Annotated in this window: 39 protein-coding genes and 1 pseudogene (1 of these 40 cut by a window edge); 16 read left to right on the top strand and 24 right to left on the bottom strand. The window is 73.4% G+C overall.

What is annotated here, in order from left to right; translation table 11 throughout:
- The 4 genes from ACFYUS_RS09640 to ACFYUS_RS09625 all read left to right on the top strand — a co-directional run.
- Positions 1–2,126, top strand: a 2,126-nt coding sequence (locus ACFYUS_RS09640) for an ATP-binding protein (protein ID WP_388847707.1), incomplete at its 5' end; no start/stop codon positions are given.
- 92 nt (positions 2,127–2,218) lie between these two features.
- Positions 2,219–2,401, top strand: a complete 183-nt coding sequence (locus tag ACFYUS_RS09635; RefSeq protein ID WP_388847705.1) for a hypothetical protein — start codon at positions 2,219–2,221, stop codon at positions 2,399–2,401.
- Positions 2,402–2,505: 104 nt separating this feature from the next.
- Positions 2,506–3,729, top strand: coding sequence for an ATP-binding cassette domain-containing protein (locus ACFYUS_RS09630; RefSeq protein ID WP_388847703.1), 1,224 nt, complete (start codon positions 2,506–2,508; stop codon positions 3,727–3,729).
- A 3-nt stretch (positions 3,730–3,732) separates the two neighbouring features.
- The gene (locus ACFYUS_RS09625; RefSeq protein WP_388847701.1) at positions 3,733–5,169 is read left to right on the top strand and encodes a protein kinase; all 1,437 of its coding nucleotides are present in this window, start codon (positions 3,733–3,735) and stop codon (positions 5,167–5,169) included.
- A gap of 14 nt (positions 5,170–5,183) precedes the next feature.
- Here ACFYUS_RS09625 and ACFYUS_RS09620 read toward each other — a convergent pair whose 3' ends face one another.
- From ACFYUS_RS09620 to ACFYUS_RS09610, 3 genes are all read right to left on the bottom strand, one after another.
- A complete protein-coding gene (locus ACFYUS_RS09620) occupies positions 5,184–6,215 on the bottom strand; it encodes a LacI family DNA-binding transcriptional regulator (RefSeq protein ID WP_388847699.1) in 1,032 nt (343 codons plus the stop codon).
- 185 nt (positions 6,216–6,400) lie between these two features.
- Positions 6,401–7,327, bottom strand: a complete 927-nt coding sequence (locus ACFYUS_RS09615) for an ROK family protein (protein WP_388847697.1) — start codon at positions 7,325–7,327, stop codon at positions 6,401–6,403.
- The gene (locus ACFYUS_RS09610; RefSeq protein WP_388847695.1) at positions 7,324–9,039 is read right to left on the bottom strand and encodes a class I mannose-6-phosphate isomerase; all 1,716 of its coding nucleotides are present in this window, start codon (positions 9,037–9,039) and stop codon (positions 7,324–7,326) included. Before ACFYUS_RS09610 ends, ACFYUS_RS09615 begins: the two co-directional genes overlap by 4 nt.
- Positions 9,040–9,243: 204 nt before the next feature.
- Between ACFYUS_RS09610 and ACFYUS_RS09605 the strand changes: the two genes are divergently transcribed.
- Positions 9,244–11,445, top strand: a complete 2,202-nt coding sequence (locus tag ACFYUS_RS09605) for a hypothetical protein (RefSeq protein WP_388847693.1) — start codon at positions 9,244–9,246, stop codon at positions 11,443–11,445.
- Here ACFYUS_RS09605 and manA read toward each other — a convergent pair.
- From manA to ACFYUS_RS09580, 5 genes are all read right to left on the bottom strand, one after another.
- Positions 11,411–12,649 carry a mannose-6-phosphate isomerase, class I gene (manA, locus tag ACFYUS_RS09600; protein WP_388847691.1) on the bottom strand — a complete coding sequence of 413 codons (1,239 nt, stop codon included), beginning with the start codon at positions 12,647–12,649 and terminating at the stop codon, positions 11,411–11,413. The two genes, ACFYUS_RS09605 and manA, sit on opposite strands and share 35 nt — an antisense overlap.
- 65 nt (positions 12,650–12,714) lie before the next feature.
- A complete protein-coding gene (locus ACFYUS_RS09595) occupies positions 12,715–15,786 on the bottom strand; it encodes an alpha-mannosidase (RefSeq protein WP_388847689.1) in 3,072 nt (1,023 codons plus the stop codon).
- 55 nt (positions 15,787–15,841) lie between these two features.
- Positions 15,842–17,521, bottom strand: a complete 1,680-nt coding sequence (locus ACFYUS_RS09590) for a glycoside hydrolase family 13 protein (RefSeq protein ID WP_388847687.1) — start codon at positions 17,519–17,521, stop codon at positions 15,842–15,844.
- A 357-nt stretch (positions 17,522–17,878) separates the two neighbouring features.
- Complete coding sequence (locus ACFYUS_RS09585; protein WP_388847685.1) at positions 17,879–19,813, bottom strand: glycoside hydrolase family 5 protein; 1,935 nt, start codon at positions 19,811–19,813, stop codon at positions 17,879–17,881.
- 129 nt (positions 19,814–19,942) lie between these two features.
- Positions 19,943–20,077: a hypothetical protein gene (locus tag ACFYUS_RS09580; RefSeq protein ID WP_388847683.1), complete on the bottom strand. Its 135-nt coding sequence runs from the start codon at positions 20,075–20,077 to the stop codon at positions 19,943–19,945.
- A gap of 289 nt (positions 20,078–20,366) precedes the next feature.
- On the opposite strand from ACFYUS_RS09580, the gene ACFYUS_RS09575 reads away from it, so the two are divergent.
- A complete protein-coding gene (locus ACFYUS_RS09575) occupies positions 20,367–21,344 on the top strand; it encodes a GlxA family transcriptional regulator (protein WP_388847681.1) in 978 nt (325 codons plus the stop codon).
- A gap of 75 nt (positions 21,345–21,419) precedes the next feature.
- The gene (locus tag ACFYUS_RS09570; RefSeq protein WP_388847679.1) at positions 21,420–22,178 is read left to right on the top strand and encodes an MBL fold metallo-hydrolase; all 759 of its coding nucleotides are present in this window, start codon (positions 21,420–21,422) and stop codon (positions 22,176–22,178) included.
- 17 nt (positions 22,179–22,195) lie between these two features.
- Here the strand turns inward: ACFYUS_RS09570 and ACFYUS_RS09565 are convergent, their stop codons facing one another.
- Together ACFYUS_RS09565 and ACFYUS_RS09560 are read right to left on the bottom strand one after the other, a co-directional pair.
- Positions 22,196–23,473 (bottom strand): MFS transporter, encoded by a 1,278-nt coding sequence (locus ACFYUS_RS09565; RefSeq protein WP_388847677.1) that lies wholly within the window; start codon positions 23,471–23,473, stop codon positions 22,196–22,198.
- Positions 23,470–24,888, bottom strand: coding sequence for a rhodanese-like domain-containing protein (locus tag ACFYUS_RS09560; protein WP_388847675.1), 1,419 nt, complete (start codon positions 24,886–24,888; stop codon positions 23,470–23,472). Before ACFYUS_RS09560 ends, ACFYUS_RS09565 begins: the two co-directional genes overlap by 4 nt.
- Positions 24,889–24,935: 47 nt before the next feature.
- Between ACFYUS_RS09560 and ACFYUS_RS09555 the strand changes: the two genes are divergently transcribed.
- The 3 genes from ACFYUS_RS09555 (at position 24,936) to ACFYUS_RS09545 (ending at position 27,138) form a co-directional block, all read left to right on the top strand.
- Positions 24,936–25,613, top strand: coding sequence for an ArsR/SmtB family transcription factor (locus tag ACFYUS_RS09555; protein ID WP_388847673.1), 678 nt, complete (start codon positions 24,936–24,938; stop codon positions 25,611–25,613).
- Positions 25,614–25,761: 148 nt separating this feature from the next.
- Positions 25,762–26,400: a CBS domain-containing protein gene (locus ACFYUS_RS09550; protein WP_388847670.1), complete on the top strand. Its 639-nt coding sequence runs from the start codon at positions 25,762–25,764 to the stop codon at positions 26,398–26,400.
- Positions 26,401–26,451: 51 nt separating this feature from the next.
- Positions 26,452–27,138, top strand: a complete 687-nt coding sequence (locus ACFYUS_RS09545; protein ID WP_388847668.1) for a response regulator — start codon at positions 26,452–26,454, stop codon at positions 27,136–27,138.
- 6 nt (positions 27,139–27,144) lie between these two features.
- Here the strand turns inward: ACFYUS_RS09545 and ACFYUS_RS09540 are convergent, their stop codons facing one another.
- The 4 genes from ACFYUS_RS09540 to ACFYUS_RS09525 are packed head-to-tail and all read right to left on the bottom strand — an operon-like array spanning position 27,145 to position 33,297.
- Complete coding sequence (locus ACFYUS_RS09540) at positions 27,145–28,875, bottom strand: GAF domain-containing sensor histidine kinase (RefSeq protein WP_388847666.1); 1,731 nt, start codon at positions 28,873–28,875, stop codon at positions 27,145–27,147.
- 51 nt (positions 28,876–28,926) lie between these two features.
- Positions 28,927–31,548, bottom strand: coding sequence for a cation-translocating P-type ATPase (locus tag ACFYUS_RS09535; protein ID WP_388847664.1), 2,622 nt, complete (start codon positions 31,546–31,548; stop codon positions 28,927–28,929).
- Between the two features lie 7 nt (positions 31,549–31,555).
- Positions 31,556–32,398, bottom strand: coding sequence for a universal stress protein (locus ACFYUS_RS09530; protein WP_388847662.1), 843 nt, complete (start codon positions 32,396–32,398; stop codon positions 31,556–31,558).
- Positions 32,395–33,297 (bottom strand): universal stress protein, encoded by a 903-nt coding sequence (locus ACFYUS_RS09525; RefSeq protein ID WP_388847660.1) that lies wholly within the window; start codon positions 33,295–33,297, stop codon positions 32,395–32,397. The genes ACFYUS_RS09530 and ACFYUS_RS09525 overlap by 4 nt, the downstream gene beginning before the upstream one ends.
- Before the next feature lie 251 nt (positions 33,298–33,548).
- On the opposite strand from ACFYUS_RS09525, the gene ACFYUS_RS09520 reads away from it, so the two are divergent.
- Positions 33,549–34,172 carry a CBS domain-containing protein gene (locus tag ACFYUS_RS09520; RefSeq protein WP_388847658.1) on the top strand — a complete coding sequence of 208 codons (624 nt, stop codon included), beginning with the start codon at positions 33,549–33,551 and terminating at the stop codon, positions 34,170–34,172.
- Between the two features lie 22 nt (positions 34,173–34,194).
- Positions 34,195–35,184 carry an Acg family FMN-binding oxidoreductase gene (locus tag ACFYUS_RS09515; protein WP_388847656.1) on the top strand — a complete coding sequence of 330 codons (990 nt, stop codon included), beginning with the start codon at positions 34,195–34,197 and terminating at the stop codon, positions 35,182–35,184.
- Between the two features lie 8 nt (positions 35,185–35,192).
- On the opposite strand, the gene ACFYUS_RS09510 is transcribed toward ACFYUS_RS09515, so the two are convergent.
- Complete coding sequence (locus ACFYUS_RS09510) at positions 35,193–37,583, bottom strand: glycoside hydrolase family 65 protein (protein WP_388847654.1); 2,391 nt, start codon at positions 37,581–37,583, stop codon at positions 35,193–35,195.
- Positions 37,580–38,389, bottom strand: coding sequence for an HAD family hydrolase (locus tag ACFYUS_RS09505; RefSeq protein WP_388847652.1), 810 nt, complete (start codon positions 38,387–38,389; stop codon positions 37,580–37,582). Before ACFYUS_RS09505 ends, ACFYUS_RS09510 begins: the two co-directional genes overlap by 4 nt.
- 102 nt (positions 38,390–38,491) lie before the next feature.
- Here ACFYUS_RS09505 and ACFYUS_RS09500 point away from each other — a divergent pair, with 102 nt between their 5' ends.
- From ACFYUS_RS09500 to ACFYUS_RS09485, 4 genes are all read left to right on the top strand, one after another.
- A complete protein-coding gene (locus ACFYUS_RS09500; RefSeq protein ID WP_388847650.1) occupies positions 38,492–39,919 on the top strand; it encodes an MBL fold metallo-hydrolase RNA specificity domain-containing protein in 1,428 nt (475 codons plus the stop codon).
- A 164-nt stretch (positions 39,920–40,083) separates the two neighbouring features.
- The gene (locus ACFYUS_RS09495; protein ID WP_388847648.1) at positions 40,084–40,740 is read left to right on the top strand and encodes a CBS domain-containing protein; all 657 of its coding nucleotides are present in this window, start codon (positions 40,084–40,086) and stop codon (positions 40,738–40,740) included.
- 64 nt (positions 40,741–40,804) lie between these two features.
- Entirely contained in the window at positions 40,805–41,410 is a 606-nt protein-coding gene (locus tag ACFYUS_RS09490; RefSeq protein ID WP_388847646.1) for a CBS domain-containing protein, read from the top strand.
- Positions 41,411–41,415: 5 nt separating this feature from the next.
- On the top strand, positions 41,416–42,075 hold the full coding sequence (locus ACFYUS_RS09485) for a DUF4389 domain-containing protein (RefSeq protein ID WP_388847644.1): 660 nt from the start codon (positions 41,416–41,418) through the stop codon (positions 42,073–42,075).
- Here ACFYUS_RS09485 and ACFYUS_RS09480 read toward each other — a convergent pair.
- The 8 genes and pseudogenes from ACFYUS_RS09480 to ACFYUS_RS09445 all read right to left on the bottom strand — a co-directional run.
- Positions 42,045–42,236 (bottom strand): hypothetical protein, encoded by a 192-nt coding sequence (locus ACFYUS_RS09480; RefSeq protein WP_388847788.1) that lies wholly within the window; start codon positions 42,234–42,236, stop codon positions 42,045–42,047. The two genes, ACFYUS_RS09485 and ACFYUS_RS09480, sit on opposite strands and share 31 nt — an antisense overlap.
- A 422-nt stretch (positions 42,237–42,658) precedes the next feature.
- Positions 42,659–42,715: pseudogene (locus ACFYUS_RS09475) on the bottom strand (hypothetical protein); the annotation flags it as partial.
- A gap of 132 nt (positions 42,716–42,847) precedes the next feature.
- Positions 42,848–43,444 (bottom strand): hypothetical protein, encoded by a 597-nt coding sequence (locus tag ACFYUS_RS09470; protein WP_388847642.1) that lies wholly within the window; start codon positions 43,442–43,444, stop codon positions 42,848–42,850.
- A gap of 44 nt (positions 43,445–43,488) precedes the next feature.
- Positions 43,489–43,992, bottom strand: a complete 504-nt coding sequence (locus ACFYUS_RS09465; protein ID WP_388847640.1) for a flavodoxin domain-containing protein — start codon at positions 43,990–43,992, stop codon at positions 43,489–43,491.
- Positions 43,989–44,447: an Hsp20/alpha crystallin family protein gene (locus ACFYUS_RS09460; protein ID WP_388847638.1), complete on the bottom strand. Its 459-nt coding sequence runs from the start codon at positions 44,445–44,447 to the stop codon at positions 43,989–43,991. Before ACFYUS_RS09460 ends, ACFYUS_RS09465 begins: the two co-directional genes overlap by 4 nt.
- 87 nt (positions 44,448–44,534) lie before the next feature.
- A complete protein-coding gene (locus tag ACFYUS_RS09455) occupies positions 44,535–44,720 on the bottom strand; it encodes a hypothetical protein (RefSeq protein WP_388847636.1) in 186 nt (61 codons plus the stop codon).
- A 97-nt stretch (positions 44,721–44,817) separates the two neighbouring features.
- Positions 44,818–45,729, bottom strand: a complete 912-nt coding sequence (locus ACFYUS_RS09450; protein ID WP_388847634.1) for a universal stress protein — start codon at positions 45,727–45,729, stop codon at positions 44,818–44,820.
- Positions 45,726–46,340 carry the 3' portion of a universal stress protein gene (locus tag ACFYUS_RS09445; protein ID WP_388847632.1) on the bottom strand. It continues 291 nt past the right edge of the window, so 615 of the gene's 906 nt are visible here — the last part of the coding sequence; its start codon lies beyond the right edge, outside the window; its stop codon occupies positions 45,726–45,728. Before ACFYUS_RS09445 ends, ACFYUS_RS09450 begins: the two co-directional genes overlap by 4 nt.

The raw sequence follows: 46,340 nt of genomic DNA, 5'->3' as shown, positions 1-46,340 counted from the left end.
TCGGCGTCGACCCCGGCCCCTCCCTGCGCCGACTCGAAGCCGCACTCCTCGAACAGGACGAGACGACGGCCACGCCCGTCCCCTCTGCCGTCGACATCGAGCTCGCTTCCCCGGCCCGCCACGGCCGCAACCTGCCCTTCGCGCTCACGGGGTTCGTGGGCAGGGAGCGGGAACGCGATCGTGTCTCCTCCCTGCTGGAGGAGCATCGGCTGGTGACCCTGACGGGTCCGGGCGGGGTCGGGAAGACACGGCTGGCGCTGGAGGTCGCCCACGCCCGCAACGACGACGACGGGCCCTGGCTGGTCGAACTCGCCGACCTGGAGGACCCCGACCCGGCCCTGCTCGTCGCCGGCATCGCCGACCTCCTCGGCTTCCGCGACGCCACCACCGCCGAACGCCTGGCGCAGGTCCTCGGCACGCGGCGGGTCCTGCTGGTCCTGGACAACTGCGAGCATGTCCTGGAGGCCGCCGCGCGGACGGTCGCGCACCTGCTCTCGCACTGTTCCGGACTGCGACTCCTCGCCACCAGCCGGGAACCGCTCGGGGTGCCGGGTGAGGTGGAGTACGAGCTGGGGTCGCTCGCCGCCGACTCGGCGCGTGAGCTGTTCCTGGCGCGGGCCGCGGCCGCCGTTCCGGGCTGGGTGCCGGACGGGCACGAGCTGGCCGCGGCCGAGCGGATCTGCCAGGGCGTGGACGGACTGCCCCTCGCCATCGAACTCGCCGCCGCCCAGTGCCGCATGCTGGCGGTGGAGCAGATCGCGCAAGCGCTGGACGATCCGTTCGCGGTCCTGATCGGCGGCCCGGAGACCGGCCCCACACGCCACCAGGCGCTCCAGGCCACCGTCGAATGGAGCCACCGACTCCTCCGACACCGCGAACGCGACCTCTTCCACCGGCTCAGCGTCTTCGCCGGCGGATTCGACCTCGACGCCGCCACAGCCGTCGGCGGCGGCCCCGTGCTCGCCGAACTCACCGCACTCGTACGCAAATCCCTGCTCACCACCGAACCCGGAACCCGCCCCCGCCGCTACCGAATGCTGGAGACGCTGAAGGAGTTCGGGCGACGCAAAGCCGCCCCCACGGTCCTGACCGCCGCCCAGAGCGCGCACCGCGCCTGGGTGCTGCGGCGCGCGGAGGCCACCGAGCCGCTGATGCTGGGGGCGGACGCGGGACCGGCGCAGGAGCGGACGACCCGGGATCTGCCGGAGATCAGGGCGGCGTTCACGTCCGCGCTGCTGGCCGGTGACGGGACGTACGCGCTCCGGCTGGGCGGTGCTTTGCAGCGGTACTGGTACCGGTGGGGCCACATCGCCGAAGGCCTCGGCTGGCTCAGGGCGGCCCTCGACATGTGTCCGGAGGCGGCTCCGGGCCCGCGGGCCCGCGCCCTGGTCGGGGTGAGCAGCCTGTCGTATCTGCTGGGCGACTTCGCGACCGCGGCCCGGTCGGCGGCGGAGGCTGCGGGGCATGCCCGGGAGGCGGGCGACCTGGTCACGGAGGCCGTGACGCTGGCGTACCGCGCGCTGTTCGAGGGGCTGGGGGGCGCAGCGGGCAGTGCGGCGCTCGCCGAGGCGTCCGTCGAGCTGGCCCGTACGTCCGGGCAGCCCTGGCTGGAGGCCGAGGTCCTGATGATCCACGGGATGCTGCTGCGGATGACCGGCCGGTCCGCCGACGCCAGGGCCGTGCTCACGGATTCCGGCGCTCTGGCCCTGGCCTGCGGACACCACTTCGTCGAGGCTTCCTCCGCCTGGCTGCTCATGAAGAGCGACATCGACGAGGGGCGGCCCGCGGATGCCCTCACGATGGGACTGGCCTCCCTCCGGATCCTGGAGGAGGACGGGGACGTCACCAGCTGGCTGGCCGGCGCCCATGCCACCGCGGCCGCGCTGGCGCTGCTCGGACAGGCCGAGGCCGGTGCCGTGCTCGTGGGGGTGGTGGAGGAGCGCGGCTCGCGGATCGGGTACTCGCCCGTGGTGATGGACCCGATCGACGGGCCCGGGCATGCCAGGGCCGTACGGGAGGCGCTGCCGGCCGAGGACTTCGACCGCTGCCGCGAGCGCGGCCGGGCCATGTCGCCGGCCGAGGTGGCGGAGCTGCTGTCGCCCTTCCAGCCGTCTTCAAGGGTCTAGCAGTGGATGCCCAGCGGTTTGCCAGGGGGGTGGGTGAATCTCGGGTCCTCGCCGACCGGCGGGATCGACCCGCCACCTGAAGAGGGCTCCCGATGAGGAACACCGTGAACACCACCGTGATCGAGGACATCGACGGCCTCGTTCCGGAGCTCGACGAGGAGCAGCCGGGCCTGGTCGGCGGCGGCGAGTTCAGCCGCAACCGGTCCGGCCTCGTCGTCCACGTCGACCCCGACACCTCGGAGGAGACCGGCCGGGGCACCGACGCCGGCTTCTGAGCCGGCGGCCGGGTTTCCGAGTGGAGGGAGTGAGGGGCGCGGTTCGTCCGCGCCCCTCCGGCCGACGATGACGACAGGAATCGAGTCATGACCGGGACAGAGCGATGACGGGCGGCCGGGGGCGGCGGATCCTCGTGCTGACCCAGCCGGGCGACGCGCACGCCGACGAGGTCCGCCGTCTGCTCGCCTCGCGCGGCGCGGACGTGGTGCTCTTCGACCCCGCCGAGTTCCCGGCGCGGGCCGGGCTGACGGTCCCGTACGGTGCCGGCGGCCTTGAGCACCGGGTGCTGCGCACCGAGGGTCGCCGGGTGGGTCCCGACGACCCCGAGGAGTTCCCGGGCTTCCGGGACCGCCGCGAGGGCCGGGTCATCACCAAGGCCCTCGGCCGGCCCTGGGGCATGCGCGGGAAGGAGGGGTGGGCCCGCATGACCGGGTCCGCCACCGCCCGCGGCATCGGTTGCGCCGACTCCCTGCGGCCGTGTCCGCTGATCGTCCAGGCGTACGTGCCCAAGCGGATGGAACTGCGCGTGACCGTGGTGGGCGACCGGGTCTTCGCCGCCGAGATCCACTCGCAGCGCAGCAACCACGCGCGGTACGACTGGGGCCGCCACGACCAGGGCACCACCCCGTACGCGGTGCACCGGCTGCCGGCGGACGCCGCGGACCGGTGCCGGCGCCTCGTCGCCCTGCTGGTGCTGCTGATCGCCGTGTTCCGCGGCCGTGCCACCCGGCTCGCCCAGCGGGAGCCGGCCGCCCGGGGCGCGGCGGAGGGCCGGCTCATCGAGACGATCGGCGGGATGGACGCGGTCGGCCTGGATCCGCGGTCGCTGCGCCGCCGGTTCGGCGTGGTGGCCCAGGACACCGTGCTGTTCACCGGCACGGTCCGCCAGAACATCCGTCCCGGGGATCCTGCCGCCCCGCTCGACAGGGTGGTCGGGGCCGCCCGGCTCGCCGGGATCCACGACGACATCGCCGCCATGCCCATGGGGTACGACGCCATGCTGCCGGAGGGCAACGGCCTGTCCGGCGGCCGGCGTCAGCGCGTCGCGCCGGCCCGTGCCTTCCTGTCGCGCCCGCGGGTCCTGCTCCTGGACGAGGCCACCAGCAGCCTCGACACCACGGCCGAGGCCCTGATCGAACACGATCTGGCCGACTGGCCGCACACCCGCGTCGTCATCGCCCACCGGCTCAGCACCGTGCGGGACGCGGCGCTCGTCCTCGTGCTGGACGGCGGAAGGACCGTCGAGCAGGGGACGCACGAACAGCTCCTGGTCCGGGGAGGCCGCCATGCGGCGCTCGTCGACGGCCAGCGGGAAACGAGGAGTTGAAGGGTGTCGAGCACGAACAAGCCCGACGGTCAGGTCGTGGGCGAGGGGCGTTACGTCCTGCGGAGCCTTCTCGGAGAGGGCGGCATGGCGACGGTGCACCTCGGTCACGACACCGTCCTGGACCGCCTGGTGGCGGTGAAACTCCTCCACGCGGACCTGGCGCGGCAGGAGTCGTTCCGCGAGCGGTTCATGCGCGAGGCCAAGGCGGTCGCCAGCCTCAACCACGTCAACATCGTGTCGGTGTTCGACTCCGGCGAGGGCGCGGAGCGCGACACGCCGGAACCGTACATCGTCATGGAGTACGTCGAGGGCTGGTCGCTCCGTGACCTCCTGGACCGGCACGTGGCCGACAGCGGGGCCATGCCCGTGCGGACGGCTCTCCGGATCGTGGACGGGGTCCTGGCGGCCCTCTCGGAGAGCCACGCGCGGGGGCTGATCCACCGGGACATCAAGCCGGGGAACGTCATGATGACCCGGCGCGACACCGTGAAGGTGATGGACTTCGGCATCGCCCGGGCGATGCAGAGCGAACTCGGCTCCATGACCCAGACCGGGATGGTCGTGGGGACCCCGCAGTACCTCTCCCCCGAGCAGGCGCTGGGCCGGCGCGTGGACGAGCGGTCCGATCTGTACTCCGTCGGCTGCATGCTCTTCGAACTGCTCACGGGCCGCCTGCCGTTCGAGGCCGACTCCCCTCTCGGCATGGCCTACCAGCACGTCCAGGCGCAGCCACCGGCACCCTCCCTGATCAACCCGCGCCTGCCTCCCGCCCTGGACCACCTGCTCGCGACCGCGCTGGCCAAGGACCCGGCGCAGCGGCACCGGTCCGCCGACGCCATGCGCGCGGCCATCGACGCGCTGCTCACGCACGAAGAGCCGTCGGGCACCCGTGGTTTCGGGCCTCCGCTCCAGCCGGCGGGCACTCCCTACACACCCACGTTCACCGCCGCCCCGTACCCGCAGGCGGCTCCCGCGCCGATGCCCGTACAGCGGAGCCGCAAGGCTCTCGTATGGGGCGCGTCCGCCGCGGCCGTGCTCGTGCTGGGCGTCGTGATCACGCTGACGCCGGACGGCGGAGACCGACAGGCCACGCCGCCGAGCGCGCACCCGGGCAAGAGCGCCACGGCGACCGCGGCGCCGAGCGGCACGCCCGACGGGCAGGTCGTGACGGGTGACACCTCCCTCACCATGCCGGCGACGGACTGCACGAAGCCCCAGCTCTCCCAGGACGGGAAGATCTCGGTCCCCTGGTTCAAGCTCCATCACATCGACTCGGTCCGCGCCTGCGCCACGGCCGGCGGCTGGAAGCTCACCGAGAAGGAGAGGGACGAGACGCTCTGGGGGAAGGGCATCGTCGTCGATCAGTCGCCGATCGGCACGCAGGTGGATCCGGACCTGAAGGCGGTCACCGTGTGGGTGTCGACCGGCACGACGGGGTGACGGGGCGGCGCCGATCAGGTTCCGGGGGGCGGTCCGTACCGGATGACCCGGGTGGGGACGACCGTTCTGCGGGACGGCTGGGGTTCGCCCGTGCCACGGCTGTCGATGCGGTCCAGCAGCATGCGGGCCGCGCGGCGGCCGATCTCGTCGGCGTCGTAGGAGACGATCGTCAGCGGCAGGCCGATGACATCGGAGAGTTCGAAGTCGTCGAAGCCGGACAGTGCGACCGGGCGGCCCAGCGCATGCACCGCGCGGATGGCGCCGTGGCTCATGCGGTTGTTGGTGCAGAACAGCGCCGTGGGCGCGTCGGGGCCGGACAGGAGCGCCAGCGCTGCTCGCTGGGCGGCCGCCACGTCGGCCAGTCCGCGCCGGACGTGCCGCTCGTCCGGCTGGAGACCGGCGGCCTCGTGCGCGGCCCAGTAGCCGCGGAATCGTTCCGCTCCGGTGTAGTCGGCCTGGGAGTCGCCCAGGAAGCCGATCCGCCGGTGCCCGTCGGAGAGGAGCTGCCGGGTGCCGTCCTCCGCCCCGCCGAAGTCGTCGACGAGTACGCAGTCGACGTCGATCCCGGCGGGCGGCCGGGAGGCCAGCACGACCGGCGTGTCGTGCAGGACGGCGGGCGCCAGGTGCCGGTGGCCGCTGCCCGCGGGGACGACGATCAGTCCGTCGACCCGATGGGCCGTCAGGTCCGTGACCAGTTCGTGCTCGCGCTCCGCGTGCCCGCCGGTGTTGCTGAGCAGCACGCGCAGGCCCCGCGCGGCGACGATCTCCTGGACGCCCAGGGCCAGGCGCGAGTAGAAGGGGTTGGCCAGGTTGGTCACGACCAGGCCGATCAGGCCGGTGCCGCCGCCCAGCCGCAGGCTGCGCGCGTTCTCGTTGCGGCGGTAGCCGAGCGCGTCCACAGCGGCCGTCACCCGGTCCCGGGTGCTCCGGCTGACTCCCGGATCGGCCTTCAGGACGCGCGAGACGGTCATCGCGCTGACCCCGGCGTGTGCCGCCACGTCGCGCATCGTCGGTGCACCGCTGTCGCCGGCCCGGCCCCGCGCCATGGTGATCCCTTCGTTCTGCCGACAAGGTCCGTCAGCGCTGTGCACCGCCGGCAGGTCCGTCAGCGCCGTGCTCGCCGCGCGCGGCCCGTTCCTCCGTGCCCCGTGGCGCCGGTCCGGTCACCGCCGTCGGCGTCTCCGCCGTCCTCGCGGCGCGGTGCCGGGCCGTGCCCGCCGGCGCCGTCATTCTAGAGGCGCACGCCCGGCCGGCCCGCCGCGGACCGCTCGGCCCAGTGGGCGGCGCCGACGAGCGGAGCGTCATGCGGCTGCGCGGCCGGCCGCAGCTCCATCCCCGCGGGCAGGCTCTCGCCCGTGGCCGCGAGGCCCGCGCGCAGCGGGGGCGCGATCAGGTCCCATGACGCCGTCAACGACCCGCCCGCCACCAGCACATCGGGCCGGAAGCGGGCGCACCACGGCGCCAGCGCCCGGCCGAGCGCCTCGAAGCAGTGCCGGAGCGTCGCGGCGGCGGCCGCTTCCCCGGTACGGGCGAGGCCGGCGATCTCCCGGACGTCGGGGTTCCCGGCGCGGGGTCCTGCCAGCCGCGCGTACCGGGCCCGGATCGCCCGTCGCGAGACGACGTCCTCGAGTGGCCGTCCGTCGATGGACAGCAGGTGCGCCCGGCCGTCCGGCGGCACCAGCGGACCCTCGGTCACGGGCGCCCCGGCGTCGAGGAAGGACGTGCCGACGCCGGTGCCGAGGGTGATGCCGAGCGCCCTCCGTCGGCCGGCGGCGGCGCCCGCGTGGTATTCGCCGAGGGCGAAGGCGTCCGCGTCGTTGAGGAAGGCCAGGGCCCGCGGGCGCGCCGGCAGCCGTGCGGTCAGCTCGGCCCCGACGTCGACTCCGTTCAGCGACTCGAATTTGCCCACGTCCCGGAACCGGCCGACGCCGGCCGGGTAGTCGAACGGGCCGGGCACGGCCACGCCCCACACCGACCCCGCCGGTGCGCCGACGCGGCGCCCCGCCGTCGCGACGGTGTCCAGCAGTGCGGCGGCGCCGGCGTGCGCGTCGAGCGGCAGGCGGACGGTCCCGGCCGCCCGGGGCCGGGGCCGGGCCAGGTCGACCAGGGCGGCCGTGACATGGGTGCCGCCGATCTCCAGGACGGGGACGGCGGTCATCGGGGGGTCACCAGGGCCTTGACGACATGGACGGGACGCCCGCCCACCGGGTGCAGCCGGTAGCCGCCGACCACGGCGGGGACGGTGAGCGTCTCGGCGAAGGACAGCGCGTGCCGGCGCCCGTCCGCGGTCTCGACCGTGACGCCGTCGCCCGAGGACACGTTGAGGATGTGGAAGCGGCCGTCCGTGTCGTCCTCGGCCGGCCCGTCCCCGTCGATGACGAAGCGGTGGACTGCGTAGAACATCTCGGGCAGCGCCCCGAGGACCTCCTCGCGCCAGCCGGCGCCCTCGCGCAGGGTCCGGGGCCGCTGCACCAGGTCCTTGAGCACGTCGTCGCCGCGCCGCTCGATGTCGAGGTTGGCGAAGGCGTGGGCGTGCGACAGCGGGCGCGGCACGCCCGAACCGGAACGGCGCAGCCAGTCGTAGAACCGCAGGGAGTACAGGTACGGCGTGGCGCTCACCTCCAGCACCACGTTGCCGGCGCCGGAGGCGTGGGGGGTGCCGGCCGGGATCATGAAGAGCTGCCCCGGCTCGGCGGGGTGCGCCTGCACGTGGTCCTCCACCCGCAGCGGAACCCCGTCGCGGGCGGACCGCTCCACGTCGCGGCGCATGGCCTCCGCGTCCGCGGTCTCCCGCAGTCCGAGGTAGACGAGCGAGTCGGGGCGGCTTTCGGTGACGTAGTAGGTCTCGTGCTGGGTGTACGGCCAGGCGAAGGCCTCGCGCATGTACGGCTCGCGGGGGTGCAGGTGCAGGGAGAGGTTGCCGCCGCCGACGGTGTCGAGGTAGTCGAAGCGGATCGGGAAGGACGTGCCGAACCTGTGGTGCACGTCCGGGCCGAGGAACTCCCGCGGGTGCAGCACGCAGAGCAGTGGGAACGGGACCTCGACCCGGGCGGCCCGGCCGTCGCCGATCAGGACGCCGGCCTCGGGCGCGATCAGCTCGTAGCCGAGCGCGGTGTTGCCGTGCCGAGGGGTGAAGCCGAGCTCGTCGGCGGCCCATCGGCCGCCCCAGGGTGTGGAGTTGAAGTACGGTCGGGTGCGGACCGGGCCGCGCGCCAGGTCGGCGAGGGTGGCGCGCAGCGCCGCGCCGTCCAACGAGGCCGGGGCGGCCATGTCCTGGAGGTCGATCCAGCGGTCCAGTCGCGGTGCGAGCGCGTCGCGGTGCCGGTCGGCCACCGGCCAGTCGGTGTAGAACAGGCTCCGCAGCTCGCCCGGGTCCCCGGGACGTCCGAGGTTCGCGCCGACCGGCAGCCGGCCTTCGGCGACGGCCTCCTCGGCGTACCGCTTGGGCAGGTCCGCCCACCACAGCAGGTCGGGCGAGCACAACGCGGCCCCGGGGCCGTGGACGAGCAGGACACCGTCCTCCGGCCGTTCCACGACCGGCCCGCCGGGGGCGAACAGGTCGGCCATGGAGAACTCGGCGAGCGGGAGGAAGAAGGGGTCGGCGTCCACGGCGGGCGTGCACAGTCGCTCGACGGCCTCGGCGGACCAGAGCGTACGGATGTCGAACGCGTCGACGGCGGTCCCGCGCGCCCGCAGCGCCGCACTCAAGTGCCCCACCGCGGCGTCCCAGTCCAGCGCCGCCGGGCCGTCCAGGGCCAGTACCGACGGACTGTGCGGCAGATCCGCGACGGCGGCGGCCCAGCCGGAGAGGACGTCGCCGGCCACGGCGGGGTATCGGGGTTCGCGTTCGTAGGGGCGACGCTCGGGCACGGGCACTCCAGACCTCAAGGGGGGCGAGCGGGCCAGAAGTTATCGTTAACTTTCACCGACGACAAGTCATCTCCCCAGTCGCGCAGCCCACATGGGCATGGAACTGCGCATACGCACGAGAGCAGAGATCGGCCTTGTTCCGCTCCGGATGGTGTCGTTAACATCCGGCACGCCCCGGCACCCGCGAGAGCAGAGAGAACCCCCATGCATCGCACATCATCGAAGACGCCGCCGAGCCTGGACTCGCTCATGAGCGAGTGGCTGCCGCGCGGGGAAGTGGCCCATCTCCCGGCGACCAGCAACTTCTGGGGTGGGGTCGGAGCCGCGGACAACGTGCTGGCGGTCCGCAACCTGACGCTCGCGCCCTATCTGGACGACGGGGGCGACTGGTGCGCGTTGGCCGTGGACGGCGTTCCCGTCCCGGCCGACGCGTACCGGTGGTCCGCCCACGAGATCACGCGCAGGGCGACCACGCGGGCCGGGGTCGCCATCCGGACCTCGACCAGGCTCGCCTTCGAGGCCAATCGCCTGCTGCTCCGGGTCACGGCGACGAACCCCGCCACGGCACGGACGGCGGCCACGGTGTCGATCGCTCTGGATCCGCGGATCGCCAAGGCCACCACCGGCTGGGCCTGGGACCCGCCGCGCCCCGAAGGCCACGAGTTCACGGCCCGGTCGACCGGTTCCCACCTGATGGTCTCCGACGGGAGCAGCCCGGCGGTGACCGTGCTGGCCCTCGCTCCCGCGCCCTCCCGCCTCGTCGAGGCGCGGGCCGACGCCACCGCCGAATGGCGGGTCGAACCGGCGCGGACCGTGACGATCGACATCGTCGTGGCGTTCGGCGAGACCTCCACCGGCGGCCCGCTGGTGTCCGCGTCCGACGGCGACGGCGTCCTGGCCGACGCCGACGCCACCGCAGGGTCGTTCCGGGAGGCGTTCGCCGCCGTCCACGCCGGATGGCAGAAGCGCTGGCAGGACGCCTTCACCCCCGGCAACGCCCACTACTCGGGATCCCTGCCGGTCCTCACCACCGACGACGAGGCCCTGAGCCGGCTGTACCACATGGGCGTCCTCTCGGTCCTGGTCAATGAACGCACCAACCTCGGCGCCGACTTCGGCGAGGTCCTGGGCCGGGCACCGGGCGGGTACAGCGGTTTCGACCGCGTCTACGTCACCGGTGCCCCCGAGTGGGCGAACACGGTCACCTACTTCTGGGACACCTCCTACTGCTCGGTCGTGCTCGCCCTGCTCGACCCCGCCATGCTGAAGGCCCAGACCAGGTACTGGCTCGCCTCGGGGATCCACGACGGATACGCCGTGGACTGCGTCCAGGGCGGGCTGGTCGGCCCGTGGTACAGCGCCAACGACCTCACCGTCTTCACGACGATCCTCAACCACCTCGACTACAGCGGCGACCGCTCCGCGCTGGACGCCGAGGTCGTCGTCGGCGGCGAGAGCGGCACGCTCCTGCACCAGCTGAAGGCCATCGCGACACACTGGCGGAAGCTGGTGCGGCCGGGACAGTCCCTGGCCGACTACGGAGCGGACCACAACCTCCTCGAAGTCCTGCCGAACTACGTCCACCAGGTGCCGTCGTTCAACGCGGCCAACGTGTGGATGCTGCGGCGGGCCGCGGCCCTGTGCGCGCAGGCCGGTGATCCCGAGGCCGCGGCCGTCCTCGGCGCGGAGGCGGACGCCCTCCTCCCCCACGTCCTGGATCTCTACGACAGCCGGAACGGCGGGGTGTGGAGCTGCCGGCACGAGGACGGCACCCTCGTGCCGGTGCGGACCGTCGTGGACTTCGTGATCGCGGGGAATCTGCTCGCCCGGTCGCTGACCGAGGAGCAGAAGACCGCCATGAAGAACTTCGTGGCCACCGAGCTCCTCGCCGGCGACTGGATGCGCGCGCTGTCCCGCGAGGACGCCCTGGCACCGGTCGACCGCGCGGACCACGGCACCGAGGGCGCGTTCGACTCCTGGCCCGCGCTCACCGCCCAGACCTTCGCACGCTTCGGCGACTATCCCGCGTTCCTCGCGCTGCTCCGGAGGTTCTCCGGCGTGACCGGCAGGGGACCCTTCGGCCAGTCCCACCAGCTCCGGGCCGACGACGGAAAGCCCGACGGCGGAAAGCCCGGTGACGGAAAGCCCGGTGACGGAACGTCCGGCGACGGCTCCTTCGCCGTGCTGTCCTCGCCCGACAGCCTGCAGGTGTTCAACAACCCGTGCGGCGGCAAGTTCGCCGACGTCGTCATCAGCGACCTCTTCGGCTACGCCCCGGACGGCGGCGGCCCTCGCCTGCGGGACGCCGCGGTTCCGCGGGGAGTCACCGCCACCCTGTCGGGCGTCTTCTTCCAGGGCGTCGAGTACACGATCACCAGCGACGCGGACGGCCTGTCCCTGTCCTGATCCGGTCCGCGGGCCCGCCCTCCACCTCGCGGGCGCCTCCGGTCGTGGCACGGAAGGCGGTGCCGTGTCCCGCGAGGGCGGCCTCCGCCCCCGCGGGGAGGTAGACGGAGCGTCCGGGCCCGATGCGCAGCGCCCGGCCCGCGGAGTCGAGCGAGAGCTCGCCCTCGGTGCACAGGACGATCTGCGGCGCGTCGAGGGTCAGCCGCCTCGGTGACGCTCCGGTACGCGGACGGAATCGGGACAGCCGGAAGTCGTCGACCGGCACCTGATACACCTCCTCGCCTCCTTCGTCCCGCGGAGTGATCACGGAGGCGGGCGGCGACGCGAAACGGACGACCCGGAGGAGCTCGGCCGGGTCGACGTGCTTGGAGGTGAGTCCGCAGCGCAGGACGTTGTCCGAGCCGGCCATGATCTCCACGCCGAGCCCGGACAGATAGGCGTGCGGGACGCCGGATCCGAGGAACAGGGCTTCGCCCGGCTCCAGTTCGACGTACCGGAGCATCAGGGCGGCGAGCAGCCCGGCATCGCCCGGATGCGCGCGGGCCGCCCCCGCGTAGGCGGCGAGGTCCGTCGCGTACGGACCGCCGGCCGTCGTCAGGGCTTCGGTGACGGCGGGGAGCAGGCCTGCGGGCGGGTCGAGGAAGGCCCGGAACACCTCGGTGAGCGCCTGTTCCTCCGGGACGAAGCGCAGGGTCTGGGCATACGCGCGCAGCCCCGGCACCTTCAGGGAGTCGAGCAGGGCGGCGCATTCCTCGGGAGCCCGGAAGCCGCAGAGTCCGCGGAAGGGGGTCAGGGCGACGATCAGCTCGGGTTTGTGGTGGGCGTCGCGATAGGTGCGGTGGGGCGCGTCCAGGGGGATGCCGAGCGCGTTCTCCCGCTCGTGTCCGGACCGGGCCCGGGCGAGGTCGGGATGGACCTGGAGGGACAGGGGTGCGTCGGCGGCGAGCAGTTTCAGCAGGAACGGGAGCCGCGGGCCGAACCGCCGCAGGGTCGCCTCCCCGAGTTCGCCCGCGGGGTCCCGGTCGATGACCCGGTCCAGCGGGACGGTCCCCTCGCCCCGGTGGACCCGCGACGGCGCGGCGGGGTGGGCGCCCATCCACAGCTCCGCCTGGGGCGCGCCGGTGGGCGGCAGGCCCATGAGCCGGGGGAGGAGGGTGGTGGAGCCCCAGTCGTACGGCTGCACGGTGTTCAGGAGGAGGTCCATGACGGCTTTCGGGGCGAGGGGACAGGAGGTGCGGGCGAGGCGGGGTCCGGCCCGGTTCGGACCGCCTACCGGAGCCCGTGCTCCTCGGGCGCGGGACGCAGCCGGAGGGTGAGGACCTGGAACGGGCGCAGGGTCAGGGCCACCTGTCCGGCGTCCGTCTCCCGGGCCGCTCCGGATTCCTCGGCAGGGGCGAGCGGGCGTTCCAGCAGATCGGTGACGGTCGCCGACTCCAGCGGGAAGCCCGTGCTCAGCAGGGCCGTGGCCCGTCCCCCGTGGGCCTCGTAGAGGCGTACGACGATGTCGCCGGAGCGGTCGTCGGCGAGCTTGACCGTGTCGATGACGACGGCGTCGTCGTCCGTGGCGACCAGGGGGGCGATCTCCGCCGGGGCACCGGGGACGACGCGCTCGGGCACGTTGAAGCCGTAGCCCTCGCGTACCGCGTCCGCGATGTCGGCGCCGATCACGAACCCGTACCGCAGGTGGTGCCGGCCCCGGTCGGCGTCCGGGTCGGGGTAGCGCGGGGCGCGGAGCAGCGAGAGCCGGACCGTCGTGGTGGTGCCGCCGTCGGGGCGGACGTCCCGGGTGACCTCGTGTCCGTAGGTCGAGTCGTTGACGAGGGCCGCGCCCCAGCCCCTCTCGCCGACGTGGAGGAAGCGGTGGGCGCAGAACTCGAACTTGGCCGCGTCCCAGCTGGTGTTGGTGTGGGTGGGGCGCTGGACGTGCCCGAAGGGGATCTCGGCGCTGGAGTGGTCCGCGCGGACGTCCAGCGGGAAGGCGGCCTTGAGGAGCTTCTCCTCCTCGTTCCAGTCGATGTCGGTGTCGATGTCGAGGCGCCGGGATCCCTCGTCGAGGGAGAGGAACTGCTCGATCCGGGAGTCGCCGAAGGTCCGCACGACCCGTACGCCGTCCGCCTCCGCGCGCACCGAGTCGGCCTCGTGGAGGTCGTGCATGGTGTTGCGGTAGAAGGCGTCGATGTCCCAGGCGTCGTACTCGTTGGGGAAGTCCTGGTGGAGCTGGAGGAGGTTGGCCGCCTTGCCGGGGGCCAGGGCCTCGCGGCCTGCCGCGATGTCGTGGGCCGAGGTCACCAGGCCCCGGTCGTCGATCCGGACGCGGACGAGTCCGTTGTCGAGGAGGTGGCCGCCGTCGACCGGTGTGGGCGCGACCGGGCGGGCCGACGGGCCCGGGTGCGGCAAGGCGCCGAAGGCGGGGATGCCGCCCCGGGTGTACGGGGAGGCGTTGAAGACCAGCTCCTCCTCGCCCTTTCCCGCCAGGGCGCGCTGGGCGGCTTCGACGATGCCGTGCAGCTCGGCGGTGACGGCCGCGTAGGTCGCCTCGGCCTCGCGGTGCACCCAGCCGATGGAGGAGCCGGGCAGGATGTCGTGGAACTGGTGCAGCAGGACCGTCTTCCAGAGCCGGTCGAGCTCCTCGTGGGGGTACGCGAACCCGGTGCGGACGGCCGCGGTGGCCGACCACAGCTCGGCCTCCCGGAGGAGGTGTTCGCCGCGCCGGTTGCCCTGCTTGGTGCGCAACTGGCTGGTGAGCGTGCCGCGGTGGAACTCCAGGTAGAGCTCGCCGAGCCACACCGGGGCGTCGGGGTACTCCGCGTGGGCCCGCTCGAAGAAGTCGGCGGGGCTCTCGATGGTGACCTTCGGCGAGCCTTCCAGGTCCTCCACCCGGGCGGCGCGGGCGAGCATCTCGCGGGTGGGGCCGCCGCCGCCGTCTCCGTAGCCGAACGGGAGGAGCGAGCTGCCGGCCGCCTCCTTGTCCTGGAAGTTCCGTACGGCGTGGGCGAGTTCCGCTCCGGTGATCTCGGCGTTGTAGGTGTCGACGGGCGGGAAGTGGGTGAAGATCCGGGTGCCGTCGATGCCCTCCCACCAGAAGGTGTGGTGCGGGAACTTGTTGGTGGTGTTCCAGGAGATCTTCTGGGTGAGGAACCAGCGCACGCCGGCCAGTTTCATCAGCTGCGGCATGGCCGCGTTGTAGCCGAAGGTGTCGGGCAGCCACATCTCCCTCGTCTCGACGCCGAACTCGTCGAGGTAGAAGCGCTTGCCGTGGATCAGCTGCCGGGCGAGGGCCTCGCCGCCGATGATGTTGGTGTCGGGTTCCACCCAGAGGCTGCCGACGGGGAGGAACTGTCCGGTCTTCGCCTTCTCCTGGACGCGGCCGTAGACCTCGGGGCGGCGCTCCTTGAGCCAGGCGAGCTGCTGGGCCTGGGACATGGCGAAGCGGAAGCCGGGGTGTTCGTCCATGAGGTGGGTGACGTTGGAGAGCGTCCGGGCGACCTTGCGCACGGTCTCGCGCAGCGGCCACAGCCAGGCCGTGTCGATGTGGGCGTGCCCGACGGCGGACATGCGGTGGGCGCTGGGGGCGGCGGGGGCCGCGAGCGCGGGACGGAGCACCTCGCGGGCGGCGGCGGCGCTGCCGGACACGTCCTGCAGGTCGATGCCGTCCAGGGCCCGCTCGACGGCCCCCAGGAGCTGCCAGCGGCGCGGCTCGGCCTCGGGGAGTTCGCGCATGAGCTCGCCGAGGACGTCCAGGTCCTGGGCGAGCTCCCACACCTCGGTGTCGAAGACCGCGAGGTCGAGGCGGAGCAGCTGGTAGATCGGAGCGTCGGCGATGCCGGTGCCGGCACCGGTGCCGGTCAGCCAGGAGGGACGGTCGCCGGTGCGGGTGGGTGCGTGGCTGTCGTTGATGTTCGGATTGGCGGCGGCCTCGACGTAGTACGTGAACTCCTCGCCGCCGACCGCCGGGTCGGCGACGGGGATGTAGGCGTTGCGGGGGTTGAGGGCCTTCACCACGGTGCCGTCGGCGCGGTGGACCAGGCCCTCGCTGGAGAAGCCCGCCCCGGTGAAGTTGAAGCCGATGTCGACGACGGCCTCGACGCGACGGCCGGCCCACTCCTCCGGCACCCTGCCGCTGATCCGGAACCAGCTGGTGGTCCACGGCGGCCCCCAGCGGTGGCCGAGCGCCACCGGCTCGTACGGTGCGGCCAGGCCCTCGGCCACGGAGACGGGTTCGCCGGGGACGTTCCAGATCGCGATGTCGAGCGGGACCGTACGGGCGTGGACGGCCGGCCGGATGCGCTGGTCGAGGACACGGGCGAGCCGCTGCTCGGTGAGGCGTTGCTTGCTGTGCATGGGGGTCTCCGTGGTCGTTCGGGGGTGGGGCTCGTGGCCGGTGACCGGGGTGCGGTCAGCCGGTCCACCACACGGTGGTGTCCGCGGGCAGGGCGAAGGCCGCGCCGGTCGGGTCTTCGGCCGCTTCGGTCGGGGAGCTGGAGAGCAGCGGGAGACCGGGCAGGGGGATGGTCAGCGCTCGGTCCGTGGTGTTCGTCGTGCAGACGAAGCCCGGCCGCCGCAGGACGAGAACGCCCTCGGGCGCGTCGCCCCATGCGACGGTGTCACCGGCGCCGAGGCCCGGATGCCGCCGGCGCAGGGCGAGCGCCGCCCGGTACAGCTCCAGCGTCGAGTCCGGGTCGCCGGTCTGGGCCTGGACGCTGAGCGTCCCCCATCCCTCGGGCTGCGGGAGCCAGCTGCCGCCCGCGCCGAAGCCGTGCGAGGGTCCTCCGGAGGTCCACGGGACCGGCACCCGGCAGCCGTCGCGGAATCCGTCCGTTTCCCCGCTGCGGACGAAGGCCGGGTCCTGGCGTGCCTCGTCCGGCAGGTCGGTGACCTCGGGGAGTCCGAGCTCCTCGCCCTGGTAGAGGTACGCGGAGCCGGGGAGCGCGAGCATCAGGAGCGCGGCGGCACGGGCCCGGCGCAGGCCGAGGGCGCCGTCCCCCACCTGCGGGCGCTGTCCCCCGGCCTGCGGACCGGCGAACCGGGTGGCGTGCCGGCAGACGTCGTGATTGGACAGCACCCAGGTCGCCGACGAGCCCACCGTCCGTACGGCCTCCAGCGAGGTGTCGACGACCTGCCGGATCTCCTCGGCGTCCCAGGAGGCGCCCATGAGGGCGAAGTTGAACGCCTGGTGCAGTTCGTCGGGGCGTACGTACAGGGCGGTGCGTTCCTCGGTCGGCGCCCATGCCTCGGCGACCGCCATCCGCTCCCCCGGGTACGCGTCGAGGATCCGGCGCCACGAGCGGTAGATCTCGTGCACGCCGTCCTGGTCCCACATCGGCGAGACTTCGGTCCCGAGCATCCTGCGCTGGTCGGTGCGGCCGATGTCGGGCAGCCCCTCGGCCTTGATCAGGCCCTGGGCGACGTCGACCCGGAAGCCGTCGATTCCCCGGTCGAGCCAGAACCGCAGGATCGACTCGAACTCCTCCCGTACGGCCGGGTGGTCCCAGTCGAAGTCGGGCTGCTCGGGGGCGAACAGGTGCAGGTACCAGTCTCCGGGAGTGCCGTCCGGGTTCTCCGTGCGGGTCCACGCCGGGCCGCCGAAGACCGAGGTCCAGTCGTTGGGCGGCAGCTCCCCCTTCTCTCCCTTCCCCGGGCGGAAGTGGTAGCGGTCGCGGTACGGCGAGCCCGGTCCTTCCTCCCGCGCGCGCCGGAACCATTCGTGCCGGTCGGAGGAGTGGTTGGGCACGAGGTCCACGATGACCCGTATCCCCAGCCCGTGGGCGTCCCGGATCAGCTCCTCGGCGTCCGCGAGGGTGCCGAGCGCGGGCTCGACCGCCCGGTGGTCGGCGACGTCGTAGCCCGCGTCCGCCTGCGGGGAGGCGTAGAAGGGGTTCAGCCACAGGGCGTCGACTCCGAGGTCCTTCAGGTACGGCAGTCGGCTGCGGATGCCGGGGAGGTCGCCCATGCCGTCGCCGTTCCCGTCGGCGAAGCTGCGCGGGTACACCTGGTAGACGACGGCTTCCCGCCACCACCCCGGTGGGGCCGCCGCCGGAGCGGCGGCGTCGGGTGCGTCGGAAGTGTTCGTGTACATCAGTTCGGAGTCCTGTCGGCGGATGGTGGTGACGTGTCCGAGGGCCGGCGGCGGTCTCGGTCCTCGGCGGGTCCCGGGTCGGGTGTCCCGCGGAGCTCGCCCCTCCGGGTGGTGGAGCCGTGCGGTCCGAGGACGGCGTCCCGCGCCCGGGACCGGGCGCGGGACGCCGTGTGCGTGGGGCCGGGGTCGCCGTCCTCGTCCAGCGGGGCGCCGTAGCCGCAGGAGGTGGCGGTGGGGCGGTGAGTCCCCTCGCCGTCGGCGCACATCAGCGGGCCTCCGGGCTGCTGCGCGCAGTGCGGCGATCTCCGGTCGAGGCACGGCCGTGGTGCTCCTGGCTCTCGGTGCCGGGGGTGTCGGTCAGTCCAGCGGGCGGCAGAGGAGGGCGTCGGGGGCCCCGCCGTGCTGCCACTTCCAGGTGTAGGCGACGCCGGCGAGGTACTCGTCGTCGTCGCACTGGCCCTTGTAGTACCCGGGTGCCCAGTCGCTGGCGGTCGAGCCGCCCCACGCGGGCCGGTTGTCGCCGTGGTCGAACCAGAGCAGGCGGTTCGTGGTGGACAGCGGTGTGGCGGAGGGGGCGCAGAGCAGGGCGGCCATCGCGTTGCCGTGGACGCTGTAGCCGACGGCGAAGGTGTTCTTGGGGCATTCGAGCTTGTTGTAGCCGCTCGCCCAGTCGCCGTTCTTGACGTAGCGCTCGTCGATGACGGTGATCCACATGCTGTCGTCCTTGGCGAGCTCACCGTCGGCGTCGGTGCACAGGCCGCGGTTGTTGCTCCGGGCGAGGGCGACGAGCCGCTGGCCGTCGGGGCAGTTGCCTTTGCGGTTGCCGACGCTCCAGTCCGCCTGCCGGCGCATGGTGGCGGACAGGTTCTGGTCGCCGTAGTCGAGGTCGACCATGTTCCAGTGGTCGACCTCGGCGACCCGGCCGGTCTTGCCGGGGGCGTTGACCAGCTTGTTCCAGGCGGTGGCGCGCCAGTCACCGCCGTCGTTGACGCCCTGGCGGTTGCCTTCCTCGTCGTAGGAGGTCATCGCCCAGTTGTCGTTGATCTTGCCGTCGGTGCTCCAGCCGACCAGCGGCCAGACCGCGAAGTCGGTGTCGTTCTTCACCAGGATGTCCGTGAACCGGTTGAACCAGTCGATCTCCTTGGCGTCCGTCTGGCCGCGTCCGGCGGTGCCGAACTCGCTGACCCAGACCGGAGCGGTGAAGTGCTGGCCCTTCTCGGTGACGAACAGGGCCTGGTCGTTCACGACCCGGACGAGGTCTTCCGGGCTGAGGTCGCGGTAGCGCGGATCGTTGGTCTCGCCGTTCTGCCAGCCACCGGTCGCACCCGTGTGGTTGGGGCCGGTGAAGCCGTAGAAGTGGGCCGAGTAGACCAGCTTGCCCGATGCGACCAGCGTGTTGGACAGGTTGCGGACCGGGGTCAGCGTCGGTCGGCCGTGGGGGAACATGCCCTGCGGGATGCCCTGCCAGTTGATGCCCTCCATGATGATCAGCATGTCGGGGTCGGCTTCGAGGATCCGGTTGCCGGCCAGCTGGAAGGCGTTGTACAGGTCGTGCTCGTTTCCCCAGCCCCAGTTGGGGTCGTCGTTCCAGTCCCGGCGGACCTCGTTGCGCAGATCCGCGCCGACGACGCGCTTGTTCGCCTTGTAGCGGTCCACCAGGAACAGCCAGTTGTCGATCCACTGCTCGGTGGTCTGGCTCGTGTTCCAGCGCTCGTTGCCGTCCAGTCCGCAGCACCAGCGGTAGGTCGTGGTGTGGTTGTTGAGGATGACCGCGAACCCGTCGGCGGTCAGCGCGGCGACGACGGCGTCGAAGACCTGCAGCGGCGTCTTGCCCTTGAGCTGCGGGTTGGCGGCGACGGCGGAGTCGGGAACCACCGTGGTGTCGCGGATCATCGCGTCGGCGTACGGCAGCCGGATGGCGTTGAGGCCGAGCTCGTGGAAGTCGGCGAGAAGGTTCGCCATGGGGGTGCGGTCCAGGGCGAGCGGGATGTTGTTCGACTTCTGGTCCGCCTGGTGGTTCGCCGGGTCGGCGGCGTCGCCGCTCCCCTCCCAGGTGCCCTGGGCTCCGGACCAGTTGCCGGCCTTCAGCTTGAAGCGGTTGCCGTCGGCGTCGACGACGTACCGTCCACGGGTGCTCAGCGGCGCCCGCCAGGACTCCGCGAGCTGTTCCCCGGTGAGCACGGTGATGCCGTCGGTCGCGCCGGCGGCGGAAGCGGCGGCCGACGTCGTGCCGGGGGTCAGGCCGACGAGCAGTGCCGCTGCGGCCAGGGCGGCGGGCAGTGCCCGCGCCATGACCCTTCTGCTTCTGCCGACAGAAGCGCGGTTGTTCCCTCTCATGGTGCTGCCCTCCGAGGCGTGGAGTGTGAAGGAGGTGCTGCCGTCCCGGACCTGCCGTCCGGGGTCGAGAAGCCGAAAGCCGGTTCAGCCCTTGAGGCCGGTGCGGGCGACGCCGAGGACCGTTGCGCCCGGATGCCGTGCGAGGTCACGGAACTCCGGCTCCACCTTGAGGAGTTGGGCCGGAGCGGTGACCAACGGCCGTGCACGTTTCAGAAACACGGCGGCAACGTACCGGCAAATAAATAAGTTCGTCCAGTATTGATTTTCGCGGACCGGCGCCCCTACTCTCGGGTCACTTCCGGGCCTCTCCGGAGGCTTTGCCGACGACCACCCCTCCGCCCGCCGATCCGCACGCCCGACCGGCACCCTTCCGGGATCATTCACGCCTCGAACGTCCTCTTCCGTCTCGTCCGACCGCGCCCTGCCGGACCCGACCGACCTCGCGCGCGTCCGGATCTGACAGAACGTGGTCATTGCGGCCCTCGCGGTGGGGCGAAATGATCGGCGCATGCTCCCACCGCACAGGGTCGTCATCGCCGCCTTTCCCGGCGTCGAACTGCTCAACGTCACGGGTCCGGCCGAGGTGTTCTCGGTCGCCACCCGGGTCGCCGGCACCGGCGGGCCCCAGTACACGGTCCGCATCGCGACCGCCGGGGGCGAACCGGTGGCCACCGCCGGCGGGATCCGGCTGATGGCCGACCTGACGCTGGACGAGGTGCACGGCGACGTGGACACCCTCCTCGTCTCCGGCGCCGTCCGCGTGGACGACCACGGGGTGGAGCCGGTGCTCGACGGCGGGATGATCGACTGGCTGCGCGAAGCGGCACCCGGTGCCCACCGGGTGGGCTCCGTCTGCACGGGCGCGCATCTGCTGGCCGCGGCGGGCCTGTTGGACGGGCTTTCCGCCACCACGCACTGGCGGACGGCCGCACGGCTGGCCGCCGACCACCCGCGTGTCACCGTCGATCCGGACCCGATCTTCATCCGGGAGGGCCGCCTGTGGACCTGTGCCGGGATCGCCGCGGGAATGGACATGGCGCTGTCCATGGTCACCGAGGACCACGGGCCCGAACTCGCCCTCACCACCGCCCGCACGATGGTGATGTACGTCAAACGCGCCGGTGGACAGAGCCAGTTCAGCGTCCCGCTCGCGATACCGGCCGATCCCGGCGACCGGATCGACAGCCTGCGGATGTGGATCGGTGAGCACCTCGCCGAGGACCTCTCCGCCGAAGCCCTCGCCACGCGGCTGCACCTGAGCGTGCGCCACTTCTCCCGGCTGTTCCGCCGGCGCACCGGCACCACCCCGGCCGCCTACGTCGAATCCGTACGGCTGGAGGCCGCCCGCCGACTGCTCCAGGACAGCGGCCACGACCTGCCGGGGATCGCCGCCCTCAGCGGCCTCGGCTCCGTGGAGAGCCTGCACCGGTCGTTCCGGCGCCGTCTCGGCACCACCCCCGCCGCCTACCGGCGTCGCTTCCGCTAGGCCCGACACCCCCCGTACCCCGCCCGCCCGCGGACCACCGCGCGGCGGAAGACAGCCATGCCCGAGGAGAGCACCGTGTCCCCGACCAAGGTCGTCCCGATCCCCGTCATGGGTCGGCACCACATCAACGCCTACCTGCTGCTGGGCCGTCGGCCCGTCATCGTCGACGCGGGGACGCCCGGCAGCGGCCGAAGGATCTGTGAGCAGGTCGCCGCGCACGGCGTCGACCCCGCCGACGTGGCGCTGATCGTCGTCACGCACGGCCACATCGACCACTTCGGCTCCGCCGCCGAACTGCACCGCCTCACCGGGGCACCCGTGGCGGGACACATCGCGGACCTGGTTCCGTTCCGCACCGGACGGGTCCGCGAGCCCTACCTGCCCACCGGCCCGATGGGCCGCCTCATGGCCAGGAACAAGGAACTGCACGTCCAGGCCGAACCCTTCGAACCCGACGTGCCCGTGACCGGCGAGACCGACCTGGAGGAGTACGGGATCTCGGCACGCATCATGCCCACGCCCGGGCACACCGCCGGATCGGTCTCCGTCCTCACCGACCGGGGGGACCTCGTCGCCGGCGACCTGATCGCCAACTCCTTCTTCGGTCTCGTCCGCGGCCGGCCGGCCAATCCTCCCTTCCACGACGACCCGCTGCGCAACCTCGCCAGCCTGCGGGAGATGCTCGCGCTGAACCCCACCAGACTCCACGTCGGGCACGGCACCCCCCTCGCACCCGAACGCGTCCGCCGCTGGGCCTCCCGGGAACACCGGCGGCTGTCCCGGCTCGAAGCGGCCGGGCGGATCCGCGCCCGTGCGGAGGACGAGACGGTCTGACCGGGATCGCGCGGCGGTCAGGTCCTCGCCTGTTCGGTGATCCAGCGGGCGGCGAGCAGGCCGGAGGCGGCGGTCAGGGCGGCGGCAGCGATGACGGTGGCGTTCAGGCCCAGGAGATCGGCGAGGACACCGGCGACGAGGGCTCCGGCGGCGTAGCCGATGTCCCGCCAGAACCGGTAGGTGCCCAGGGCGTTGGCGCGCCAGGCGGGGTGGGCGTGGTCGGAGATGGAGGCGATCAGCGCCGGGTAGACCATGGCGGTGCCGAGGCCGAGGGCGACGGCGGAGGTGACGCCGGCCAGCAGCGGCCGGTCGAGGAGCGCCAGGGCCAGGAGGAATCCGACGGCCTGGACGAGCATCCCGTACACGATCAGGGGTTTGCGGCCGATGCGGTCGGCCAGGTGCCCGGTCGGGATCTGCCCGAGGCCCCAGAGGATGGGGTAGAGGCCCTTGATGAGGCCGACGGCGGCCAGCCCGAGTCCGTGGTCGGTGAAGAGGAGCGGGAAGACGCCCCAGGTCAGGCCGTCGTTGAGGTTGTTGACCAGACCTGCCTGGCTGGCGCCGCGCAGGGAGCGGTCGCGCCAGGAGGTGCGGGCGAAGGTGGCCCTGAGGCCGGTGTCCTCGCCGGCGGGAAGCGGCTTGGGGTGCTGGGCGAGTTCGAGGGCGACGTGGGCGGCGGTGTCCCGTACGACGAGGGCCAGGGCGAGGCCCGCGACGACGAAGACGACGCCGATGAGCTCCGGGACGGGGCGCAGGCCGTAGGCGGTGGCGAGGTAGCCGGTGAGCAGGGCGGTGACACCGACGGCGGTGTAGCCGGCGGCTTCGTTCAGGCCGGTGGCCAGTCCCCGGCGGGCGGGGCCGACGAGGTCGATCTTCATGTTGACGGTCATCGACCAGGTCAGCCCCTGGTTCAGGCCGAGCAGGACGTTGGCCGCGACGATCCAGCCCCACGAGGGCGCGTACGCGAGCGCGAAGGGGACGGGGATGCCGATCAGCCAGCCCGCCACGAGGAGTTGCTTGCGGCGGAAGCGGGCGGTCAGTGCCCCGGCGGCGAGGTTGGTGAGCGCCTTGGTGAGGCCGAAGGCGATGATGAACGAGAAGATCGCCAGGTCGCTGGTCAGGCCGAAGGTCTCGGAGCCGATGAGCGGCACGGTGGTGCGTTCCAGGCCCACCAGGCCGCCGACGCAGACGTTGACGATGACGAGCAGGGTGAACTGGAGCCGGTTCTCGCGCAGGCCGAGCCGTACGGGACGCCCGGAGCGGGTGGTCGGCGGGGTCGGGGACAGGGTCGTCTTCACGGGCGGGTGTCCTCCGTGCCCTGGACGAGCCGCAGGTCGTGGGCGGCGGCGTAGTCGGCGGGTCCGCCGTGGAGGACGGTGACGTCCGTGTGGCCGGCGCGTTCGAGGAGGCTGGCCGCGGTCATGGCGCGCTCGCCGTGCCGGCAGGCCACGACGGCGCCCTCGGGAACCTCCGCGGCGACGCGGGCGAGGCCGCCGAGTTCGATGTGGACCGCGCCGGGAACGTGTCCGGCGGCGAACTCCGCCTCCTGTCGCACGTCGAGGTACGGGCGTCCGTCCGCCCGGTCTGCGGGGACGAACGCCGTGGTGGCCTGCCGGTGGCCGGCGGCCGTCCAGGCGTGCATGCCGCCGTCGAGGAGACCGGCGAGGCGCTCGTAGCCGATCTTGTACGCCTGCCAAACGAGCTCGCTCAGGTCCTGGCCGTCGCCGGTGACGAAGGCGAGCGGGGCGGTGTCGGGCAGGAGCCAGCCGAGCCAGGTGGCGAACTGGCCGCGCAGCGGGTCGGAGAGGGATCCGGGGATGTGGCCGGCCGCGTACTCCGCGGCGGGGCGTACGTCGACGACGTGTCCGCCGTCGGCCATGAGCGCGCGGACCCGCGCGACGGACAGGGCGGGCAGCCGCGGGGTGGCCGTCAGGACCTCGGGGCCCTTCCGGTTGATCGCGGCGAGCCGGTCGAAGTAGGCGGGATAGGTCCCCGGGCTCGCGGTGAGCCGGCGGACGAACGTGTCCTCGTCGGGTGCGGCGAGCAGCGGGTTGGCCCGCTTCTGGGCGCCGACCGTGGTCGTGCGTTCGGCGCCCGGCGGGGCGGAGCAGAAGGACCCGGCACCGTGCGTGGGCCACACGGCCGTCTCGTCCGGCAGGGCGGCCAGCCGCTTGAGGGAGTGGTACTGGGCCCGGGCCAGCTCCTCCGTGCGATCGGCGCCGAGGAGGTCGGTGCGGGCGGCGGAGTTCACGATCAGCGAGCCGCCGGTGAACACCCCGAGCTCGCGGGCGCCGTCGAGGAGCAGGAAGGAGAGGTGCTCGTCGGTGTGCCCGGGGGTGGCCAGGGCGCGCAGCGTCAGCCCGCCGAGGCCGACCTCGTCGCCGTCGCCCAGGCCCCGGTGGGCGAAGGCGCGGCGTCCGGCCGCGGAGGCGAGCACGGTGGCGCCGGTGTCGTGACGGAGCTGGACGGCGCCCGAGAGGAAGTCGGCGTGCAGATGCGTGTCGGCCGCGTAGGCGACCGTGAGACCGCGCCGCCGCGCCGCCTCGCGCAGGGCGCGCAGGTCGCGGCTCGCGTCGACGGCCAGGGCGCGGCCGTCGCCCAGGTCGACGAGGTAGGCACTGTTGCCCAGGCCCTGGTCGACCAGCGGCACCAAGTGGTCGTCGGCGAAGCCCATCACATGTCCTTCCACGGGAACGGCCGAGGGGGCGGTCACCCGCCCGAACCTCAATTACAATAATCCATGGATTTATGGAGGAAGCAATGCGGGATGCCACCACGGGCGGCGCGAAGGCCGCCCTCTACGACGCGTTCGCGGCCAGCGGCAAGGCGCTGGCCAGCGGAAAGCGTCTGGAGCTGCTCGATCTGCTCGCCCAGGGCGAGCGCACCGTCGACGCGCTGGCCAAAGCCTCCGGGCTGAACCTGACGACGGCCTCGGCCCATCTGCAGACCCTCAAACAGGCCGGCTTCGTCGCCACCCGCCGCGAGGGCGTCCGCATCCACTACCGGCTCGCCGGCGACGACGTCGCCCGGCTCTTCGCGCTGCTGCGCAAGGTCGCCGAGACCCATCAGGCGGGCGTCCCCGCCGCCCGCGACGCCTACCTCGGCGAGGACACCGCGACGGGGATGACCCGCGAAGAGCTGCACACCCGCGCGGCGGCCGGGGACGTCGTCGTGCTCGACGTACGGCCCGTGGAGGAGTACCTGGCCGGGCACATCCCCGGCGCGCTCTCCCTCCCCGTCGACGACCTGGCCGACCGGATCAACGAACTTCCCGAGGACACCGAGATCGTCGTCTACTGCCGCGGCGAGTACTGCGTCCTCGCCCACGACGCGGTACGACTGCTCACCGACCTCGGCCGCCGGGCCGTCCGCCTCGACGACGGCATGCTGGAGTGGCGCCTGTCGGAACTGCCCGTCGAGACGACGAGCCGGACGTGACCACCCCGCCGGCGCGCCCGGGGCGGGTCCGGGCCCGAGCCCTCCGGCCGGTACCGGAAGGGGGCCGTCCGGCCCTCCCTCCGCCTCCGGGGCGAAGCGGAGACTGGACGCGGACGAGTGGGCTCCGCCGAGCGCCAGGGAGGACGTCATGCCTGCTTCGCACTACACCGTCGGCGATGTCATGACCCGTACCGCCATCGCGATCGGCCGTGACGCGCCGTACAAGGAGATCGTCACGCTCATGGCCGAGTGGAAGGTGAGCGCCCTCCCCGTCCTCGAAGGGGAGGGACGCGTCGTCGGAGTCGTGTCGGAGGCGGATCTGCTGCCGAAGGAGGAGTTCCGGCTCGACGAGCCGCGCCCGGACGAACTCGCCGTCTCGGTCAAGGCCGGGGCCCTGCGGGCCGGGGAACTCATGTCGAGCCCGGCCGTCACCGTCCACCCCGACGCCACCCTCGCGGAGGCGGCACGGATCATGGCCACGCGGAGGGTGAAGCGGCTGCCGGTGGTCGACCGCGTCGGGATGCTGGAGGGCGTCGTCAGCCGGAGCGACCTGCTCAAGGTGTTCCTCCGCGCGGACGTCGAGATCGAGGAGGAGATCCGCCGTTCCGTCCTCGGCGAGTCCGCCGCCCCGGCGGGGCTGGACGTCTCCGTGCGGGAAGGCGTGGCCACCCTTCGCGGTCCGCTCGCCGACCGTTCGCTGGTGCCGCTGCTCGCCCGCGCGGTGCGGGCCGTGGAGGGCGTCGTCGACGTCCGGATGGATCTCGGTGCCCCTGCGGGCGCTTCATGACGGACAATCCTTGTGAGGACGGATAGCAGCTCACCGACCGCAGGGATCGCCATGTCCGATCTGCCGACAGCCGCCGCACCGACACGGGTCTTCCTCGTGGACGACCACGAGGTCGTCCGCCGGGGGCTCCACGACCTCATCGACGACGAGCCGGACATGGAGGTCGTCGGGGAGGCGTCGACAGCCGACCAGGCCTTGGCGCGCGGGCCCGCGCTGCGTCCGGACGTCGCCGTTCTCGACGTACGGCTGCCCGACGGCGACGGGATCTCCCTGTGCCGGGAGCTGCGCTCGCGCATGCCCGGTCTGGCCTGCCTGATGCTGACCTCCTTCGACGACGAGGACGCCCTGCTCGACGCGATCATGGCGGGAGCGTCGGGTTACGTGCTCAAGCAGATCAAGGGGTCGGACCTGGTGTCGGCGGTACGGACCGTGGCCACGGGGCAGTCGATGCTCGATCCCGCCACCACCGCCCGGCTGATGCACTCCCTGCGGGAGCCCGAGGCGGCTAAGCCGCTGGAGGACGAACGTCTCGCGGTGCTGTCCGAACGGGAGCGGTCCGTGCTCGACCTCATCGGCGAGGGGCTCACCAACCGGCAGATCGCCAAGCGGCTCTACCTGTCGGAGAAGACCGTCAAGAACCACATCTCCCGGCTGCTCGGCAAGCTCGGCGTGGAACGCCGCGTGCAGGCCGCCGTCATCGCCGCGCAGGCGCACGAGCACGGCTCCGAGGAGAAGTAGGGGGCCTCACTCCCGCTCGTCCGGGAGCGGGATCCGCCACTCCAGCGCCGTGCCGCCGCTCGGCTCCGCTCCCGTGCGGACCGACAGGGTGCCGCCCAGCCGCTCGGCCCTTTCGGAGAGGTTCCGCAGTCCGCTGCGGGCACCGCCCTGCGGGATGCCGATGCCGTCGTCGCTCACCGTCACCGCCAGCACGCCCTCCTCGACGACGACCGACACCTCCGCCCTGCGGGCCCGCGCGTGCCGGGCCACGTTGGTGAGGGCCTCGCCGATGACCGCGATCACCTCCTCGGCCACCTCACGGGGCACGTCCGTGTCGAGGAGACCCTCCATCCGCAGGGCCGGCGCGAACCCGAGCGTGGTCGCGGCCTCGTCGACCGCTTTGACCACACGGTTCCTGAGCTTCGGGGCTTCGGAGGGCTCGTGCTCCCGGAGGCCGAAGATGGTCGACCGGATGATCTTGATGGTGGCGTCCAGGTCGTCGATCGCCCGGGTCAGCCGGTCCACGGCCTCCGGGTGCTCGACGAACCGGCGGGCGCTCTGCAGCGTCATGCCGGTGGCGAACAGACGCTGGATCGCGAGGTCGTGGAGGTCACGGGCGATCCGGTCGCGATCCTCCAGCAGGCTCACCTGCTCGGCGTCGCGGCGCCGGCCGGACAGTTCGAGCGCGAGGGCGGACTGTCCCGCGAATCCGGGGAGAGCGGTGATCTCCAGGCCGGTGAACGGGGGCCGCCCGCGCCTGCGCGCGAGGATCAGCACCCCGCTCAGCCGTTCCTTGGTGCCGACCGTGACGGCCACCGCCGGCCCGAATCCCTTCCAGCGTTCGGGCTGCACCCTGATGCGCGGCTCGTTCTCGACGTCGGCGACCGTGAGCAGGCCCTCCTGCGCGAGGGCGGCCTCGGCCAGGGTGCCTTCGCTGGTCGGCAGGACGACGCCCCTGTGGGCCTCGGCCCCCTCGCCGCGGGCGAGCGAGCCCCGCAGTTCACCGCCGGCACCCACCAGGTAGAACACCCCCATGTCGGCGGCCGCGATGCCCACGGCCCGCTCCAGCATCCCGTCGAGCACCTCGGTCTCCTCCGCGCCGGACAGAAGGGCGCTGGTCAGGTCGGAGCTCGCGGCGAGCCACCGCTGACGGAGGCGGCCCTCCTCGTAGAGGCGGGCGTTCTCGATGGCGATGCCGGCCGCGACCGCCAGGGTCGTCACGACCACCTCGTCCTCGGCGTCGAACGCGGCGCCTCCGCGCTTCTCGGTGAGGTAGAGGTTGCCGAAGACCTCGTCACGGACCCGGATGGGCACGCCGAGGAAGGTGTGCATCGGCGGGTGGTGCCGGGGGAACCCGTACGAGGCGGGATGCTCGGACAGCTCGGACAGCCGCAGCGGTTCGGGGTTGCGGATCAGCTCGCCGAGCAGCCCGTGCCCGGAGGGCAGGTCGCCGATCCGCGCCCGCAGGTCGTCCCCGATGCCGACGGGGAGGAACTCCGCGAGCCTTTCGTCGTCCCCGATCACGCCCAGAGCGCCGTACTCGGCGTCCACGAGGGCGACGGCCGCCTCCACGATGCCCCGGAGCACCTGGGGCAGGTCGAGTTCCCTGCCCACGGACATGACGGCTTCCAGCAGCCCTCTGAGCCGGTCCCTGGTGCCCCGCACCTCGTCGATGCGTGCCTGGAGCTCGTCGAGCAGCTCGTCGAGTCGCAGCCTCGGAAGCCTGCTGTCCGCCTCCGCCGACCCCTCCTGCTCCATCGTCACCTCCGGGCACGTCGAGCACACGGTCCTCGCCCGACGGGCGCATATTCACGGTAGTTGCCGTGCCCTCGTCGCTCCAGCCGGATCCGTCCCGCGGAAGGCGGCGCGGACGAGTCGCGCGGCGAGGAATCCCGCGGGGGCAGCGGCCCATGCGATCCCGACGCCCGCCCAGCCGAGCGGCTCGGTCTCCAGGACCGAGTTCAGGAAGGGCACGTACAGCGCCGCCATGGCCAGCAGGGCGGAGGCGAGGACGGACAGGGGGAGGAACGGGTTCTCTCGGGTGAACAGCCGGCCGCGGAGTCCCAGGACGACCCCCAGCTGTGCGGCGAGGAGAGCGAGGAAGAGGACGCTCTGCCAGGCGAGGCCGAGTGCGCGGGCGCCGAGTCCCGCACCGAGGGAGGCTGCCGTGACGACCGCCGCCGACACGAGCAGGCGCTGCCAGGCACCGCCGCCGAGGATGTGCTGCTCCGGCGGGCGGGGCGGTCGTCGCATCACTCCCGGGGAGGCCGGTTCGGCGCCCATGGCGACACCGGTGAGGCCGTGCGTCAGGAGGTTGATCCACAGGATCTGCCCCGCCAGGAGGGGCAGGGGCAGTCCCAGTGCGGGGCCGGTCAGCATGACGAGGATCTCGGCCGCGCCGCCGGACATCCCGTAGACGAGGAAGCGGCGGATGTTGTCGTAGATGCGGCGTCCCTCCTCGACGGCCACCACGACCGTCGACAGCTCGTCGTCGGTGAGGACGAGGTCGGCGGCCTGGCGCGCGACCTCCGTGCCGCGTGTGCCCATCGCGACGCCGATGTCGGCGCGGCGCAGGGCGGGGCCGTCGTTGACCCCGTCACCGGTCATCGCGGTCACCGCTCCCCCGGCGCGCCACGCCTCCACGATGTCCAGCTTCTGCTGGGGGTCCGTACGGGCGAAGACCCGCACCGAGGTGAGGTCGGCGACCCGTCCCGCGGCCACGTCCGCCCCCGTGACGACATGGCCCTCCGTCTCGCCGGCGTCGCCCAGGAGCGCGATGCGGGACGCCACCGCCCGAGCCGTCGCCGGGTGGTCCCCGGTGATGAGCACGGGAGTGATGCCGGCCGCGCGGCAGGAGGCGAGGGTGGCGGCGGCATGCGGCTTGGGCGGGTCGCTGAGCGCGACGAGGCCGAGGAGCGCGAGCCCCGTCTCCGCCTCGGCGACCGGGCTCGGGAGGTCGTCGCGCACGCCCGACGCCACGGCGAGCACGCGGTGTCCCCGGGCGGCCAGGCGCGCGGCCTCGTGGCGGGCCGCCGCGAGCGCGTCCGGGGCATCGAGCAGGACGGCCGGGTCGAGGACGGCCTCGGGGGCGCCCTTCATGCAGACGAGCACCCCGCCCCCGCCGGTCTCGTGGAGCGTCGTCATGCGTCTGCGGAGGCTGTCGAAGGGCGCTTCTCCGAGCCGGGGCCGGATCGCCGACAGTTCCGCCGGCTCCGGGCAGCCCGTCTTGGCCGCGGCCGTCAGCAGGGCGGCTTCCATGGGGTCGCCCAAGGCCGTCCAGCGGGCTTCGGACGCCGTGCCGTCCGCCGGACGCAGCGTGGCGTCGTTGCAGAGGGCGGTCACCGTCAGCAGCTCGCGCAGCGGCTCCAGCTCGTCCGCCTCCGCCGGCCTCCCGTCGACCAGGACCTCGCCCACGGGCTCGTACCCCACGCCCGAGAGCTCGGCGCTCACCCGCGGCGTCCAGACGTGCTGGACGACCATGCGGCCCTCGGTCAGGGTGCCGGTCTTGTCGGTGGCGAGGACGGACACCGAGCCGAGCGTCTCGACCGCGGGCAGCCGCCGCACCAGGGCGTGCCGGGTGGCCATGCGCCGGGCCCCGAGCGCGAGTGCCAGGGTGACGACGGCGGGAAGGGACTCGGGGACCGCCGCCACGGCCAGGCTGATGGCGGTGACGGCCATCGTGCCGGGCGGGAGGCCCCGCACCAGTCCGAGGGCGAAGACCAGCACGCACAGGGCGAGCGTCACGGCCGCGAGGACGCGCCCGAGGGCGGCGAGGCGCCGCTGCAGCGGGGTCGGCTCGCGATGTCCGTCGAGAAGGGCCGCGATCCGGCCGAGCGCACTGGACGCCCCGGTCGCCGTGACCACGGCCACGCCCCGGCCCCGGACGACGACCGTGCCCGCGCTCAGCCCCGTACCGGGATCCTTGTCGACGGGCACGGACTCCCCCGTCAGCATGGACTCGTCCACCAGTAGGGCGGACGCCTCGGCGAGCTCGGCGTCGGCGGCGACGATGTCGCCCTCGCCGACCAGGAGGACGTCGCCCGGGACGACCTCCGCCGCCGGGAGGTCGCGGACGGCGCCGTCGCGCCGCACGCGCGCGTGCGGCGCGGTGAGGGCCGAGAGCGCGGCGACGGCGTCGTCGGCGCGGATCTCCTGCACCACCCCGACGGTCGTGTTCACGAGGACGACCAGCCCGATGACGACCGCGTCGGGATGGTCGCCGATCGCGAGGGTCAGTGCGGCGGCCCCGAGGAGCACCATGATCAGCGGGTCGGTCAGCTGGGCCAGGACCCGCTTGCGCAGCCGTACGGGCCGGCTCGCGGTCACCTCGTTGGGGCCTGTGCCGGCGAGCCGCCGGGCGGCCTCCTCCTGGGTGAGGCCCGTCGTCTCCCGCACCGGTACGGGCGTCCGGTCCGCTGCCGTCCCCTTCATGGCCCGCTCACCCCGCGGGTACGGTGATCACCGGGCAGTGGGCGCGGTGCAGCAGCCCGTGGACGGTGGAACCGACCCGCATCCCTGTGTAGCCGCCCCGGCCCCGACGGCCCACGACCACCGCCAGGGCGTGCTCGGCGGCGTCCGCGAGCCTCTCGACGGGGGAGCCGATGAGCACCTCGTGGGTGAGCCGGACGTCGGGACACCTCTCCGCCCAGCCCGCGGTGGTCTCCGAGAGCAGACGGCGTTCGGCGTGCAACAGCGTGTCGTCGCCGTGCGGGGAGAAGACGGGCGGTTGCCAGACCGCGATGGCCCGCAGGGCGCAGCGCCGGAGGTCCGCCTCCTCGAAGGCCCAGGCCAGGGCGGCCCGTGAGGACTCGCTGCCGTCGACGCCGACCACGAGGTGGGGCGTCTCCTGGGTGATGTGTTCCGCGTCGCCCACGACGACCACCGGGCAGCGCGCCTTCGCGGTGACCGGGACGACCAGGGAGCCGGCGCTCAGGAACTCCTCGGTACGGCTGAGGTGCCGGGAGCCCAGCACGACCAGGTCCGCCTCGTGCGACAGGCCGGCCAGGACCGCTGCCGGGGAGCCGTCGAGGAGGACGGAGCCGGCCTCGACGGCCGGTCGCCGGGCGTGCGCCCAGGCGAGGGCCGTACGCAGGGCTTCCGTGCCGGCCTCCCGCCGTGCCGGGTGACGAGGGGGATCGTGCTGCGGGGGCACCGCGACGACGAGGCGCAGTCCCAGCCCTCGCAGGTGAGCCTCGTCCACCGCCCAGGCGAGGGCCAGGCGCCAGTTCCTGACCGGGTCGATGCCGACGACGATGTCATGGCGGTCCGTGGCGCGTGTCATGGCGTTCTCCCGTGTCCGGGCCCCTGCCGGGGGATGAGCTCCACGGGGCAGTGGGCGTGCTGCAGCAGGCCGAGCGTGGTCCGCCCGAGGGTGGGGCCGAGACAGCCGGGCGTCCGGCGGCCTCCGGCGACGACGAGGTCCGCGTGGTGCGACGCGTCGACGAGGGCTCCCGGCACGGTGTGGCTCTTCCGGCCCTCGGCGTGCACGATCAGGTCCGGGAACTCCTCCCGGATCCGGTCGGAGATCTCGGCCGGCCCGCGTACGTGCTCGCGGGCGATCTCCTCGCCGCCGTCGCGCGGCACCGTCCGCGAGCCGGCGGACGGTCCCACGGCCCAGATGTGCAGGAGTCGCAGGGGCACCTTGCGCAGCAGGGCCTCGCGTGCCGCCGCACGGGCACAGCCCACGTCGGTCTCGTCCCGTACCGCTGCCAGGACGGCACCCGCCTCGGCGGTCCCGACGGCTCCGCGGACCACCACCACGGGCGTGGTCGCGGCAGCCGCCGCTTCGAGGGCGACCGAGCCGAGCAGCAGGGCGGAGAACCCTCCGAGGCCCCGGTGTCCGACGACGATCGTGCCGGTCGGGGCGGCGGCCCGCCGCAGGCTGCCGGGGGCCGCGCCGTCCGTGAGTTCCGTGACGACGGTCAGCCCGGGGTGGCGCGCCGTGATCGCCCCGGCGGTCCGGTCGAGCAGTTCCCGCCCCGCCCTCCGGCTCCTGACGATCTCCTCCCGGGGCGGGAACGGGGCCGGTGCGTCCGTGTCCGCCGCGTGGACGAGGCAGAGCGTGCTGCCCCGCAGGGCCGCCTCCGCCGCCGCCCACATCGCCGCCGCGCGCGCGAACAGCGATCCGTCGACGCCGACGACGACCCTGCCGGGGCCGGGACGGGCCGTGGTTCCGTCCATGGCTCCTCCTCGCACGGTCCGGGGGACTCGCTCTTCACCCTGGCATCCGGTGCCGGGGCGGCCGGAGGGCCGCTGGGGCCAACGGCGGGACCAAAGGTCCCCACCCGGGCCGCTCGGAGCACGGACCGGGCGGGGACGTGCCCGTTCGGTCCTGCCCCGGGACCGTTCGGCCCTCGCCGGTCACGGGCGGGCGTTGGAGGCTGGTTGCGCGGGGCAGCACACCTTCCGGACCCCGAGCAGGAGGCGCCGCGATGAAGCACATGAAGATCGGCGGTCTCATGACCGGCGACGTGGTCTCCGCCGTCCCCACGACCTCGTTCAGGGAGATCGCGAAGCTTCTCGCCGAGCACGACATCAGCGGTGTCCCCGTGCTGGACGAGGACGACCGCGTCGTCGGAGTGGTCTCCGAGAGCGACCTCCTGGCCCGCCACGGGCTGACCGCACGGGGCCTGATGACCACGCCGGCCGTCACGGTCCACGCCGAGGAGACGGTGGCGGACGCGGCGCGGCTGATGGTGCGCCGCGGAGTCGAGCGCCTCCCCGTGGTCGACGTCGAGGAACGGCTGGTGGGCATCGTGACCCGTCGTGATCTGCTCTGCGTCTATCTCCGCCCGGACGCGGAGATACGGCGCCGCATCCGTGAGGACGTCCTCACGGATGCCATGGACCTGCCCGGGGACGCGGTCGACGTGCACGTCCTCGACGGCGTGGTGACGGTCGCCGGCCGTGTCCGGCGGCGCAGCCAGGCCCTGGCGCTCGTCGAACTCGCCGAGCGGGTGGACGGGGTCGTCGCCGTCGTGGACCAGCTGTCCTTCCAGGAGGACGACACGCGTCCCACGTCCCTCGCCCGGACTCCGTACGACATCTCCCGGTGACTCACCACAGACAGGACGAACCGTGTCTACCACCGCTCTGACCCGCCCCCTCGTGACGTCTCTGGTCGAGGACGCCGTCACCGCTCCGTCGATGCACAACGCACAGCCCTGGACGTTCGTCGCCAGGACCGGCACCGGCGTCATCGAGCTGCACGGCGATCCGCTGCGCGGCCTGCCGCGCGAGGACCCCGACCACCGTGCCCTCCATCTCGGTTGCGGTGCCGCCCTGTTCGGCCTGCGGGTCGCCGCCGCGCACCGGGCCCTGCGTCCGGTGGTGCGGCTGCTGCCCTCCCCCGGCGATCCCTGGCACCTCGCCGACGTGCGGTTCGACGGTCCCGCCGAGGCCGACAGCGAACTGGCCGTGCTCCATGACGCCCTGGCGCGGCGGCACACCAGCCGCTTCCCCTTCACGGAGGAGCGGATCCCCTCCGAGGTGATCGACGGACTGCGGGCCGCGGCCCTCCTCGAAGGCTGCCGACTGGTCGTACCGGGAGAGTGGCACACCGACACCGTCATGGGCCTCGTCCACGCCTCCGAACTGTTCGAAGCGGCGGACGAGGCCGTACGCACGGAGATCGCCGCCTGGACGCGCACCGGCGCGACCGGGGAAGGCCCTGACACCGAGGGCATCCCCGCGTACGCCTTCGGCCCGCGACAGTACGACGTGACCTCTCCCGTACGGGACTTCGGCGCGCCCCGTCAGGTGCCCGGCCGCGGGTCGGCACGCTTCGAGAAGAGGCCCCAGATCGTCCTGCTCGGCACGGTCGAGGACACCCCGGAGGAGTGGCTGAAGGCCGGCCAGGCCATGCAGCGCGTCCTTCTGCAGGCCACCCTCGACGGCCTCTCCACCTCCCTCATGTCCCAGCCGCTGGAGTGGCCCGAGCTCCGTTCCGACGCCCGCGATCCCGGCTCGGCGATCGGCTTCGTCCACATGGTGATCCGCCTGGGCTACGGCCCCCGGGTCCGGGCCACGCCCCGCCGGCCCGCCTCCGAGGTGCTCGCCTTCGACTGAACCGCCCCTCACAGACGGAACCAGCGCTCCTCTCCGGGCAGGACGGTGAGCCTCCGGTCGCCGGGAAGCACGACGGCGAGCGGGCCCTCCGGCGAGGCGGGGACCCGGACGGCCAGCCGTCCGGGCAGCATCCGCAGCCGCACCCCCCGATGACGGCCGACGCACAGGGTGAAGGTGAACCGCGGGATCTCCGCCAGGGGCACCGGAGCCACCCGAAGGCCCTCCGGTCCCGTCTCCAGACCGGTGATCCCCCGCTCGACGAGATCGATCGTCCCCGCCATCGCACCGAGATGGATGCCCTCGCCCGTCGTTCCGCCCTGCACGTCGGCCACGTCCGCGAGCAGGGCCTCCTCGCAGTACCGCCAGGCGTCGGCGCCCTTCTGCCGTGCCAGCACCCACCCGTGGACGAGGCTGCTGAGCGTCGAGCCGTGGCTGGTGCGGCCCAGGTAGTACGAGACGGTCGCCCGCCACGTCTCGTCGTCCAGGTCGTAGCCGAGCCGGTCGAACAGGCCGTACAGCTCCTCGGGCCGGAAGAGGTAGCCGAGCATGAGGGTGTCGGCCTGCTTCGACGCCTGGTAGCGGTTGACCGTGTCGTCCTCGGCCTCCAGGATCCGGTCGAGCCGGCGGATGTCGCCGTAACGGGCCCGGTACGCCTCCCAGTCGAGCTCCGCCAGGTCCCCGTATCCCTCGAACTGACTCACCACGCCCTGGTGGAACGGCACGTACAGACGGCGGGAGACGTCCTCCCAGCGGGCGAGCTCGCCGTCGTCCAGGGACAGCCGCTCCGAGAGTTCCGAGCGGCGGGCCCCGGACAGTTCGCCGAGCAGGTCGAGGCCGCGGGCGAGGACCCACGCGGCGGTCACGTTGGTGTAGGCGTTGTCGTCGATGCCCGGGCCCGGCGCCCCGGGATAGGCGTCGTGGTACTCGTCCGGTCCCACGACCCCGCGGATCCGGTAGCGCCGCAGGGCCGGGTCGAAGGCGGCGGCCCCGGCCCAGTGGCGGGCGACCTCGAGGAGGATCTCCGCCCCGGCGGAGTGGAGGAACCCGCGGTCCCCGGTGGCCCGCGCGTACCGCCAGACGTTGAACGCGACGGCGGAACCCACATGGCGCTGGAGTCGGGAGCGGTCGGCCAGCCAGCGTCCCGAGCGCGGGTTGAGGTGCAGTTCCTGGGTCTCCTCCCGGCCCGAGCTCGCGCTCTGCCACGGATACGCGGCCCCTTGGCCACCGGCGAGGCGGGCGGCCGCGCGGGCGGCCGGGAGCCGACGGTGCCGGTACATGAGCAGCGCCCTGGCCACCTCGGGAAAGTGCAGGGCGAGATGGGGCAGGACGAAGAGCTCGTCCCAGAAGACGTGCCCCCGGTACGCCTCGCCGTGCAGTCCCCGCGCGGGCACGCCCACGTCGAGGTCGGCCGTGTGCGGGGACAACGTCTGCAGCAGGTGGAACGCGTGCAGCCGCAGGATGCGGCCCGCCTCCCCGGGCACGTGCAGCTCGCCCTGCTCCCAGACGCGCTGCCACGCCGCCCTGTGGACCGAGAGCAGCCGGGGGAAGGCCGGAGCGCGGGCGATCGCGTCCCTGGCCGCGGAGAGGGGGTCGACGGCGGGCCAGTCGATCGAGCTGTGCAGGGCCAGGGTCTTCACGACCATCACCGACCGGCGGGGGACGACCGGCAGCAGGTACGTCTGCGCGGTGGCGGTCGGGGCGGCCGTCTCCCGTACGGGCCGCGCGGGACGGGTGACCGTGCGCACGGCCATGGCGATCCTGATGCCCGGGACGGCCGTGCGGCAGGCGATCCAGGCGACGCCGCCGGGCTCGCATCCGGTCCGGTGGTCCGTGAGGTGACGCCCGTCGAGGTGCCGGTAGCGCTCGACTCCGGCGTTGGTGACGGTTCCGTCGAGGACGGACCGCACCTCGACGGAGCCGCTCCAGCCGTAGGCGCGGAACAGGGTGCACTGGGCCGCGAGCCCGGGGTCTCCCATGTGGACGACGCGGATGTGGCTGACGCGCAGGCCCCGTCCGTCGGCGTCCTCGAAGAACAGGCGTCGGGTGAGGATCCCCGCGCGCAGGTCGAGGTGCACGTCGTAGTGGCGCAGTTCCCCGGCGTCGGGAGTGAGCCAGTCGCCCGGCGGACCGTCGTCCGGGAGGCGGCGGTAGCGCAGCAGCGTCCAGTTCGGGAGGTTGACGAGGTCCTCGTTCTCGACCTGCTGCCCCGCGACGGTCGAGGTGAGCCGGTCGTAGCAGCCGGCCAGATAGGTGCCCGGGTAGTGAGTGGTCCCGGCCGGGCACTCGGGAGCGGAGCCCCGGGTGGCGAACCGGCCGTTGCCGAGCGTGCACAGCGCTTCCACCAGCCGCTCGCGCGAGGGGTCGTACCGGTCGTACCTCCACGTCCAGCCGGTGGTCATCCGCGCTCACCCCACACGTTCCCGACCAGTGTCGTGAGGTCGGGCACCACCAGGTCGGCGCCCCGCTCCCGCAGGGCGGCGGCCGTGCTCCGCAGCGGGGTGCGGTCGACGCCGACGACGAGACCGAAGCCGCCGCGACGCGCCGCCGCGACCCCGGCGAGCGCGTCCTCGGCGACGGCGGTCTCCTCCGGACGGCTGCCGAGGAGGTCTGCCGCCCGCAGGAAGAGCGCGGGGTCCGGTTTGCCGGCGAGGCCGAGCCGGGCGGCGTCCTCGCCGTCCACGATCACGTCGAGGAGGTCGGCGAGCCCGGCGGCGCGGATCAGCGCCCGGGCGTGCCGGGAGGCCGACACCGCGGCGCACGGCACGCCCGCCGTGCGCAGGGCCGTGAGGGCGGGCCGGCTGTCGCCGAAGGCCGCGACGCCTTCCGTGCGGAGCAGCTCGGTGAACGCCTGTTCCTTGCGGGCGGCGACCGCCCGGATCGTCGCGCGGCCGGGTGGGTCGTGCGGCGTTCCCGGCGGGAGTGCGAGGCCCCGGGCGGCGAGGAAGGCCGCGGCGCCGTCGTAGCGGGATCTTCCGTCGACGAACCGGCGGTACTCGGCATCGGCGTCGAAGGGCGGCTGTCCCTCGCCCGCCACCGCTTCCAGGCAGGCGTCCAGTGCGGTCTTCCAGGCCGCCGCGTGGAGGCCCGCCGAGTCGAGGAGCACGCCGTCGGTGTCCAGGACGAGGGCGCGGAGGGGCCGGGATCCGGGCCCCCGGTCGTTCCCGGGGGCGCTCCGCCCGGGCTCGGCCCGGGGTTCGGGCGGCACATGGGCCGGTCGGCCCCCCGATGGGCCCGTACGGACTCTCCGGTCGGGCCCGGTCCGGGTGCGAGGGTGAAGACCGGTACACGTTCCGAAGGAGGAACGGCGATGTCCGAGGCAGCCCCGAACCCCGCTCCCACGACTCCGCGACCGGCTCTGCTCAGTTTCCTGGGCGGGGTGGGCACGGTCACGGGCAGCAAGTTCCTGGTCGAGAGCGACCATGCGCGGATCCTCCTCGACTGCGGTCTCTTCCAGGGTTTCGCGACCCTGCGGCGCCGCAACCGGGAGCGGTTCGCCCGCGATGCCGCGGACGTCGACGCCGTGGTCGTCACCCATGCCCATCTGGACCACTGCGGCTATCTGCCCCGCCTGGTCCGGCAGGGCTTCCGGGGGCCGGTCCTCACCAGCGCCCACACGGCCCGGCTCGCCGGGATCGTGCTGCGCGACAGTGCGCGCCTCCAGATGGAGGCGGCCCGGCACGCGAACGAGCACGGCTGGTCGAAGCACCGTCCGGCCAAGCCGTTGTACGACGACTCGGACGTCGAGAAGACGCTGTCGTTCTTCGACCCGGTCCCCGTCGGCGCCGACGTGGAGATCATGGCCGGAACCGGGCTCAGGCTCCACCACGGCGGGCACATCCTCGGCTCGGCGTGGGCGCACCTGACCCTGGAGGACGGCCACACGCTGGCCGTCTCCGGGGACCTGGGGCGGCCCGGCCACCCGCTGCTGCTGCCGCCGGAGCCGTTCTCGGGCGCCGACGTGCTGCTCATGGAGTCCACGTACGGCGACCGTCGCCACGACCAGGAGTCCGCGAGGTCGGAGTTCGCCGCGGTGATCGCGCGGACCCTCGCCCGGGGCGGCACCGTCGTCATCCCGGCTTTCGCGATCGACCGCACCGAGGTGGTCCTGCACGAACTGACCCGGCTGCGCGACACGGGCGTCCTGCCCCGGTCGGTCCCCGTGTACGTGGACAGCCCCATGGCCCTGGCCGCGCTGGACGTCTACCGGGACGCCGTGCGCGAGCGCTCGGCCGAACTGCGGCCGGAGATCCTGGCCCGGGGCGAGGCCGCGCTGAGCCCCGAGCCCTTCCTCGCCGCCAGGACGGTCCAGGAGTCCATCGACATCAACAGCGCGCACGGCCCCGCCGTGATCGTCTCCTCGGCCGGCATGGCCACCGGCGGCCGCGTCCTGCACCACCTGCACCGGCTGCTCCCGGACCCGCGCAACGCGGTCGTCGTCGTCGGCTTCGCCGCCGCCGGCACCCGGGCGCGGGACCTGGTCGACGGAGTCCGGACGCTGAAGATGTTCGGCGAGTACGTGCCCGTACGCGCCGAGGTCGCCGACGTCCCCCACTTCTCGGCCCACGCCGACGCCGGCCAGATCGTCGACTGGCTGCGCGGCGCCCCTCCCCCGCACACCACCTACCTCGTCCACGGCGAACCGGACGCGTCCGCCGCCCTGCGCGACCGCATCGACCACGAACTGGGCTGGACGGCCGTCGTCCCCCGCTCGGGGGAGGCCGTCCTGGTCCGCTGAACGGGCCCTTCGGTCCCGCCGGTGGGCCTGCGCGGCCCTCCCCGTGCCCGCCCGCCGCGCGCGAACCTGTGGGGGGAGGCCGGAGGACACCACGAGCACCACGAGGACGCCGCCGGACGGACTCGCCGCGGAACCCCTGGCCTACGCCCGCCGAGGAGAGAGCCATGAGCACCGAGCCGTTCACCGTCGCCGACGTGATGACCAAGAAGGTCGTCGCCGTCCGGCCCGGCACCGAGTTCAAGGAGATCGTCACCGCGATGGAACGGTGGAAGGTGACCGCCGTCCCGGTCATCGAGGGCGAGGGCCGTGTGGTCGGGGTGGTCTCCGAGGCTGACCTGCTCCTCAAGGAGGAGTTCCACGACCACCGCCTCGGCCTCGTCGAGCAGCTGCGCAGGGGCGACGCCCCGGCCAAGGCCGGCTCCCGCCGGGCCGGGGACCTGATGACCACGCCGGCCGTCACGGTCGGCCCCGGGGCGTCCCTGCCCCGGGCGGCCCGGATCATGGCCGCCCATCGCGTCAAGCGGCTGCCGGTCGTCGACGCGAGCGGCACCCTCCAGGGCATCGTCAGCCGCGCCGACCTCCTCAAGGTCTTCCTCCGCCCGGACGACGACCTCGCCGCCGAGGTGCGGCGCGACGTCGTCGAGCACCTGTTCCCGCTCTCGCACCGGGAGGTCGAGGTCCGTGTCGACGCCGGGGTCGTGACCCTGTCCGGAGAGGTCCGTGACAGTACGCTCGTCCCTCTCGCGGCACGCCTGGCCCGGGCCGTCGAAGGCGTCGTGGACGTACGGTGCGAGCTCACCGCCCAGGGCGGAAGCGGGTGATCCCGGGAGGCGGGGCCGCCGGTCGGGCGCGCGGACGGGCGACGAGCCGAGAAGGTGACGAGCGATGAGGCACCGCAGTGTCGCGGATCTGATGACCCCCACCGCCATCAGCGTCGTCCCGGACACGACGTTCAAGGAGATCGCACGGCTCCTGGACGAGTTCGACATCACCGCGGTGTGCGTGGTGGACGAGTCGGACCGGCCTCTGGGCGTGGTGTCGGAGGCGGATCTCGTACGCCGCCGTGCCGCCGGGGCGGGGCTCCACACGGCCGGCGCGCTCATGTCCAGCCCCGCCGTCGTCGCCCGGCCCGGATGGAGCGTGGTGCGGGCCGCCCGGGTGATGGACCGGGCCGGGGTCAAGCGCCTGCCCGTGGTCGACGACGACGGGCGGCTCGTGGGCGTCCTCAGCCGCAGCGACCTCGTCCAGCTCTTCCTGCGCAGGGACCGGGCGATCCAGGAGGAGATCGTCGAGGACGTCGTCACCCGCACCCTGGGGCTGAGCCCGTCGGCCCTCTCGGTGGAGGTCGCGGACGGCAGGGTCACCCTCAGCGGCACGGTCGGCCGCCGCAGCCTCGTGCCGGTGCTCCTCAGGCTCTGCAACAGCGTCGACGGCGTCGTGGGGGTCGTCGACCGGCTCACGTACGAAGACGACGACCTGACGAGGAAGTGACGATCATGGCCACCCCGAGTGCCCCGTACGTTCCCGTGGCGGTGACGGCCGAGCTGGACAAGCGGCTGTCCCGCTGGCTGTGGCTGGTCAAGTGGATCCTGGTGATCCCCCACTGGATCGTGCTGCTCTTCCTCTGGATCGGCTTCTTCGTCGTGACGGTGATCGCGTTCTTCGCCATCCTGTTCACGGAGCGCTTCCCACGGGGTCTCTTCGACTTCAATCTCGGCGTGCTCCGCTGGTCGTGGCGCGTGTCGTACTACTCGTACGGCGCACTCGGCACCGACCGCTACCCGCCCTTCAGCCTCGGCCCCGAGCCCGACTACCCCGCCCGGCTCGACATCGCGTACCCGGAGCGGCTCTCCCGCTCCCTGGTCCTCGTCAAGTGGTGGCTGCTCGCCATCCCCCACTACCTGGTGCTCGCCTTCCTCACCGGCGACGTGCACGCCGGCTGGTGGAGCGGCGGCCTGATCACCCTGCTCGCGCTCATCGCCGGCTTCGCCGTGACCTTCACCGAGCGGTATCCCCGCGACCTGTTCGCGCTGGTCGTCGGCCTGAACCGCTGGGTCCTGCGCGTCGCCGCCTACGCGAGCCTGATGACGGACGCCTATCCGCCCTTCCGCCTCGACCAGGGTGGTCACGAGCCGGCCGTGGGTGCGGTGCGCTGACGGCGCCGCCTGGCGCGCCGCAGCTCGTCCGTACCCCGCACCAGGACCGGGAACGTCGCGATGAGCAGGACGACGTCCAGGGGCAGGGCGGCCGTGCCGAAGAGGTCCTGCAGCGGGGGCGCGTAGACGAGGGCGGCGGTGAAGACGAGCTCGAAGGCGATGCCGGCGAGCAGCAGCGGGTTCGTGAGGACCCCGATGCCGCGGAGGGCGGCATGGTCGGCGCGGCCGCGAGGGCGGTCCCGGCCTGGCAGGTGACGATGCCGGCGAAGGCGGCCGTCGGGGCCGTCACGTACGCGTGGTGGAGCGGGCTTCCCGTGCCCGTGGGGTCGCCCGGCACCAGGTCGCGGGCCTCCACGGTGGAGGGCCGGCCGTCGCGTACGGCCAGGGCGTGCTCGGGCAGACGGCGCGCGAGGGTCTCCACCGCCCGCTCGGCCTGCCGTTCCTGAAGCAGCGCGAAGGCCGCGTTGACGACGATGACCGCGAGGATCGCCCAGCCGAGCACCCCGAGGTCCGCGACGAAGGCCAGGGCCGCGGCGGCCCAGAGCAACGGGGCGAGGGGGTGGACGAGCTGCCCGACCAGCTCCCGCGCGAAGGAGTTCCGGGCCTTTCGCCGTACCTCGTCGGGGCCGTGGACGGCCAGGCGACGGGCCGCCTCGCGGGCGGACGGCCCGTCCGGCCCGGTGCCCGGTCCCGGCGGAGCCTGGGCAGGGGCTCGCTGGGGTCGAACGGCAGCACCTCCGTGGACGTGGAGGTCCGGGCCCTGGCGGCGTGGTCAGTCATCGTCGCTCTCCGGAGCGCTCCCCCTTCGCCGGAGCCGGCCCGACCACGCGGGTTCGACCTCCTCCCACTCCTGTTCCCAGACCGCGAGCCGGCGGGCCTCGGTTCGCCGTCGTACGAGGACGAGCACGCCCGCCCCGACCGCGCCCGCGGTGACCGCGGCGAAGCTTCCGCCCGCGAACGAGGTCAGCGCGCGGTCGCCGGTCCCGCCCGGCGGGCGGGCGGGAGCGCCGGTGTCGTCCACCCAGATCGTCACGGTGCGGCCCTGGGGCGTCCGGGCGGGGACGTGGACCGTCCCGGACCGGGGGACGTTCTCGGGATACCGCCAGACCGCCGGTGCGACGGACTGCTGGTCCACGCCGAACCGAGCGGCCACGGGCGAGTCCTTGGCCTGGCCGGTCGTGGTCGCCTGCACCCGGTGGCGGTGGGAGGCGAGCTCACGGTCGGCCCTGGCCCCGGCGTTCCACAGGACCGCGGCTGCCACGGCCCCCCAGATCAGGGCGATCGCCAGGAGGAGGATCAGCGCGGCGCGTCCACCAGGGGCACGCCCGGACGGCGTGAACCCGGGGTCCTTCGGTCTGTCGTGGCCCATGTCGCGCCTCCTGGTGGAATGGCCGGGCGGACGGGTGGCACCGTTCAGTGCGTGGTGCCGAGGTCGGTTCCGATGTGATGGGCCCACTCCTGGATCCGTGCCGTGTCGCGGAAGTCCCCGCCCTTGCCGTGGCGGGCCATGGACCGGGCGATGAGATCCGGACTGTCGGCGGTCACGGCACCGCCGAAGGTGACGTGCTCCCGTGCGCCGATCTGCTTCATCCGTCGGGCGACACCGCGTACGGGCGGGATGTCGTGCTCCTCGGCCGAGCGGTCGACGGGGCCGCTGCTGAAGAACCAGACGGGCCGACCGCGGAGCTGCTCGGCGTTGCGCCGGGCGCAGCGGCGCGCCTTGCCGTTCCAGCGCCCGGCATAGAGGGCTCCGCCGAGGACGACTCCGTCGTAGCCGCCGACGTCGGTGACGGTGTCGGCCGGCAGGACGACGGCGTCGAAGCCGTCCTCCCGGAGCGTCTTGCCGATCTCCTCGGCGATGCCGGCGGTCGCGCCGGCCTTGCTGCCGTACGCGACGAGGACCCGCTTGGCGTTCATGACGTCGCTCCTCCGGCCGGCTTGTCCGCCCGCTTCACCGGGATGGTCCGGCCCGGGGTGGTCCGCTCCTCGGGCATCGGGACGCGGATGGTGAGGATGCCGTCCGCGTACGACGCCTCGACGTCGTCGGCGGGGATCGTGGCCGGGAGGCGCACGGTGCGGCGGAACGATCCGTAGCGGAACTCCGAGTGCTCCTTGTCCTCCGTGCTCTCGCTGTGCTCCGCGCTCACCGTGATGAGGTTGTCGTCGACGGTGATGCTGATGTCGTTGTCCGGGTCCATCCCCGGGAGCTCGGCCCGCAGCACGTACACGCCGCCACCGCTGGTCACCTCCACGGGAATGGAGTGGGCGGCCGCTCCCGGTCGCCACCCGGGCAGCCCCGGGAACTCCCTGCCGAACCAGTCGTTGAGGTCGGGGAAGAGGCTGTGCCTGCGTTCCACCTTGTCTCCGGTCATCGCTCTCCTCCTCCTGTGCGGGGCCCGGGCAGGTCGCCGGGGCCCGGTTCGTGATCGGCCCGTTCGCCGTCGTTCGTCCGCCGCCGTTCAGAGGAAGAGCGCCGACACCCTGATGGTGTGCACGGGGCGCCGGGGGCGTCCGTCGATCCTCTCCACCGGCAGCAGGCGGTTCCCGGCGCGGCCGGGCGGTACGTCCCCCGTGGCCGCCCCCGTGCCGTGCCGGGCCGGCGACTCGGTCTTCCGTGCGACTCGGTTCCGTGTCTTCCTGGGCATGGCCGCTCCTTCCTCTCGAGGACCGCTTCCACCAGGATCGCCGTGAATGCCGGATCGCCGCACGGCCGGGGGCCGGTCCGGGTGTGCCGCATGGTGCTCACCTCTCCGTGGGCCCGGGGGAACGGCCCGTACGAGGTTCTTCCGCTCCACGGTCCCGCCCTTCCCGTCCGGGGAGGGGCACGGTGATCACCGGGCACTCCGCGTGGTGCAGCAGCCCGCGGACCGTCGAGCCGAGCCGCGTGCCCGTGTGGCCGCCCCGTCCCTGGCGGCCGACGACCAGGGCGAGGGACTCCCGGGAGGTCAGGGTGAGTTTCTCGACCGGGTGTCCGTGGAGGACCTCCGCGGTGACGCGGACGTCCGGATGCCGCTCCGCCCAGGCCGCGACGGACTCGGACAGCAGCCGCCGGCGCTCGGCGAGCTCCTCCTCCGCGTCGCCGTGCGAGCGGAGGGAGCGGGGCCGGACCCACACCGCGCGGAGCCGCGCTTCCCGGAGGCTCGCCTCCTCGACCGCGAAGGCGACGGCCTCCCTGGACGCCTCGCTCCCGTCCACGCCGACGACGAGGGTCGACGGATGGACCGCGGTGTGTTCCGGGGCACGGCACACCACGACGGGACAGTCGGCGTGTGCCGTCAGCGGGACGGTCACCGATCCCTCGCTCAGGACCTCGGCGACCGGACCGAGGCGGCGTGATCCCACGACGGCGAGCGCCGCGCGTGCCGTCCTGGCGCGCAGCACCGCGGCCGGTGTCCCGATGACGAGCTCGGTCGCGGTCCGCAGTCCCGCGTGCAGTTCCCGTACGAGGTCCTCCGCGTTGGCCAGCGCCGACTCCGCGCGGATCCGCACGTCGTTCCGACGGGCGGGCGTGTCGTACCGGATCCGGTCGTGCACGGGCGGCACGGCCGCGACCATGCGCAGGGGCAGTCCACGGCGTGCCGCCTCGTCGGCGGCCCATATCAGCGCGTGGACCGACAGCTCGCGGGGGTCGACGCCCATCAGTACGTCGTTCATGGTTCCCCGTCCGGCTTCACGAAGGAGAGCGGGACGATCTCCACCGGGCAGTGCGCGTGGTGGATCAGGGCGTGGGCGACGCGTCCCAGGGACGGTCCGACGCCCAGCGGACGACGGCCGCGGCCCATCACGATCAGGTCGGTGTGACCGCTCGCCTCGATCAGGATGCCGGGCGTGCTCGTCCCCGTCTCCACGTGGTGCCCCACGATGAGGTCCGGATGGACCTCGCGGACCCGGTCGGCGAGCGCCTTCACCTCGTGGACGCGCTGCCGGGCGATCCCGTCGAGGTCGTCGAGCATGGTCGCGACATCGCCGACGTGGGTGAACACGTTCCAGACGCTCACGAGCCGCAGAGCCGCCTTGCGGGCCTCCGCCTCGGCCGCCGCCAGGAGCAGCCACCCCAGGTCCTCCGCGTCGTGCACGGCCGCGGTCACCGAGCCGGTCTCCGGGCGCTCGCCCTCCCCGCGCACGACGATCACGGGGACCTCGGCGCGGGCCGCCACGCCCAGGCCGACGGAGCCCAGCATGAGGGCGGAGAAGCCGCCGAGCCCCCGGTTGCCCACCACGATCGTGCCCCGGTGCCCGGCGGCCGACCGGAGACCGGCGACCGC

This window comes from Streptomyces sp. NPDC004284, assembly GCF_042874035.1.
GTDB lineage: Bacteria > Actinomycetota > Actinomycetes > Streptomycetales > Streptomycetaceae > Streptomyces.
The sequence above is the reverse complement of the archived record's forward strand: the minus strand, read 5'-3'. Positions and strand labels throughout refer to the sequence as shown.

What these genes read in the sequence shown, in the direction of transcription:
- ACFYUS_RS09635 (WP_388847705.1), top strand. Translation starts at nt 2,219, where the DNA reads ATGAGGAACACCGTGAACACCACCGTGATCGAGGACATCGACGGCCTC.
- ACFYUS_RS09630 (WP_388847703.1), top strand. Translation starts at nt 2,506, where the DNA reads ATGACGGGCGGCCGGGGGCGGCGGATCCTCGTGCTGACCCAGCCGGGC.
- ACFYUS_RS09620 (WP_388847699.1), bottom strand. Translation starts at nt 6,215, where the DNA reads ATGGCGCGGGGCCGGGCCGGCGACAGCGGTGCACCGACGATGCGCGAC.
- ACFYUS_RS09615 (WP_388847697.1), bottom strand. Translation starts at nt 7,327, where the DNA reads ATGACCGCCGTCCCCGTCCTGGAGATCGGCGGCACCCATGTCACGGCC.
- ACFYUS_RS09605 (WP_388847693.1), top strand. Translation starts at nt 9,244, where the DNA reads ATGCATCGCACATCATCGAAGACGCCGCCGAGCCTGGACTCGCTCATG.
- manA (WP_388847691.1), bottom strand. Translation starts at nt 12,649, where the DNA reads ATGGACCTCCTCCTGAACACCGTGCAGCCGTACGACTGGGGCTCCACC.
- ACFYUS_RS09595 (WP_388847689.1), bottom strand. Translation starts at nt 15,786, where the DNA reads ATGCACAGCAAGCAACGCCTCACCGAGCAGCGGCTCGCCCGTGTCCTC.
- ACFYUS_RS09590 (WP_388847687.1), bottom strand. Translation starts at nt 17,521, where the DNA reads ATGTACACGAACACTTCCGACGCACCCGACGCCGCCGCTCCGGCGGCG.
- ACFYUS_RS09585 (WP_388847685.1), bottom strand. Translation starts at nt 19,813, where the DNA reads ATGGCGCGGGCACTGCCCGCCGCCCTGGCCGCAGCGGCACTGCTCGTC.
- ACFYUS_RS09575 (WP_388847681.1), top strand. Translation starts at nt 20,367, where the DNA reads ATGCTCCCACCGCACAGGGTCGTCATCGCCGCCTTTCCCGGCGTCGAA.
- ACFYUS_RS09555 (WP_388847673.1), top strand. Translation starts at nt 24,936, where the DNA reads ATGCGGGATGCCACCACGGGCGGCGCGAAGGCCGCCCTCTACGACGCG.
- ACFYUS_RS09550 (WP_388847670.1), top strand. Translation starts at nt 25,762, where the DNA reads ATGCCTGCTTCGCACTACACCGTCGGCGATGTCATGACCCGTACCGCC.
- ACFYUS_RS09545 (WP_388847668.1), top strand. Translation starts at nt 26,452, where the DNA reads ATGTCCGATCTGCCGACAGCCGCCGCACCGACACGGGTCTTCCTCGTG.
- ACFYUS_RS09540 (WP_388847666.1), bottom strand. Translation starts at nt 28,875, where the DNA reads ATGGAGCAGGAGGGGTCGGCGGAGGCGGACAGCAGGCTTCCGAGGCTG.
- ACFYUS_RS09535 (WP_388847664.1), bottom strand. Translation starts at nt 31,548, where the DNA reads ATGAAGGGGACGGCAGCGGACCGGACGCCCGTACCGGTGCGGGAGACG.
- ACFYUS_RS09530 (WP_388847662.1), bottom strand. Translation starts at nt 32,398, where the DNA reads ATGACACGCGCCACGGACCGCCATGACATCGTCGTCGGCATCGACCCG.
- ACFYUS_RS09525 (WP_388847660.1), bottom strand. Translation starts at nt 33,297, where the DNA reads ATGGACGGAACCACGGCCCGTCCCGGCCCCGGCAGGGTCGTCGTCGGC.
- ACFYUS_RS09520 (WP_388847658.1), top strand. Translation starts at nt 33,549, where the DNA reads ATGAAGCACATGAAGATCGGCGGTCTCATGACCGGCGACGTGGTCTCC.
- ACFYUS_RS09510 (WP_388847654.1), bottom strand. Translation starts at nt 37,583, where the DNA reads ATGACCACCGGCTGGACGTGGAGGTACGACCGGTACGACCCCTCGCGC.
- ACFYUS_RS09500 (WP_388847650.1), top strand. Translation starts at nt 38,492, where the DNA reads ATGTCCGAGGCAGCCCCGAACCCCGCTCCCACGACTCCGCGACCGGCT.
- ACFYUS_RS09495 (WP_388847648.1), top strand. Translation starts at nt 40,084, where the DNA reads ATGAGCACCGAGCCGTTCACCGTCGCCGACGTGATGACCAAGAAGGTC.
- ACFYUS_RS09490 (WP_388847646.1), top strand. Translation starts at nt 40,805, where the DNA reads ATGAGGCACCGCAGTGTCGCGGATCTGATGACCCCCACCGCCATCAGC.
- ACFYUS_RS09485 (WP_388847644.1), top strand. Translation starts at nt 41,416, where the DNA reads ATGGCCACCCCGAGTGCCCCGTACGTTCCCGTGGCGGTGACGGCCGAG.
- ACFYUS_RS09470 (WP_388847642.1), bottom strand. Translation starts at nt 43,444, where the DNA reads ATGGGCCACGACAGACCGAAGGACCCCGGGTTCACGCCGTCCGGGCGT.
- ACFYUS_RS09465 (WP_388847640.1), bottom strand. Translation starts at nt 43,992, where the DNA reads ATGAACGCCAAGCGGGTCCTCGTCGCGTACGGCAGCAAGGCCGGCGCG.
- ACFYUS_RS09460 (WP_388847638.1), bottom strand. Translation starts at nt 44,447, where the DNA reads ATGACCGGAGACAAGGTGGAACGCAGGCACAGCCTCTTCCCCGACCTC.
- ACFYUS_RS09455 (WP_388847636.1), bottom strand. Translation starts at nt 44,720, where the DNA reads ATGCCCAGGAAGACACGGAACCGAGTCGCACGGAAGACCGAGTCGCCG.
- ACFYUS_RS09450 (WP_388847634.1), bottom strand. Translation starts at nt 45,729, where the DNA reads ATGAACGACGTACTGATGGGCGTCGACCCCCGCGAGCTGTCGGTCCAC.